Origin of the sequence: Mesorhizobium sp. LNJC391B00, from assembly GCF_000502535.1 — a bacterium.
Lineage (GTDB): Bacteria > Pseudomonadota > Alphaproteobacteria > Rhizobiales > Rhizobiaceae > Mesorhizobium.
The window spans coordinates 632,017-689,687 of record NZ_AYWI01000003.1 but is presented as its reverse complement, the minus strand read 5'-3'; the positions used below and the strand labels follow the sequence as shown (position 1 = coordinate 689,687).

At 60.6% G+C, this 57,671-nt stretch carries 46 protein-coding genes and 3 pseudogenes (1 of these 49 running past the window's edge); 33 read left to right on the top strand and 16 right to left on the bottom strand.

Annotated features, from left to right (window positions below; genetic code table 11):
* The first annotated feature begins 7 nt into the window (after positions 1 to 7).
* The 9 genes from ccoN to X750_RS153950 all read left to right on the top strand — a co-directional run bounded on the left by ccoN (position 8) and on the right by X750_RS153950 (position 8,856).
* Positions 8 to 1,618 carry a cytochrome-c oxidase, cbb3-type subunit I gene (ccoN, locus tag X750_RS153915; protein WP_023747255.1) on the top strand — a complete coding sequence of 537 codons (1,611 nt, stop codon included), beginning with the start codon at positions 8 to 10 and terminating at the stop codon, positions 1,616 to 1,618.
* 11 nt (positions 1,619 to 1,629) lie between these two features.
* Positions 1,630 to 2,361 (top strand): cytochrome-c oxidase, cbb3-type subunit II, encoded by a 732-nt coding sequence (gene ccoO / locus X750_RS153920; protein ID WP_023747254.1) that lies wholly within the window; start codon positions 1,630 to 1,632, stop codon positions 2,359 to 2,361.
* Positions 2,362 to 2,372: 11 nt separating this feature from the next.
* Positions 2,373 to 2,522, top strand: a complete 150-nt coding sequence (locus tag X750_RS0132520; RefSeq protein ID WP_023690689.1) for a CcoQ/FixQ family Cbb3-type cytochrome c oxidase assembly chaperone — start codon at positions 2,373 to 2,375, stop codon at positions 2,520 to 2,522.
* Positions 2,523 to 2,524: 2 nt separating this feature from the next.
* Positions 2,525 to 3,388 carry a cytochrome-c oxidase, cbb3-type subunit III gene (ccoP, locus tag X750_RS153925; protein ID WP_023694866.1) on the top strand — a complete coding sequence of 288 codons (864 nt, stop codon included), beginning with the start codon at positions 2,525 to 2,527 and terminating at the stop codon, positions 3,386 to 3,388.
* A 128-nt stretch (positions 3,389 to 3,516) separates the two neighbouring features.
* Positions 3,517 to 5,076: a cytochrome c oxidase accessory protein CcoG gene (ccoG, locus tag X750_RS153930; RefSeq protein ID WP_023747253.1), complete on the top strand. Its 1,560-nt coding sequence runs from the start codon at positions 3,517 to 3,519 to the stop codon at positions 5,074 to 5,076.
* Positions 5,073 to 5,570, top strand: a complete 498-nt coding sequence (locus X750_RS153935; RefSeq protein ID WP_023713185.1) for a FixH family protein — start codon at positions 5,073 to 5,075, stop codon at positions 5,568 to 5,570. Before ccoG ends, X750_RS153935 begins: the two co-directional genes overlap by 4 nt.
* Positions 5,567 to 7,855: a cation-translocating P-type ATPase gene (locus tag X750_RS153940; RefSeq protein WP_023747252.1), complete on the top strand. Its 2,289-nt coding sequence runs from the start codon at positions 5,567 to 5,569 to the stop codon at positions 7,853 to 7,855. Before X750_RS153935 ends, X750_RS153940 begins: the two co-directional genes overlap by 4 nt.
* The gene (gene ccoS, locus X750_RS153945) at positions 7,852 to 8,022 is read left to right on the top strand and encodes a cbb3-type cytochrome oxidase assembly protein CcoS (RefSeq protein ID WP_023697810.1); all 171 of its coding nucleotides are present in this window, start codon (positions 7,852 to 7,854) and stop codon (positions 8,020 to 8,022) included. The genes X750_RS153940 and ccoS (X750_RS153945) overlap by 4 nt, the downstream gene beginning before the upstream one ends.
* 66 nt (positions 8,023 to 8,088) lie before the next feature.
* On the top strand, positions 8,089 to 8,856 hold the full coding sequence (locus X750_RS153950; RefSeq protein ID WP_023747251.1) for a CBS domain-containing protein: 768 nt from the start codon (positions 8,089 to 8,091) through the stop codon (positions 8,854 to 8,856).
* Between the two features lie 25 nt (positions 8,857 to 8,881).
* Here X750_RS153950 and X750_RS153955 read toward each other — a convergent pair whose 3' ends face one another.
* Positions 8,882 to 9,874 (bottom strand): IS481 family transposase, encoded by a 993-nt coding sequence (locus X750_RS153955; RefSeq protein WP_023747250.1) that lies wholly within the window; start codon positions 9,872 to 9,874, stop codon positions 8,882 to 8,884.
* A gap of 192 nt (positions 9,875 to 10,066) precedes the next feature.
* On the opposite strand from X750_RS153955, the gene ccoS (X750_RS1000000167520) reads away from it, so the two are divergent.
* From ccoS (X750_RS1000000167520) to X750_RS153965, 3 genes are all read left to right on the top strand, one after another.
* Positions 10,067 to 10,198: a cbb3-type cytochrome oxidase assembly protein CcoS gene (ccoS, locus tag X750_RS1000000167520; protein WP_156932385.1), complete on the top strand. Its 132-nt coding sequence runs from the start codon at positions 10,067 to 10,069 to the stop codon at positions 10,196 to 10,198.
* Between the two features lie 416 nt (positions 10,199 to 10,614).
* The gene (gene ubiM / locus X750_RS153960) at positions 10,615 to 11,796 is read left to right on the top strand and encodes a 5-demethoxyubiquinol-8 5-hydroxylase UbiM (protein ID WP_023747249.1); all 1,182 of its coding nucleotides are present in this window, start codon (positions 10,615 to 10,617) and stop codon (positions 11,794 to 11,796) included.
* 293 nt (positions 11,797 to 12,089) lie between these two features.
* On the top strand, positions 12,090 to 14,000 hold the full coding sequence (locus tag X750_RS153965; RefSeq protein ID WP_023747248.1) for a bifunctional diguanylate cyclase/phosphodiesterase: 1,911 nt from the start codon (positions 12,090 to 12,092) through the stop codon (positions 13,998 to 14,000).
* Between the two features lie 94 nt (positions 14,001 to 14,094).
* Here X750_RS153965 and X750_RS153970 read toward each other — a convergent pair whose 3' ends face one another.
* Complete coding sequence (locus X750_RS153970) at positions 14,095 to 14,376, bottom strand: DUF2285 domain-containing protein (RefSeq protein ID WP_081731646.1); 282 nt, start codon at positions 14,374 to 14,376, stop codon at positions 14,095 to 14,097.
* Positions 14,377 to 14,480: 104 nt separating this feature from the next.
* Here X750_RS153970 and X750_RS153975 point away from each other — a divergent pair, with 104 nt between their 5' ends.
* From X750_RS153975 to X750_RS1000000167515, 11 genes and pseudogenes are all read left to right on the top strand, one after another.
* Entirely contained in the window at positions 14,481 to 14,714 is a 234-nt protein-coding gene (locus X750_RS153975) for a helix-turn-helix transcriptional regulator (protein WP_023708050.1), read from the top strand.
* Between the two features lie 614 nt (positions 14,715 to 15,328).
* Positions 15,329 to 16,291 carry a zincin-like metallopeptidase domain-containing protein gene (locus X750_RS153980; RefSeq protein WP_023697813.1) on the top strand — a complete coding sequence of 321 codons (963 nt, stop codon included), beginning with the start codon at positions 15,329 to 15,331 and terminating at the stop codon, positions 16,289 to 16,291.
* A 247-nt stretch (positions 16,292 to 16,538) separates the two neighbouring features.
* A pseudogene (locus tag X750_RS1000000164290) lies at positions 16,539 to 16,959 on the top strand (DUF2958 domain-containing protein).
* A 383-nt stretch (positions 16,960 to 17,342) separates the two neighbouring features.
* Entirely contained in the window at positions 17,343 to 18,569 is a 1,227-nt protein-coding gene (locus X750_RS01000000162805) for a chromosome partitioning protein ParB (RefSeq protein WP_245271829.1), read from the top strand.
* 546 nt (positions 18,570 to 19,115) lie between these two features.
* Positions 19,116 to 19,439, top strand: a complete 324-nt coding sequence (locus tag X750_RS153990; RefSeq protein WP_023747246.1) for a DUF736 domain-containing protein — start codon at positions 19,116 to 19,118, stop codon at positions 19,437 to 19,439.
* Positions 19,440 to 19,609: 170 nt separating this feature from the next.
* Entirely contained in the window at positions 19,610 to 19,879 is a 270-nt protein-coding gene (locus X750_RS153995) for a helix-turn-helix domain-containing protein (RefSeq protein WP_023672373.1), read from the top strand.
* Positions 19,876 to 20,424 carry a S26 family signal peptidase gene (locus X750_RS154000; RefSeq protein ID WP_023747245.1) on the top strand — a complete coding sequence of 183 codons (549 nt, stop codon included), beginning with the start codon at positions 19,876 to 19,878 and terminating at the stop codon, positions 20,422 to 20,424. The genes X750_RS153995 and X750_RS154000 overlap by 4 nt, the downstream gene beginning before the upstream one ends.
* On the top strand, positions 20,412 to 21,098 hold the full coding sequence (locus tag X750_RS154005; RefSeq protein WP_023747244.1) for a lytic transglycosylase domain-containing protein: 687 nt from the start codon (positions 20,412 to 20,414) through the stop codon (positions 21,096 to 21,098). The genes X750_RS154000 and X750_RS154005 overlap by 13 nt, the downstream gene beginning before the upstream one ends.
* Positions 21,099 to 21,284: 186 nt before the next feature.
* Entirely contained in the window at positions 21,285 to 23,252 is a 1,968-nt protein-coding gene (gene rlxS, locus X750_RS154010; protein ID WP_023747243.1) for a relaxase/mobilization nuclease RlxS, read from the top strand.
* Positions 23,253 to 24,081: 829 nt separating this feature from the next.
* A pseudogene (locus X750_RS1000000166825) lies at positions 24,082 to 24,195 on the top strand (SMC-Scp complex subunit ScpB); the annotation flags it as partial.
* Between the two features lie 346 nt (positions 24,196 to 24,541).
* Positions 24,542 to 24,936 (top strand): annotated as a pseudogene (locus tag X750_RS1000000167515) (nodulation factor fucose acetyltransferase NolL); the annotation flags it as partial.
* A 406-nt stretch (positions 24,937 to 25,342) separates the two neighbouring features.
* Here X750_RS1000000167515 and X750_RS154025 read toward each other — a convergent pair.
* A complete protein-coding gene (locus X750_RS154025) occupies positions 25,343 to 26,989 on the bottom strand; it encodes an MFS transporter (protein ID WP_023704122.1) in 1,647 nt (548 codons plus the stop codon).
* A gap of 548 nt (positions 26,990 to 27,537) precedes the next feature.
* Positions 27,538 to 28,617: an aminotransferase class I/II-fold pyridoxal phosphate-dependent enzyme gene (locus X750_RS154030; protein ID WP_245271828.1), complete on the bottom strand. Its 1,080-nt coding sequence runs from the start codon at positions 28,615 to 28,617 to the stop codon at positions 27,538 to 27,540.
* On the opposite strand from X750_RS154030, the gene X750_RS154035 reads away from it, so the two are divergent.
* Positions 28,616 to 29,416: an XRE family transcriptional regulator gene (locus X750_RS154035; RefSeq protein ID WP_245266008.1), complete on the top strand. Its 801-nt coding sequence runs from the start codon at positions 28,616 to 28,618 to the stop codon at positions 29,414 to 29,416. The two genes, X750_RS154030 and X750_RS154035, sit on opposite strands and share 2 nt — an antisense overlap.
* 49 nt (positions 29,417 to 29,465) lie before the next feature.
* Positions 29,466 to 30,104, top strand: coding sequence for an FMN-binding negative transcriptional regulator (locus X750_RS154040; RefSeq protein ID WP_023672382.1), 639 nt, complete (start codon positions 29,466 to 29,468; stop codon positions 30,102 to 30,104).
* Positions 30,105 to 30,748: 644 nt separating this feature from the next.
* Here the strand turns inward: X750_RS154040 and X750_RS154050 are convergent.
* The 3 genes from X750_RS154050 to X750_RS154060 all read right to left on the bottom strand — a co-directional run bounded on the left by X750_RS154050 (position 30,749) and on the right by X750_RS154060 (position 36,622).
* Positions 30,749 to 32,812 (bottom strand): carbamoyltransferase, encoded by a 2,064-nt coding sequence (locus X750_RS154050; protein WP_023708043.1) that lies wholly within the window; start codon positions 32,810 to 32,812, stop codon positions 30,749 to 30,751.
* 1,137 nt (positions 32,813 to 33,949) lie between these two features.
* The gene (locus X750_RS154055) at positions 33,950 to 36,160 is read right to left on the bottom strand and encodes a xanthine dehydrogenase family protein molybdopterin-binding subunit (RefSeq protein ID WP_023747240.1); all 2,211 of its coding nucleotides are present in this window, start codon (positions 36,158 to 36,160) and stop codon (positions 33,950 to 33,952) included.
* Between the two features lie 3 nt (positions 36,161 to 36,163).
* Positions 36,164 to 36,622, bottom strand: coding sequence for a (2Fe-2S)-binding protein (locus X750_RS154060; RefSeq protein ID WP_023708041.1), 459 nt, complete (start codon positions 36,620 to 36,622; stop codon positions 36,164 to 36,166).
* Between the two features lie 390 nt (positions 36,623 to 37,012).
* On the opposite strand from X750_RS154060, the gene X750_RS1000000167510 reads away from it, so the two are divergent.
* Positions 37,013 to 37,255, top strand: coding sequence for a hypothetical protein (locus X750_RS1000000167510; RefSeq protein ID WP_023747239.1), 243 nt, complete (start codon positions 37,013 to 37,015; stop codon positions 37,253 to 37,255).
* Positions 37,256 to 37,782: 527 nt separating this feature from the next.
* On the opposite strand, the gene X750_RS154070 is transcribed toward X750_RS1000000167510, so the two are convergent.
* Both X750_RS154070 and X750_RS154075 read right to left on the bottom strand, forming a co-directional pair.
* Positions 37,783 to 38,682 (bottom strand): dihydrodipicolinate synthase family protein, encoded by a 900-nt coding sequence (locus tag X750_RS154070; protein WP_023747238.1) that lies wholly within the window; start codon positions 38,680 to 38,682, stop codon positions 37,783 to 37,785.
* A gap of 52 nt (positions 38,683 to 38,734) precedes the next feature.
* Positions 38,735 to 39,967 (bottom strand): PLP-dependent aspartate aminotransferase family protein, encoded by a 1,233-nt coding sequence (locus X750_RS154075; protein WP_023711839.1) that lies wholly within the window; start codon positions 39,965 to 39,967, stop codon positions 38,735 to 38,737.
* Between the two features lie 74 nt (positions 39,968 to 40,041).
* Between X750_RS154075 and X750_RS154080 the strand changes: the two genes are divergently transcribed.
* The 4 genes from X750_RS154080 to X750_RS154095 all read left to right on the top strand — a co-directional run bounded on the left by X750_RS154080 (position 40,042) and on the right by X750_RS154095 (position 45,600).
* Positions 40,042 to 41,547 (top strand): PLP-dependent aminotransferase family protein, encoded by a 1,506-nt coding sequence (locus tag X750_RS154080; RefSeq protein ID WP_032904446.1) that lies wholly within the window; start codon positions 40,042 to 40,044, stop codon positions 41,545 to 41,547.
* A 156-nt stretch (positions 41,548 to 41,703) separates the two neighbouring features.
* Positions 41,704 to 42,195, top strand: a complete 492-nt coding sequence (locus X750_RS154085; protein ID WP_023711837.1) for an MOSC domain-containing protein — start codon at positions 41,704 to 41,706, stop codon at positions 42,193 to 42,195.
* Between the two features lie 6 nt (positions 42,196 to 42,201).
* Positions 42,202 to 43,152 (top strand): PDR/VanB family oxidoreductase, encoded by a 951-nt coding sequence (locus X750_RS154090; protein ID WP_023747236.1) that lies wholly within the window; start codon positions 42,202 to 42,204, stop codon positions 43,150 to 43,152.
* Between the two features lie 51 nt (positions 43,153 to 43,203).
* Positions 43,204 to 45,600, top strand: coding sequence for a transketolase (locus tag X750_RS154095; RefSeq protein ID WP_023747235.1), 2,397 nt, complete (start codon positions 43,204 to 43,206; stop codon positions 45,598 to 45,600).
* Positions 45,601 to 45,768: 168 nt separating this feature from the next.
* Here X750_RS154095 and X750_RS154100 read toward each other — a convergent pair whose 3' ends face one another.
* From X750_RS154100 to gmd, 3 genes are all read right to left on the bottom strand, one after another.
* The gene (locus X750_RS154100; protein WP_023747234.1) at positions 45,769 to 47,190 is read right to left on the bottom strand and encodes a phosphomannomutase; all 1,422 of its coding nucleotides are present in this window, start codon (positions 47,188 to 47,190) and stop codon (positions 45,769 to 45,771) included.
* 350 nt (positions 47,191 to 47,540) lie between these two features.
* Positions 47,541 to 48,485, bottom strand: coding sequence for a GDP-L-fucose synthase (locus X750_RS154105; protein WP_023747233.1), 945 nt, complete (start codon positions 48,483 to 48,485; stop codon positions 47,541 to 47,543).
* On the bottom strand, positions 48,485 to 49,555 hold the full coding sequence (gene gmd, locus X750_RS154110; protein ID WP_023672397.1) for a GDP-mannose 4,6-dehydratase: 1,071 nt from the start codon (positions 49,553 to 49,555) through the stop codon (positions 48,485 to 48,487). The genes X750_RS154105 and gmd overlap by 1 nt, the downstream gene beginning before the upstream one ends.
* Before the next feature lie 995 nt (positions 49,556 to 50,550).
* Here gmd and X750_RS154115 point away from each other — a divergent pair.
* Complete coding sequence (locus tag X750_RS154115; RefSeq protein WP_023747232.1) at positions 50,551 to 51,537, top strand: nodulation protein NodZ; 987 nt, start codon at positions 50,551 to 50,553, stop codon at positions 51,535 to 51,537.
* 240 nt (positions 51,538 to 51,777) lie between these two features.
* Positions 51,778 to 53,193, top strand: a complete 1,416-nt coding sequence (locus X750_RS154120; protein WP_023747231.1) for a mannose-1-phosphate guanylyltransferase/mannose-6-phosphate isomerase — start codon at positions 51,778 to 51,780, stop codon at positions 53,191 to 53,193.
* Positions 53,194 to 53,391: 198 nt separating this feature from the next.
* Here the strand turns inward: X750_RS154120 and X750_RS154125 are convergent, their stop codons facing one another.
* The 4 genes from X750_RS154125 to X750_RS154140 all read right to left on the bottom strand — a co-directional run bounded on the left by X750_RS154125 (position 53,392) and on the right by X750_RS154140 (position 56,343).
* Positions 53,392 to 54,948, bottom strand: coding sequence for an E2 ligase fold family C protein (locus tag X750_RS154125; RefSeq protein ID WP_023708035.1), 1,557 nt, complete (start codon positions 54,946 to 54,948; stop codon positions 53,392 to 53,394).
* Positions 54,949 to 54,951: 3 nt separating this feature from the next.
* The gene (locus tag X750_RS154130) at positions 54,952 to 55,338 is read right to left on the bottom strand and encodes a hypothetical protein (protein ID WP_245271827.1); all 387 of its coding nucleotides are present in this window, start codon (positions 55,336 to 55,338) and stop codon (positions 54,952 to 54,954) included.
* A gap of 98 nt (positions 55,339 to 55,436) precedes the next feature.
* A complete protein-coding gene (locus X750_RS154135; protein ID WP_023708033.1) occupies positions 55,437 to 56,054 on the bottom strand; it encodes a putative metal-binding protein in 618 nt (205 codons plus the stop codon).
* Positions 56,047 to 56,343 (bottom strand): DUF2604 domain-containing protein, encoded by a 297-nt coding sequence (locus X750_RS154140; protein ID WP_023708032.1) that lies wholly within the window; start codon positions 56,341 to 56,343, stop codon positions 56,047 to 56,049. The genes X750_RS154135 and X750_RS154140 overlap by 8 nt, the downstream gene beginning before the upstream one ends.
* Before the next feature lie 477 nt (positions 56,344 to 56,820).
* On the opposite strand from X750_RS154140, the gene X750_RS01000000162800 reads away from it, so the two are divergent.
* Positions 56,821 to 57,671, top strand: partial view of a nucleotidyl transferase AbiEii/AbiGii toxin family protein gene (locus X750_RS01000000162800; protein WP_198020971.1) — the 5' portion only. Its footprint extends 43 nt past the window's final position; the window shows 851 of its 894 coding nt (coding positions 1-851); its start codon is at positions 56,821 to 56,823; the stop codon falls past the right edge of the window.

Sequence of the window (57,671 nt, the reverse complement as noted above, 5' to 3'; positions counted from 1 at the left end):
GCTTGCGATGAAATTCGGCAAAGAAATCGTGCTTCTAAGCCTGTTCGCATTCGCGGCTTTGGTGGCGGCTGGCGCTGGGGTGGATGAACCCTTTCGCCAGCATATGTGGGTCTTGTTCTTCGCCTTGGCTGGCTTCACTGCGATCCTACTGCGTAACACTGAGTTCAAGCCTGCCGCTCCGATCGACCCGTCCGCCTACATGGACGGGCCAATCCGCTACGGCGCCATCGCCACCATGTTCTGGGGTGTGGTTGGCATGCTGGTCGGGGTGGTCATCGCGCTACAGCTTGCCTATCCCGATCTCAACATTCAGCCCTGGTTCAACTTCGGCCGCTTGCGGCCTCTGCACACCTCGGGCGTCGTCTTCGCCTTCGGCGGCAACGCGTTGCTTTGCACGTCTCTCTATGTCGTCCAACGCACCTGCCGCGCCCGGCTGTTCGGTGGCGATCTCGCCTGGTTCGTGTTCTGGGGCTACCAGCTCTTCATCGTCATGGCCGCGACAGGTTATCTGCTCGGCATCACCGAGAGCCGCGAATATGCGGAACCCGAATGGTATGTCGACATCTGGCTGACCATCGTCTGGGTCGGCTACCTGATCCTGTTTCTGGGCACCATCCTGAAGCGCAAGGAACCGCACATCTACGTCGCCAACTGGTTCTACCTTTCCTTCATCGTGACCATCGCGATGCTGCATGTGATCAACAACCTGTCGATGCCGGCCTCCTTTCTCGGCTCCAAGAGCTATTCCGCATTTTCCGGAGTCCAGGACGCCCTGACGCAGTGGTGGTACGGCCACAATGCCGTCGGGTTCTTCCTCACCGCCGGCTTCCTCGGCATGATGTACTATTTCGTGCCCAAGCAGGCCAACCGGCCGGTCTATTCCTACCGTCTGTCGATCGTCCATTTCTGGGCAATCATCTTTCTCTACATCTGGGCCGGGCCCCATCATCTGCACTACACGGCCTTGCCCGACTGGGCGCAGACGCTTGGCATGGTGTTCTCGATCATGCTGTGGATGCCGTCATGGGGCGGCATGATCAACGGCCTGATGACGCTGTCGGGCGCCTGGGACAAGCTGCGCACTGACCCGATCATCCGCATGATGGTGATGGCCATCGCGTTCTACGGCATGTCCACCTTCGAGGGCCCGATGATGTCGATCAAGACGGTCAATTCTCTGTCGCATTATACCGACTGGACCATTGGCCACGTTCACTCCGGTGCGCTCGGCTGGGTCGGCATGATCTCGTTCGGCGCGATCTACTTTATGGTGCCGAAGCTGTGGAACCGTGAACGGCTCTACTCGCTTCGCCTCGTTACCTGGCACTTCTGGCTGGCGACGCTTGGCATCGTTGTCTACGCCGCTGTCATGTGGGTGTCCGGCATCATGCAGGGCCTGATGTGGCGCGAATACGACGAACAGGGCTTCCTGGTCTACTCCTTCGCCGAAACCGTGGCAGCCATGCACCCCTACTATGTCATGCGTGCCATCGGTGGGGCCATGTACCTCTCCGGCACCCTGATCATGGCCTGGAACATCGGCATGACCATTCTCGGCTACCGGCGCGAGCAGGATCCGATGCCGCGCTCCACCCCCGCCCTCCAGCTTGCGCGATGATGAGACAGAAAATGAGGTTGATGAACAGACACGCGGTCATCGAGAAGAACGCTACACTTCTCCTCCTCGGTTCGCTTCTCGTGGTCACCGTGGGCGGTATCGTCGAGATCGCACCGCTCTTCTATCTCGATAATACGATCGAGAAGGTGGAAGGCATGCGGCCTTACTCGCCGCTCGAACTTGCTGGTCGAAACATCTATGTCCGCGAGGGCTGCTACCTCTGCCACAGCCAGATGATCCGCCCGTTCCGCGACGAGGTCGAGCGCTACGGCCACTACAGCCTGGCGGCCGAGTCGATGTACGACCACCCCTTCCAGTGGGGATCGAAGCGCACCGGACCTGATCTCGCCCGCGTCGGCGACCGCTATTCCAACCTGTGGCACGTGGATCACCTGACAGATCCACGGTCCGTGGTGCCGGAATCGATCATGCCGAGCTATGCCTTCCTGAAGGACAAGCCGATCGCGGTGAAGGACTTCTCTACGCATCTGGTCGCCAACAGGCGCGTCGGCGTCCCCTACTCCGACGACATGATCGCCAACGCCAATGCCGATTTGATGGCGCAGGCTGATCCCAACGCCGACACATCCGGCCTCGAGGCCCGCTACCCCAAGGCTAAGATCGGCGACTTCGACGGCAACCCGCAGCAAGTCACCGAAATGGACGCGCTGGTTTCTTATCTCCAGATGCTGGGCACGCTGGTCGATTTCAAGAACTACGATGAGACCGCCGGCTACCGCTGAGGACAATAGCCATGACGTACAATTTCATGCGGGAGTTTGCCGACAGCTGGGGCCTACTTGCCATGGCTCTTTTCTTCATCGGATCTGTTGCCTTTGCAGTTCGTCCCGGAAGCCGCAGGCAAGCCGGCGAAGCAGCTCAAATTCCTCTGAAGGAGGACTGATCATGAGCAGCGATCACATCGACGAGGTTTCCGGCATCTCAACCACCGGTCATGAGTGGGACGGCATCCGGGAGCTCAACAACCCGCTTCCGCGCTGGTGGATCTGGACGTTCTACATCACCATAGTCTGGGCGATCGGCTACACCATCGCCTATCCGGCATGGCCTCTGCTGCACACGGCAACCAAGGGGGTGCTCGGCTACTCCAGCCGCAACGATGTCGGGAACGAGTTGTCCGCGGCTGAAGCGGCCAAGGGCAAATATGTCGCCGCGATAGAAGCGAAAAGTGTTTCGGAGATCGCGGCGGACGACACGCTGCGCGAATTCGCCGTCGCCGCCGGCGGTGCCGCGTTCAAGCTCAATTGCGTGCAGTGCCATGGTTCCGGCGCCCAGGGCTCCAAGGGCTTCCCCAACCTCAACGACGACGACTGGCTGTGGGGCGGCAAGGCGGACCAGATCCAGCAGACGATCACCCATGGCATTCGCTTCGCCTCCGATCCGGATACGCGCCTGTCGGAAATGCCCGCCTTTGCCGACATCATCACCGCCGACCAGATCAAACAGGTCAGCGCCTACGTCGCCAGTCTGTCGGGGGCCGTCGTCAATCAAGCATTGGTCGCGCCGGGCGCAAAGGTCTTTGCCGAAAACTGCGTGGCCTGTCATGGCGACAATGCAAAGGGCAACAAGGAACTCGGCGCTCCAGATCTGACCGACGCCATCTGGCTCTACGGGTCAGGCGAAGCGGCCATCGCCGCCCAGGTAACCGCACCGAAACACGGCGTGATGCCGGCTTGGGGCGCGCGCCTCGGCGAGATCAAGGTCAAGGAACTGGCGGTCTACATCCATTCGCTTGGCGGCGGAGAATAGGAAAGCAGCCTATTCTCGTCCTCCCCCTCCCGCCAAGCGACGAGGCCCGGCGCAAGCCGGGCCTCGGCATCATCCAGAACCGATGAGTCGGATTCCGGCGAAATCGTCGCTGGTGACTGGAGCTTCTCGTGCTCGATAACACGCAAATAGAACGGATCGAACCCACGACGTTCAACTCCACCAAGGTGCGCCAGCCAATGTATGCCGCGCGCAGGAAGATCTTCCCGAAGCGGGCCTCGGGCAGCTTTCGCCGATTCAAATGGATCGTGATGGCGATCACGCTCGGCATCTACTATCTGACGCCGTGGCTGCGCTGGGATCGGGGTCCGTTTGCCCCCGACCAGGCGGTGCTGCTCGATGTCGCCAACCGGCGCTTCTATTTCTTCTTCATCGAGATATGGCCCCAGGAATTCTACTATGTCGCCGGCCTTCTGGTCATGGCCGGCGTCGGTCTTTTCCTGATCACGTCAACCGTCGGCCGTGCATGGTGTGGCTACACATGCCCACAGACCGTATGGGTCGATCTGTTCCTGGTCGTCGAGCGCGCGATCGAGGGCGACCGCAACGCGCGCATGCGGCTCGATGCCGGTCCATGGACCACCCGCAAGCTCGTGCTGCGGGCATCGAAACACGTCATCTGGCTGGTCATAGCCGCAGCGACTGGTGGCGCATGGATCTTCTATTTCGCCGATGCGCCGAGGCTGCTCGGCGAACTCTTCACCGGCACGGCAGCGCCTGTCGCCTACATCACCGTCGCGGTCCTGACGGCGACGACCTACACGTTTGGCGGGCTGATGCGCGAACAGGTCTGCACCTATATGTGCCCATGGCCGCGCATCCAGGCAGCCATGCTCGACGAGAGCTCGCTCACTGTCACCTACAATGACTGGCGCGGCGAACCGCGCACGCGTCACGCCAAGAAGGTTCTTGCCGCAGGGCATCCCGTCGGCGATTGCGTCGACTGCAATGCCTGTGTCGCCGTCTGTCCGATGGGGATCGACATACGCGACGGTCAGCAACTCGAATGCATCACCTGCGCGCTCTGCATCGATGCCTGTGACGGCGTCATGGACAAGCTCGGCAAAGCGCGAGGACTGATCTCCTACGCGACGCTCTCCGACTACAACGCCAACATGATGCTGGCCACCGCCGGCGGCGCCAGCTCGGTCGATCCGTCGCTGGTCAGGACGGATGACGGCGTGTTTTCGGACAGGGTGGCGCATTTCCATATCCGCAAGATCTTTCGGCCGCGCACTTACGTTTACATGGCTATGTGGTCGATGATCGGCCTGGGCCTGCTCTTTTCGCTGCTGACCCGCGACCGGCTCGAGATCAATGTCCTGCACGACCGCAACCCGCAATTCGTGACGCTCTCCGACGGCTCGATCCGCAATGGCTATACCGTCAAGCTGCTGAACATGATCCCCGAACCGAGAACGATTATCGTCACCCTCGGGGGTTTTCCAGGCGCAGAGATGAGCATCGTTGGCGTCGACCTCCCCGCCGATCGCTCCTTTGCGGTCCAGGTCGAACCCGACCGGCTGAAGATGCTGAAGGTTTTCGTGCGCCTGCCCGCCGATCAGATTAATCGCCAGGCGCAGACCTTCACATTCCGCGTCGAAGACAAGGTCAGCTTCGAGTCCAACGAATACACCGCCACCTTCAATGCGCAGGAGATCGCCAGATGACCGCCACCACCCGAAGACCCCGCGAATTCACCGGCAGGCACATGTTGGCCACCATCCTTGCCTTTTTCGGCGTGGTCATCGCGGTCAATCTGACGATGGCGACGCTTGCCAACACAAGCTGGACCGGCCTTGTCGTCGAAAATACCTATGTCGCGAGCCAGCAATTCAACAAGAAGGCTGAAGAAGGCCGTGCGCAGGCAGCGCTTGGCTGGACCGGCCAGTTGACCATCGCATGGGGTGAAGTCCGCTATGGCATCATCGACGCCGCGGGCAAACCGGTTTCCCTGCATGGCGTGAAGGTGCTGTTTCGCCATCCCGCTTACGAGAAAGAGGATGAGTCCGTCACGCTCGCCCTCGCCTCGGGCCAGGAGTTTGCAGCACAACACGTGCCAAGGGATGGTGTCTGGATCATCGAAATAGACGCCGATACCGGCCTGGCAAAGCCTTATCGCGACGTGCGCAGGATCATGATTTCCAATGGAGCGCTGAAATGAGCTGTTGTGCACCGGGCGCTGAAATAGCGCTGGATCTGGTCAGCGGCACCTCGGTCCTGCCCTCCAGCCAGGAAATCAGGCTGGCGAGCCGATCGCTTGGCGACGACCTTCATCAGACCGACCTTTCGGTGCCGACCGTTCATTGCGGCGCCTGCATCCAGACGATCGAGACGGCGTTGGGAAAACTCGATCACGTCGAGGCAGCTCGCGTGAACCTGTCAACCAAGCGGGTCTCAGTCCGCTGGCGCGGCGACGAGGCTCCACCATTGGTCGCTGTGCTCGGCCGGCTCGGCTATCAGGCGCATTTGTTCGAAGCCGAGATTGATGCAAAGGACAAGATGCTTTCGGAGCTTATCCGCGCCGTCGCTGTTGCCGGCTTTGCTGCGGGCAACATCATGCTGCTCTCGGTGTCGGTCTGGTCCGGCGCCGAGGGCGCCACCCGCGACCTGTTCCACTGGGTCTCGGCCCTGATCGCCATTCCTGCGCTGGCCTTCGCCGGCGGCATCTTCTTCAAGTCGGCGTGGAATGCGTTGCGCCACGGCCGCATGAACATGGACGTGCCGATCGCCGTCGGCGTGTCGCTGGCCTACGCCATGAGCCTCTATGAGACGATCACCCACGGCGACCACGCCTATTTCGACGCGTCGGTATCGCTGCTGTTCTTCCTCCTGATCGGTCGCACGCTCGATCACGTGATGCGGGAACGCGCCCGCACCGCTGTGAAGAGCCTGTCACAATTGGCCGCGCGCGGCGCCATGGTGCTGCGCGGCGATGGCGCTCGGGGCTATCTGCCGGTGGCCGAGATCGAACCGGGCATGCTGTTGTTGATCGCCGCCGGCGAAAGAATCCCTGTCGATGGCAAAATTGTGCGCGGGACATCGGACGTCGACTGCTCCCTGGTCTCCGGCGAGAGCACGCCCAGTAGCGTGGCGCCGGAAGACACCGTGCAGGCCGGCGTCCTCAACCTTACCGGTCCGCTGACGGTAGAGGCCACAGCCGCCGCGAAGGATTCGTTCTTGGCGGAAATGGTTCGGCTGATGGAGGCCGCCGAAGGTGGTCGCGCCCGCTATCGCCGTATCGCCGACCGCGTGTCGGCACTCTACGCGCCCGTGGTTCATCTCACCGCATTGGTAACATTCACGGGCTGGATGGCGGCGACCGGCGACTGGCATCGGGCGATGACGATTGCCATCGCTGTTCTCATCATCACATGCCCCTGCGCGCTTGGCCTCGCCGTCCCAATCGTTCAGGTGGTCGCCGCGCGGCGCCTGTTTGAGAATGGCATCATGGTCAAGGACGGCTCGGCCATGGAGCGCCTGGCAGCGATCGATACAGCCGTGTTCGACAAGACCGGCACGCTCACGCTTGGCCAGCCCAGGCTCGTCAACACGTCGTCGATCGATCCCGCCATGCTGGCAATCGCTGCCGACCTGGCCGCGCATTCGCGTCATCCATATTCAAAGGCCATTGCCGGCTTTGCCGTCAGCAGCAGCCAGCACAAATTCGACGCGGTGACCGAGCACCCGGGTTTCGGGATCGAAGCCACAGCCGCCGGTAGCATCTGGCGGCTGGGTAGACGCGGATGGGCTGGCTGGAAGGCTCGAACCGGCGGCGAAGGCAAACATGGCTACGGCGGAACAGTCCTGACGAAAAACGGCATGATTGTCGCATCCTTCGTTTTCGAAGATGCGCTACGCCTCGACACCAGGGCAGCGATCGATCAACTGCGCAACGCTGGTATGTGCGTGGAAATGCTGTCGGGCGATACCGCGAAAGCCTGCGCCGAGGTTGCCGACATGTTTGGTGTGGATGACTTCGTTCCCTGCCTGCTACCGTCCGGCAAGGTTGAACGCATCGAGAGCCTGGCGAGAGACGGGCACAAGGTTTTGATGGTTGGCGACGGGCTCAACGACACACCAGCGCTGAGCGCCGCGCATGTCTCGATCGCACCCGCCACGGCGGCCGACATTGGCCGCAATGCAGCCGACTTCGTTTTTCTGCGCGAAAGCCTCTTGGCGATCCCGCTGGCGCTGGACGTGTCGCGCAAGGCGGGAAGCCTGATCCGACAGAACATAACAATTGCGATCGTTTACAATGCTGTGGCCGTGCCGATCGCCATTCTGGGTCATGTTACGCCTCTCATCGCGGCGGTCGCGATGTCTGCCTCGTCATTGCTTGTGATTGGAAACGCAATGCGTCTGCAAGGCTTCGCAACGGGTGTGTCGTCCGAAACAGCGCGGCAGGGCAGGCCCGCGCGGGCCGGCGCCTTGGCCCGATCTTCATGACGACGCTCGCCTATCTCATTCCGGTGGCGTTGTTCCTTGGCGCACTCGGCCTGTCCGGCTTCCTGTGGGCGTTGAGAAGCGGCCAGTACGATGATCTCGATGGCGCTGCGGAGCGCATTCTAATCGACCGCGACGACGGCGCGGAGAATCCTCCTCGTTCCAAGTGACTCAGATCAACGCGCCGCGGGTCGGGATGTCCTATCGTCGTCCGACGAAAGATCAGGAGGGTGAGGATGCAAGCCGAATCCATAATGACAAAGCCAGTCATCACGACGGATGCGAACGCGACGATCGCCGAAGCGGTCGAGCTCATGCTTTCAAACAAGGTCAGCTGCCTGCCGGTAGCAGACAGCGACGGCACCCTGATTGGTATTGTAAGCAAAAGCGACTTCTTGCGCCGAGAAGAACTTGGGACCCAGCGTGTGCGTCCGCGCTGGCTGGAGTTTGATCTTGGCCCGGGCACAGTCGCCGAAGACTATGCGCGCTCGAACGGACGGATCATCCATCAGGTGATGACCACACCCGTCATCTCGGCGCCTCCTGGCGCCTCGATTGCAGATATTGTCGACCTGATGATGCAACATCGCATCAACAATCTTCCGATTGTCGATCGGGACAGGGTCATCGGCATCATCACGCGAACTGATTTGCTGCTTGTCCTGATCCGCGCCATGCCGAAACAGGGAACCACGCCACCCGATGACGACCTGATCCGCAAGGCTATCCTTGCCGAACTGCAGTCACAAACCTGGAGCGGTGGTGACTTGATCGATGTGAGGGTCAGCGACGGCCTTGTCGAACTGAAGGGGGCGATTGTCGACGAGCGTCAGCGGAAGGCAGCGATCGTTGCGGCTGAGAAGGTTGCCGGCGTCGGGCAAGTCAAGGACGGCCTCCTCCTCAGTACGGATCCGTTCGGTGAAGGTTTCATAGCTGCGGAAAAGGCGGGGACGCGGAGCAGAGTCCCTTTGGTTCTGCTCCCTTCCCACATCACTTGGACATGAGGCCGTCGGCGAGTTCCTTCGGCGTCTAGATGTTTAGTCCCAAGGTTTGATGGGTTGGATCGAGCCTGAATCGTTCGGGCTCTTTTGTCCAGATTTTGCAGATGTATTCAAAGGGCGTGAGGCCCTTGAGGGTCTTCAGTCGACGGCCGAACTTATAGGCTAAGACGAAATCGGCGAGATGCTGGCGCAGTTGGTCATGGCTCTCGTAGTAGAAGCGTTTGACGGTCGCATCCTTGATCGTGCGGTTCATGCGTTCGACCTGGCCGTTGGTCCATGGGTGCCTTGGCTTTGTCGTTCGGTGGTCGATATCGGCCTTGGCGCAAGTATGTTCGAAGGCGTGCGCCCATATGATTTCTCCCGCCGCCATGGCTTCCTTGATCAGCGGAACGGCCGAGCCGCCGGCACCTGGGGTCGTGAACTGAATGCCGTTGTCGGTAAGCACTGTGTGGATCTTGTAAGGGACAGCATCAAGAAGATGGCGCAGGAAATCGGCGGAGACCGCTGTCGTTGCCTTCTCGTGCAGCTCGACGAAAGCGAACTTCGAGGTCCGATCTATGGCCACGAACATATGCAGCTTGCCCTGCTCGGTTCGGACCTCGGCGACGTCGATATGGAAGTAGCCGATTGGATAGGCCTTGAACTTCTTCCTTGCCGGCTTGTCGCCCTCGACATCCGGCAACCTGCCTATCCCGTGACGCTGCAGGCAGCGATGCAAGGATGACCGCGACAGATGCGGGATCGTCGGTTGGAGAGCATAGAGGCAATCGTCCAGTGGCAGCAGCGTATAACGCCGAAAGGCGACGATGACCGCCTCTTCCTCAGTCGATAGCACTGTCGACTTCGGATCTCTGGGGCCAGTCGGAAGATCGGCGGCCGACGTCCGGTTCCTCCACTTCCTAACCGTCTTCTGATTGATGCCGTAGCGCTTCGCCAGCGCCCTCAGGCTCTCTTGACTATGCTGTATCGCTCGACGGATCGCCTCTGTCGTCGTGGCGCTCCCATGAAGAACCTGGCCCATAGCGCATCCTTTGATTCGGACGAAAAGTATGCGCCATCAAAGCCTGGGATCAAACANCATGAAGAACCTGGCCCATAGCGCATCCTTTGATTCGGACGAAAAGTATGCGCCATCAAAGCCTGGGATCAAACATCCAGCGCCCGTCATGGGCCGAGAGTACGCTGTCGGCAGCAAGATGCCCGTCCTGACGGAATGCGATGGCCGCTGCCTGTTTTGGTGGGGCTTGGACCGGTGCTTCCTGTGGATCTGAAGAGCGGCCAATACCAAGATCTCGACGGCTCCGCCCAGCGGATCCTTATCGATCGGGAAGAGCCGCGAGGCTGAACCGGTTGGCGGCGCCCAACGACTGTGCGGATGCTGGTCGTCAGTCGACCGAGTCTTTGCTGGATTGCCTCGTCATGATGATATCGGCGCGCGTGCGAAGAACGGATCAGCCACAATACGTTGCCGAACCTTTGGCCAGTAGGGGCACGCGATTGGGAAGCCGACCATTCAGAATGCCTAGACATGCAAACGTTTTCACGGCAATCGACCACTCGACCGTGAACCCGCCGTTGCCGGGTTATCGAGCCTGGTTGATCCAGATCAGCGTTATCTCTTCGTCGGCGTGTTTTCATTGACCAGGCTTCCAACGGAGAACGCATGTCTATCGACGATGGGGAGATGAGCGGCAAACCGTGGGTGATTGCGATGCTTCAAGAGCGCTTCGTATCGCAGATAGCCGCTATGGCGGCACGCTGATGGCCGGCTCTGTCGACACATTCGACATCATTGTCGTCGGAGCTGGGCCGGTCGGACTTGCCTTCGCAGCATCGCTCGCCCTGAGCCGACTCAAGGTGGCAGTGGTTGAACGGCAGTCGCTCGACAGCCTGGCGAATCCGGCTTTCGACGGTCGCGAGATCGCGCTGACGCACGCATCGGTGAGAATCCTTCGCGAGCTCGGCGCCTGGGACGCCATGCCCGCATCTGAGAAATCACCGCTTCATGGCGCGCGCGTGCTCAACGGATCGAGCCCTTTCGCCCTGTGCTTCGATACTCGCAGCGGATCTGGGGAACCACTCGGATTTCTGGTCCCAAATTGTCGGATCCGCGATGCCCTGTTCAAAATTGTCTACTTCCAGGATCATGCCCGGCTGCTGTGCGGCAACTCGGTCGTGAATGCAACAACCAGCGACGACGAGGCGGTCATAACGCTTTCTGATGGCAGGCAATTGGCCGCTCGGCTGCTCGTAGCAGCGGATTCGCGTTTGTCCGCGATGCGCGACCTGCTCGGCATTGGCGCCAACATCCATCCGCTTGGCCACTCCATGCTGATTTGCCGAGTGAGGCACGAGCGCTTCCATCACCAGATCGCGGTCGAATGGTTCGACCACCATCAGACCATAGCGATGTTGCCGCTCATGGAAGGCGTGTCGTCGCTGCTTCTGACTTTGCGCTCAATCGAGGCCGATAGACTGTCTGTTCTCGATGACGAATTGTTCCTCATGGAATTGATGAACCGGTGTCGAGGACGCCTCGGGCAGATGACCCTGGCAAGCACCCGCCATGCCTATCCGCTGGTCACGACCTGGGCGCACAAGTTCTCGGCACCGAGTGCGGCACTTATAGGAGACGCTGCCATCGGCATGCACCCGGTGACCGCGCATGGCTTCAACATCGGCCTCAGCGGCCAGAAGCAACTCGCTCATAAAATACTGACAGCATGTCGCGCCCGCCGCGACATTGCCGATCCCGACATGCTCGGCAGATACGAAAGCCGGCTGCGGCTGTCGGCGGCGCCGCTCTATCATGCCACCAACATGCTTGTCGGTCTTTACTCAAGCGAGCACCCGGCGGCACGGCTTGCAAGACATGCTGGGCTCCGCTTTGCCCAACATCTTCCCTTTGTCCGCCATGGCATTTCGGCCATGCTCAGGCGGTGAATCGCACAGAGCGCTACCGCTCTGGAGCGCTGTCTCGGCGCGGCTTCTTTATCTTGCTGGCTCGCAGCGTCGCGGGCAAGGCTGCTTCCTGGTGACGTTGCCGATCATGGCATGATTCGGATCAAGGCACGCGCGCGGGCGAAACCTTGATGATTCGGCAATGCTAAGCCAAAGGTGTGACCCGAAGCATGGTGAGCGCACTGGTTACCCTCGCTGGGTAGTTAACCCGTCCTTCAGTGGGCTTGCATAGGTTTGGTCCTCGCGAACAATGACGGAAGCAAGCTGGTCCATTCATGGCACCCCTAAAGAAAGAAGAATCGCTGGAGGCCAAAATCCGTCAGGATCAGCTTGCTGACCTGAGGGCCGGGCTCTTCGTGTCGATGCCGATAAGCGCGATCCTGTCAGGCCTGATTTGCGGGGTGCAGGCCCTTTCTGGCGGCGGCTTTGCCGCTGCAAGCTGGTTCCTGGTCGTCAATGCGCTAAATGCCGCCCGGCTTGCACTCGCCCGTTTTCAGCTAAAGGAAACGGGGCGCAATCAGGATTTGCTTGGCGTTTTGCCGCGCCTTCGCATGTTTGGCGTCCTTGCCCTTCTGGCAGGGTTTGCCTGGTCCTTCCCGGCCGTGCTGACTGTTGGATACACAACACCTCAAGCACCGATGCATCTGGTCATACTGGCGGGCATTTCAGCTGGTGCGGTTACATATGGCAGCTCGTATGCCGCCGCGGCGACCAGCTTCATCACACCTCCACTCCTCATCACGGTGGCGTGCCTTTTGGCGAAAGGCAATTTTGAACGCTACATTCTGGCTTTCACCGTTCTGCTCTTCATGGGCGGCTTGGTCCGAGCTTCGTTTGTTGGGCAGGCGCGCTTCCGCGAAGCAAGCCGCCTGAGACATGAGGCAGAGCGACTTGCGTCGGAAATGGAGCGCAACTCCAGGGAGGACCATTTGACCGCCCTTCTCAACAGGCGGGGCCTTGAACACGCCATCGGTCGGTTCAAGACCGCGGATGGCCCCTTCGTGGCAATGCTGATTGATCTGGACGGCTTTAAATCTGTCAACGACACCTACGGTCACAGGACCGGTGATGAACTCCTTGTCATGATCGCCCGCCGCATAGAGCAGGAAGCACCGGAAGGCTCAACGCTAGCTCGTATTGGCGGCGATGAATTCGTGCTGGTTTTTCCCTCAACGAGAGCTTCGCTTTCTGCCAGTGATCTCGCCTCCAATATCATAGCCAAAATTGCTCGCCCCTATATCGGGGTCGCGTCCGTGCGCGTCGGGGCATCGATAGGGATATACTTGGCGCAGACGTCGAGCCTGACTGAAATGCTGTTGCGGGCCGATATCGCCCTTTATACGGCCAAGCGCCATGGCAGGAACGAATTTTGCCTGTTCGATGCCGAACTCGACCGGGAACTCCAACGCCGCCAGTCCATCGAACGGGACCTTCATTCGGCGATAAAGACGGGAAGATTGCAACCTTGGTTCCAGCCGATCGTGAAACTCGACACCGAGGCCGTGGTCGGTTTTGAAGCCTTGCTGAGATGGTCCCATCCGACACATGGTGCCATCTCTCCACCCGAAATCATCACAGCCGCACGCGAAACCGGAATGCTTCAGCTGCTGACGCAAACCGTATTCGCCGACTGTTGTGCTTTTATCGACGGCTTGGTGAAAGCTGACTGTCGTAACATTCGTGTGGCGATGAATGTTTCCCCGCGCGAACTGGAAGCCGGCGATATCGACGACATGGTTCTGGATGGTCTGGCCGCAAGAGGCCTGCCTGCGACGATGTTCGAAATCGAGATTACCGAAGAATCGCCGGTGGATCCGGACAGAGCGGATGAAAAGCTCGGACGGCTTTCGCATGCCGGTATTTCCATCGCGCTCGACGACTTCGGCACCGGCTTTTCTACCTTGGCTTCTCTCAAGGACCGTCGGATACGCAAGGTGAAAATAGACCAAGGCTTCATTCGCGGCTTGGCCAAGTCCCGAGAGGACCGACTGCTTGTCAAATCCGTCATCGAACTCGGTGACATGCTCGGGATCGAGGTCATGGCCGAGGGCGTCGAAACAGAGGCGGATCGGCAAACCCTGCACAAGCTTGGTTGCCGAACCGCCCAAGGCTTCCTCTTCTCCAAGGCTGTGCCTTTGATGCAAGCACTGGAAATGGCAGTCAAACAGTACGCGAACCAGTTGTGACCGCTCCCGCAGCGCCCGCTGTCGCGGCCGTGCGCTGCCGAATTTGGCTACAGAGACTTGCCTACTCGAAACACGTGGCATTGGGCGCTCTGCATCAGCCGGCGAACAGTTCCTTGTAGCCGGTCGTCACCATCCAGTTCGCACGGTCGATATGGCTGCGAAGAGCTTTGCGGGCGCGGACCGGGTCAATGGATGGGTCGATGCCGAGGATGCGCTCGGCCATCTCCTTTTCGCTGGCATTCTCGGCGCAGGCATCCAGGATCCGCAGGTAGATCGTGAAATGCTCCCTGTCGTAGCTCGTGAGGTTCTCCGACCAGGGGACTTCATCGCTCAAACTTGAGCTTCGAGTCTCATCTGTTCCCATTGGTCCATTCATGCCTGCGAACCTCGCCTGTGAGCACAGGCAGTATATCCCAAAATGGGATAATCCGAAACCGGGATTAGTCGCTGATCCGGTCTTTACCCGACCGGTTCGCCTCCATGCCCAAATCCCTTCGATCGCCCCGCCACCAGCGGTTCCTGGCCCGGCTGGTTTTGCTGCGCAAGGCCAAAGGCCTGACCCAGAAGCAGCTGGCTGACAAGCTTGGTCGTCCCCAATCCTTCGTGGCCAAGTACGAGGGCGCAGAGCGGCGTCTCGATGTCATCGAGTTTCTCGACATAACTGCGGCCCTTGACGCTGATCCGTGCGAGATTCTCTCCAGCCTCCGGTCCTAGCGGGCGCGCCGCATCTATCATGATCACGGACAGGAATATTGAGTGGGACAACGCCTCAATTTGTTGAAAGGCGAGCGCTGGTTTTCGGAGGAAGCCGCGCGCACGGCGCCGATGCCTTTTGGTTCTCGACGTAACTGCGGCGCCTGATCATGTGCGAAAAAACTTGGCGGGCGCCCGCGCGCCTGACGACGCGCACCAGTTGCTCGTGAACCGAGCCCGCTTTTCTTCGGCAAGCTCAGGCGGTCTCGGCCATTCGGCTTCGCCCCTTGGCGTGGGCAGCCCTTCGGGCTGTGACNTTTCTTCGGCAAGCTCAGGCGGTCTCGGCCATTCGGCTTCGCCCCTTGGCGTGGGCAGCCCTTCGGGCTGTGACGGCCGCCGCCCTTGCGGGCGGCGCGGTTTGTCTGTTGGCCTTTCCCGGTGGCGCGGGGCGGGCGGCACTCCCTTCTAGACCCGCCGCGGCAGCCCGCAACCCTTCGCGTGCCGCTCAGGGTCCTCCTCTTCGTTCCGGTCCTTCGGATGCGGTCCGCCTACCACGGCGGGCCTTTCCGGTCGCGACTCGCCGCCCACCCCGCTTCCGGGGAAAGGCGCGGCGATTGGCGAGCGGAGGATAACACATGCGTGCAAACAGCAAGCGTACCACCAGCGGAGAGGCTGGCGCAGGCAAGGGCAGGCGCCCAGGCGCAAGCCTCTATCAGGAGATCACCGACCGCATCATTGCCGAGCTGGAGCGCGGCACCGTGCCATGGGTCAAGCCATGGGGCAGCGCAAAAGCAGGCCTCGGCCTGCCGAGGAATGCGTCCACGGGGCGCACCTATTCCGGCATCAATATCCTCATCCTGTGGGGCGCCGTCATCGAGCGCAGCTATCCCAGCCAGAATTGGCTGACCTTCCGGCAGGCGCTTGCCCTGGGCGGCAATGTCAGGAAGGGCGAGCGCGGCACGACGATCGTGCATGCCGACCGCTTTGTCCCAAAGAACGAGAAGGAGCGCGCACGCCACGAGGGCGATGCACCACAGGCCGTGCCTTTTCTGAAGCGCTTTACCGTCTTCAATGTCGCGCAATGCGACAATCTTCCGGAACACCTCCATGCCCCTGCCGAGCCGCTGCCACAGTGCGAGATCGTGCCGCAGGCCGAGACGCTCATTCTCGCCAGCGGTGCGGATTTCAGGGTCGGCGGCGATCGCGCTTTCTACATGCCGTGCAGCGACCACATTCAGGTGCCGCCGCAGCCAGCGTTCCATCAGCAGATCGACTATTACCGGACCTGCTTTCACGAGCTAGGCCACTGGACCGGCCACCCGACGCGGCTTGCTCGCGACCTCTCCGGCTCGTTCGGCTCCAAGGCCTACGCGCGTGAAGAATTGGTCGCCGAAATCACTGCCGCCTTCGTCTGCAGCAATCTCGGCATCGAGCCGACCGTGCGTCACGCCGATTACATCGGCTCATGGCTGAAGGTGCTGCGCGAGGACAACCGCGCTATATTCCGTGCCGCCAGCCTAGCTTCAAAGGCCGCTGATTTCCTGTTTGGCCTTCCGGCCGATGCGGAAGGCGAGGCGCAAGAAGGGATTGCGGCATGACGATGCGCGATCCTCAACTGACCGCGACCGAGCCGACGCCGCAAAGGAGCAGACGCTCATTCCCGGCGTCCAGCCGATCACCACGCGGGCAAACCCTCCTGATGGACGCGCCGATGTGTCCGCGCGCGGCGCAAAGCTGCTCGAGGTCGGTCTCTAATGGGGAGGCGGATCAGAGGAAGGTCCGGTGAACCTTTCTCCCGCCGGACGCAAGAAGTCAACGCGACCCGTTCTGACAAGGAGTCTTTCCATGATCCTGATCACCAATCCACTGCGCGCACGACTGCTCGCCCATGGCGCCGCCGGCGCCGACATCGACCATTTTCCCGTTGTGAAACTGTTTGATCCGACAGGTGCCGCGACCTCGCTTCTGAGCGAACTCGACGCCGATGGCGACACGCTGTTCGGTCTTTGCGATCTCGGCTTCGGCTTCCCCGAACTTGGCAGCGTCAGTCTGGCCGAGCTTGCATCCGTAAAAGGGCCGCTTGGCCTCGGCATAGAGCGCGACCTGCATTTCCAGGCGCGCTTTCCGATCTCCGTCCATGCCGAAGCCGCCCGCATTTTGCGGCCACGTCACCGAGGCCGAGCGACTGCTGCGGCAGGCAGCAGACGCCCTATCAAAGCCCCATTCCGAGCTTCCGCCCGACACGGCGGAACAGCAGCGCCGATAGGCGCAAAAACCGTCCCGCCGCGTCGGCCTTCGGCCTCCGCGGCGGGGACAACCCGGCAGGCGGCGCTATTTCGCCGCGAAATCGCTTGCCGACGAGCGCGGTGAAGGCGATCCCTTGACCTGCGCCATCATGGAGGACGGTGACGACGCCGATGCGCTCGAAGCTTCCTGATCGAAAACCTCGCCCGCCTCGATCCTGACGAAGTATGGCAATGGGAGACGTTTCGCGGCTTGTCAGGCAAGGCCGCACCGTTCCCGACATCGCTGTGACCTTCGGCATCACTGATCTCAAGGTCAAACGCATTCTGGCGCTTGGCGACCTCTTTCCCAAAATCCGCGAAGCCTATCGGCGCGAGGAGNCGCGAGGAGATCGATACCGAGACGGTGCGCCATCTCACCATGGCTTCCAAGGCGCAGCAGAAGGACTGGCTGGCACTCTGTGCCGATCCCGATCAATACGCGCCGCGTGGCTATCAATTGAAGCAATGGCTGTTCGGCGGCCAGTCGATTTCCACCAAGGTGGCGCTGTTTGCCATCGAGGAGTATCCCGGCCTGATCACCTCGGACCTGTTCGGCGAGGACAGCTATTTCGCCGATGCCGACCTGTTCTGGCAAAAGCAGAACGAAGCGATTGCCACCAAACGCGACACCTATCTCAACGAGGGCTGGAGCGAGGTTGTGCTGCTGGAACCGGGCCAGTATTTCCACGCATGGGACCACGAGAAGACCCCGAAGAAGAAGGGCGGCAAGATCGTCATCACTGTCTCGCATCGCGGCGAGGTCGAGTGTCACGAGGGCTGGCTGTCACGCAAGGAAGCCCGCCGCGCCCGCGAGGGCGGCGAGCAAGAAGAAACAGCCGCCAAGCTGCCGCGCCCCGAAGTCACCGGCCCGATGCAGAACTATATCGATCTGCATCGCCATGCCGCCGTGCGCGCGGCCATGCTCGACCATCCCGTCGTGGCGCTGCGCCTCGTGGTGGCGCACGCCGTCACCGGTTCGGGCCTGTGGCAGGTGCGGCCCGAGCCGCAGCGCGCAGCCAACGAGACGGTGAATGCCAGCCTTGCCGGCTGCAAGGCTGAAGCCGCATTCGGCAAAAAGCGGCGCGAGGTATTGGCCCTGCTCGGATCACCGGATGAGGATAGCTTGGTCGCCGGCGGCAATGGCGACGCCGTTGCTATCGCCGGCGTGTTCGCGCGCCTCTTGGCGCTCTGCGACGACGATGTCATGCGCGTTCTCACCCTTGTCATGGCCGAGACGCTTGCAGCCGGCAGCGCCGTCTTCGAGGCGCTCGGCAACCACCTGAACGTCGACATGGGCATATGGTGGCAACCGGACGATGCCTTCTTCGACCTCTTGCGCGACAAGGAAATCGCCAATTCGATGCTGGCCGACTTCGGCGGCAAGCTGGTCGCGGACGGCAATGTCGCCGAGAAGGTCAAGACGCAAAAGAACATCATCCGCGACTTCCTGGCGGGCGAGAATGGCCGCCCCAGGGTCGAGACGTGGCTGCCGCGCTGGATGAAATTCCCGGCCCAAAGCTACACCAGCCGCGGCGGCTTCCGCACCGCCGGTCAGTGGACACAGGTGCAGCCGCTGTTCGTGCGCGAATAGTCGATCAGGGCCCGAGCGGCGGTTCTCTCGATTACCGCCGCTCAGGTCGCGCGCGCCGCTACGGGCCAAGCCGGCTGCCGATTGGGCGTCTTGTCGAGCCAGTGCCGCGCGCGAGAATTTCCGACGCCAGTTCGCCCCATTTCGGCCGCCCCGCACCGCGCCGGGTTGCTTGCTGAGGCGCCAAAGGCGCATGGGGCCAATTGTCCGATCCGGTTGCCGACAGAGCCCGCGCAGCCGGCGCTCTGCATTGCCGCCGGCTTCTTGTGTCACCGATCGCGCCACCTGTCTCCATTGTGTCTCAGGGACCATTCCCCTGCGGCTGGCTGTCGACCTATGGGCGGATCCGGCCCGCCCGAAACCCTCGCCGGCAGCTTTTTTCCCCGCCGCCTGCGGCGGCTTCCTCGCGCCGCTTCGCTTCAAAAAAGCTGCCCGCGCGGGTCCTCCGCTATCGCTGCGGCCGTCCCGGTTCCGGCGGTCCGGACGCGCCCATCACGGTCCGCCATCGCAGGGGAATGGTCCCCTGTGAGCACCAAGAGGAGACTGGAAATGACCGCGATCGGATACGTCACCAAACAGGAAAACGGCGGCTACAAGGGCCAGCTCAAGACGCTCAGCGTCCGCGCCGACATCGATATCGTGCCCAATCAGGCAAAGAGCGCCGACACCCATCCCGACTTCCGGGTGCTGACGCAAGGGATCGAAGTGGGTGCGGGCTGGATCCGCACCGGCGAGACCTCCGGCAAGGACTATGTGAGCCTGTCGATTGCCGCCCCCGAGTTTGGCCCCCGCAAGCTCTACGCCAATCTCGGCCGCGCCGCCGGCCAAGATGACGACGACACTTACGCCATCATCTGGAACCCGGTCGACTGACTGGCCGATCCGGAAAGCCCCGCGCCGCCACCGGCGCGGGGCCTCTCTCAGGACCCGTGAGGCCGCCGAAGGGGGCGGCGAAAACTCGCCCCCCACTCTTCGCCCGTCCCCAAAACGATCTCGCTCGCCGATCCTCGCCTTGGCTTGTCCGTAGCGAAACGAGGATCATCATGGACGACGAAAACGAACGCGCAGCCCGCGCCAAGAAGGGCAGTCCGTTTCTCAATACCGCGCAGGCGGCCTTCTATATCGGGCTGTCCCAGCGCACGCTGGAGAAGATGCGCCTCAAAGGCGGCGGCCCGCAATTCCGCAAGCACGGCCGCTATGTCCGCTATCACATCGACGAACTCGACGATTGGTCGAAGGGGCACGCGCAGGAGACCGGGCCCGAGGACGGCGGGCACGATTCCGGCTCGGCCGGCGAGGGAGGCCGCTCATGAGCCGGCGTCCCACCATCCATCTGATCGGCAGCCATCTGCGGCGCATTCGGGCGCGCAAGACGATCGCCATGGCCACGATGGGCCTTGCCCTGATCGGCTTCGCCGCCTTCGGCAAACCATCGCCCTGGCTGGTCTGGAACGCCTCGGCGAGTGCGCCGGTCGGCCTCTATCGCGTCGCGTCCGGATCGCCGGCTCTTGGTGATCTCGTACTCGTCCGCCCGCCAAAACCGGTCGTCTATCTGGCCGCCGAACGCTTCTATCTGCCCAGCAACGTGCCGCTGGTCAAGCACCTTGCCGCGCTGGCTGGCGAGCACGTCTGCGCCTTCGGCGACGCCATCATCATCGGCGGCGAGATTGTCGCGCGCCGGCTTGCAACCGACACGCAGCACCGTCCGCTGCCTTGGTGGAATGCCTGCCGAAAGCTCGCCGATGCCGAGGTTTTCCTACTCGGCAGCGATAAAAATCGCTCGTTCGACAGCCGCTATTTCGGGCCGGTGCCGACCAAAAATATCATCGGGAGGCTCGTGCCGCTATGGACCGAGTGACCCTCCTGATGCTGGGCATGGTGTCTCTCGCACCATGCTCCTGTTCCGCGGCGACCAACACGAAGCCGGTCGTCATCTCCCATAGTCCGCAGCTTGCAAGATGGCAGCCCTTCGTAGCCGAAGCAAGCCGGCGTTTCAGCATTCCACAGACTTGGATTTATGCCGTCATGGATGCCGAAAGCCGGGGGCAGACAAGGCTCAATGGACGGCCGGTCACGTCGACCGCCGGTGCCATTGGCCTGATGCAGGTGATGCCAGGCACCTACGAGGAGTTGCGCGCAGAGCTTGGCCTGGGAGCCGCCCCGCACGACCCTCGCGACAACATTCTGGCAGGCACTGCCTATCTGCGCGCCATGTATGACCGCTTCGGATTTCCAGGCCTGTTTGCAGCCTATAACGCCGGGCCGGAGCGCTACGAACAGCATTTGCAGCGTGGGCGGCCACTGCCCAGCGAGACGGTTTCGTATCTGGAAGAGGTCAAGGCGGCGGGCATTTCGGCCGCCGATATGGACGCGCTCACCGACAAATCCCGTTCCAAAAGCGCGCCGGGAATCCTTTCCGGGCAGTCGCTGTTTTTCCTCCGAAACGGTGTTTCCGTGACCGGCCCGAATGGCCACCTCCTGGTGCCGCTCGGATCGGAGCGAGCAAGGTCAGGCCGGCCGGATCGCAGGTGAGGGCAGCGGCTACCGCGGTTCGGGCGGGGGGCAGGGAGGCAGGTCCGCGGAAGGCAAGATAAAGGCATCGCCTCCTGAGGCGGCGAAGTGTTTGTCTGCACATCGTTTTCCCGGGAGGTTGCCTGCGGGTCCAGGAGGGTCTGGCGCGCAAGCCTCTGATTTTGCTGCTGGTTCATCGGAGGCCGCATGCAGGATGACGAATTCACGCCGAGGCTCGGCAAAATTGGCTCGCGCGGCTCGAAGGCGGGCAAACGCTACGCTGGCCAGGTCCAGGCCGCGGTCAACCGAGCAGGCGGCAGGAGCGGACGCGGCAGCCGTTTCATCGGAAGCCGGGTGGGGCGCGGCGGGGCTGCTGCCGCCGTTCTTAGAGCACGCGACCGCCACGCGGCGTTTCGGCAGCGGCGCGCAGTCGTCAAGGCACGCATCGTCAAGCTGGCCGGCAAGGGAGTCGACGGAGCTCGTGCGCACCTCCGCTACCTCCAGCGCGACGGCGTCACCCGGGAAGGCGAGCGTGGCGAGCTCTACGCTGCCGACAAAGACCACGCGGACGGCAGGGCCTTTCTCGATCGCGCGAACGGTGACCGTCATCAGTTCCGCTTCATCGTCGCCCCTGAAGACGGTATCGAGTATGATGACCTGAAGCTGCTCACCCGGCGCCTCATGGCGCAAATGGAAGAAGACCTCGGCACCAGGCTAGACTGGGTGGCCGTCGACCATTTCAACACCGGCCATCCTCACACCCACATCATCGTGCGCGGCAGGGACGATCACGGCGAAAACCTCGTCATCGCGCGGGACTACATCTCCTCTGGCCTGCGCGAGCGCGCAGCCGAACTGGTTAGCCTCGACCTTGGCCCGCGCACCGACCGCGAGATCGAGCAGCGCTTGCGCCAGGAGATGGAGCAGGAACGCTTCACCAGCATCGACCGGCAGCTGATGCGCATGCGCGACGAGGGGCATGTCTCACCAGCCAGCCGAGACACCTTTCGCCAGGCGCTGCACCAGGGCCGCCTGCGCAAGCTCGAGCGGATGGGCCTCGCCGAGGAGATGCCTTCGGGTCGCTGGCGCCTGGAGGATGATCTCGAAGCCACGCTACGCCGCATCGGCGAGCGCGGCGACATTGTCAAGACCATCCATCGCGAGCTGACCGGCAAGGGGCTCGTCCGCAGTGCCGCCGACTATCTTATCCACGATCGATCCGACGGGTCGGCCCAAACCGTGGTCGGACGTGTCGTCGGGCGCGGGCTGGCCGACGAAATCACTGACCGCCATTACCTCGTCGTCGACGGCGTGGACGGCAAAAGCCACTATTTTGATATCGGCAAAGGCGAGGCCACCCAACCGACACCAGAAGGCTGCATAGTGCGGATCAGGCCGAGGGACACCGGGCCAAGAAAAGTCGACCGCACAATTGCCGGCATCGCCACGGTCAACGACGGGCGCTACAGCATCGATATCCATCTCAAGCATGACCCCTCGGCCACCGAACGCTTTGCCGAAACGCACGTGCGGCGACTGGAGGCGATCCGCCGTGCGACCGGTGGCGTCGAGCGCGAGCCGGACGGCACATGGACAGTCGCGCCCGACCATCTCAACCGCGTCGCGGATTACGAGCGTCAACGAGCGAGGGCCCAGCCTGTTGTCGTCGACAAGCTCTCATCAATGCCGCTGGAGAGCCAAGTAGGCTTTGACGGCGCCACCTGGATCGACCAGGAGCTGGTATCAGCCCACCCTGAGTCCTTGCGCGACTCTGGCTTCGGTCGAGAAGTACGTCAGGTCCAGGCCCGCCGACAGCAGTGGCTGATCGCGCAAGGTCTTGCCCGTGATGCGCAGGATCGGGTCATCTATCGCGCCAACATGGTTTCAATGCTGCGCCAACGAGAGCTGAACCGTGTTGCCAGTCAGCTCTCGGACGAACTCGGGCTCTCGTATTCTGAAGCGCAGCATGGCAATCGAATAGACGGTACGCTGCGCCGCTGCGTCGAGCTCGCCGGCGGAAAATACGCTGTCATCGAGAAATCGCGCGAGTTCACGCTGGTGCCCTGGCGGCCGGTGCTTGAGCATCATATCGGCAAGGAGGTGTCTGGCGTGGTGCGCGCCGAGGGGATTTCCTGGACGATCGGACGGCAGAGGAGCGGGCCTGGCGTTTCGTGAACTGGCTACAATTTATTTGTTCACGTTGAAACAGGTACTCAGCCCAGACGGAGTTCCTCCGCCTGCTGCTTGCTCGCAGCATTCATTTGGCGGAGAGTCAGTGTTCTGCATTTTGTAGTTCGCTCTGTCAAAAAGCGCTGGGAATATGCATCATGTTCTGCGTTGACACGGAAGCCGGGCCGACAGGTGCCGCCCTGTGGTTGCGGATCGGCTCCCGATGGCTGCCAGCTAGAAAGGTGGGCTGACTCGTGATAGCGCAAGGGGCTATGGCGGCCGCGGTACGGCGAAGCGAGCTCTGGCATCGAGGATGAAGCCGCACTTCCCGATCTTATTCTACTCGCAGGACCGGCAGACGCGGCGGTCGCCCCTGCGGGTGCTGTTGGCCCTGGCGTGAACTGGCAGTCCGTCCCGCGGGGACTTTGTAACGGAGAAAAGTCGCTGCGATGGCCCGGGTGACGATGCGGTCAGCGACCATGCCAGACGAGATCGGCAGCTTTCTGCCGCGGCACGGCGCCGGAGCCATCAGGCCGCCGCGACATCGGGTCTGGCGCACCTTCGGATGTTGGCTGGCCGCGGTTTACTTCGAGCAGCGCCGGGTGGGTCATGCGGTGCCGCTACTGGGCACCGAGGCAGCTTTGGGCATGAGACCCGTTCAATCGCGCCGGCCACGTCGGTCATCGCGACATCTGGAGTCGAGGCCAGGTCAGACCGGGAAAAAAACCTGCTCGTCGCGCGGGAGCCCCGGGTTGCGCCGTCGATCCTTCCGCCCAACTCAGCGCCGCGCGACCAGCAATAGCCCCTTGCCCCGAAACTGACGCCAAGCCGACGGACCCGCTCTGCGCATACCGATGCCGTCCGCGCCGTCGTCGGCGGAAACCAGCGAGCCGTGGACCTCACACAATCTGAGCCGCTGGTGACGATGTGCATCGCCTACTTCCATCCGCACTCCTATCGACGAACTCGCCCGCTGCCCGCGGTGATGCGAACCCGTGGATGAATATTTCGCCGAAGCCGCAGTGGGGGCTCAGCCTCGACGATTTTTTTGCCTTGCCCCGGCGGGCGGCGCAACCGAGCATCGAGACAAAAAACGGGAAAGGGAGGGCACCAGCCCGTTAGAGCCGTGGCCATGATGATGTGGGGACGATCTCCTGGAAGAAATGTGGAGATCGACGCTCTCCTGACGCGCTCATCGAAGATTTTAGGCCGCGCCGACGTGGCTGCTTGAGCGATAACACTCACTCCGGAGGCCCCAGTGCGGCTCCTTGGCCAAGCTGCTCGGCACGCCGTGAGTGTGCTTTCTTGTTTGGGGAAGGGAGACTTACGTCTACAACAATCTCGTTTCGATCTACGATGGAGAGTCGGCGAGACAAGTGTTGCTGATGTTCATTGGCTCCGTAGCAACTTCTGCAGTCACAATGCAGCTTATGTTCCTATGCTGGAGAGTTGGCCATTCAACTCGCGTAGCTCGCTTTGTTGCGGTGGAGCTTGGTCAGAGCACACTGCTGCTTTACCTGCTTCAGGGCGCCGTGTTTCGCTTCATGGATCTAATAGGGTTCGGAGAGCTTTGGGATCTCCCGAGCAGAATCGGGTTCGCCACTTTGCTTGGTGCCGCGATCGTTGTCTCCGCTTGACAATTCGCAGGATTGCGCGTGACCACGGATGGTTGTCGCGCGGCTACGCTTAATATGTGACGACGCTTGCGCCTTGTAGGATTGTTGCGGCCGCCCACGGCCGACATGAACGTGCTTGGCCGCACGTTTTCTAAGTGAGGCGGAAAGAGGCGCGCGACCCCTCTCCCCAGCAACCCGCCTTGCGGATTCCTCCTCTGCCCGCTTCGCAGACGGGGATACCCTCCGCCCCCTTGCTATTCGTTGCCCGCCGCTATGCAAAGGACGGGCGACCTGAATCCGTGCTCAAGCCGATCTGGCGGCAGAGGGGGGGCGGGCTGAACATGGGACCCGTGATTGACATAATTGCCGCGCGAATCCTCATGCTCGCCTAACCGGCCGGAACGATTTGCAATCCGGGCAGGCTCGACAAATCAAGGAGTAGCTCGTTCCGTGTCCAAGCCCAGACAAGTCTTGGTTATCTCACGGGCGCGATACAAAAGGCACAGGCTGGACTTGGCTGCCGGGGGCGGGGCTTGTCGACCGCTCGATTGAAAGTGAGATGCGAGGCGGAGAATCACCCATGTGCAGAGCGGCAAGGCGCTCGCCTACCTCCCTGTCATTCACCGTCAGCCGATGGTTTAGACGAAGATAGTCCGTCCATGTCGGCGTGCGGAATGTCTCGGTCCAAAGCGTCGACTTCTGAAGGTCGCGCTGGAGGGTCCAGTCCCGCGCACCGGCGCGGCTCTGAACGCGCCGCCTTTCGCGCATGCAGCTCAGAAATTCATCGATACTCTCCTCGGGTATCGAGTACTCCACCTTGATCACGATCGGACCGCTCCTGGGCTTCAAAGGGAGGGCCAGTTCTGGTGGCCTGAAGTCGACGGCCGCTTGATCCGATTCCTCCCATAGCCGCACTGGCAATAGCTTTCCCACAGCCGCGACCAGCAACAGTGCCGCTGCAGCACCTTCCAAAGCCCACGTCAGCGAATAGTACTGCGCGACAGCACCCCAGATCCAGCTGCCCGCTGCCATGCCGCCGTAGGTCAGGGCGTAATAGATGGACAGGGTCCGACCAACGACCCACCTTGGGCTTGCCAACTGCACACACACGTCGGTTCCGGTCCAGGTGACAACCCAGCCAGCGCCACCGATTGCAAGCGCGATCGCCGCCACAGCCACCGACGATGTGAGGGCCATCAAAAGGCAACACGTTGCGCAAGCAACGGATGCGAGCGTGATCAATCGGTTCTGGGACGTAATGCGTCTCAAGTAGCTGCTGCCAATGCCGGCTATGAAGGCGCCTGTGCCGAAGCCAGCCAATAGCACCCCGTAAACAATTGGCCCTCCCGCCAGCTGGTCGCGAACCAGGAGGGGGAGCAGAGCAAGGATCGAGATGCTTGACAGCCCGAATAGGGTTGCACGCACAATCGCCACTCTGATCTCTGAGGATATTGCCGTGAATCGCATGCCATCATGAATGGCCGTAGTCATCCGCTCGCGCGGAAGAGGCGAAAAGCGAACTTGCCACTTTGAGCGCAGAACAGCGCTCAACGGGACCAGGTCACTCAGCGCAGCGAGGGCGAAAGCCGTAAGGGGGCCTAGCAAAGCTAAGATTACACCGCCCAGCGCCGGTCCTATGCTCCGAACCACGTTGTAGCCCACCGACATCAGCGTCACTGCGGCGGGTATGTCGCGCTTTTCCAGGATATCGCCTACCGACGCGTGCCATGCTGGATCGTTCAAGGCAAAGCCGCATCCGGCCAAGAAACTCAGTCCCAGGATCAGCCATGGACTAACAAAGCCCAGTCCCACAGCGAGTGCCAGCGCCGTGGATGCCAGTGCGATAAGGCAGTGTCCGGCAAGCATCACGCCGCGGCGGCTGAAGCTGTCTGCAATGGCTCCAGCAAGGATCGACAAGAAGAACGCGGGCAGTGTCGATGCAGCCTGTACGAGCGCAACCATTAGATCGGAGGCTGAAATCGTCGCCATGAGCCAGCTTATAGCCACGCTCTGCACCAGCCAGCCAAGGCTGGATATCTGCGTGGCTGTCCAGATAGAACGAAAGACCGGGTTGTGAAGAGGGATCAGTGTGTTTGCCGCAAAGCGCGGAGGATCTTGACGCCGCATCACTTCTCTCCTCCACTGGGTGTCGTTCGTCCGCTCATTTGCTTACAGCGGTGCGCTCTGTGCACAGACTGCGTCACAACGAAGTTCCGAAATCGCGCTCGCAACAAGGACAATGTGACATCCATGGTGCTGATGCGCCTTGAGGTACCAACCTGGCCGTTAGCTGATGGGTCCCGCAGCCCGCTGGGTGCGGTCAGTTCTGCCCTGCGACTCTTGGCTTTGGACGGTGCTAGCGCCCCGATGGCCGGCTTGTCAAACTGCCGTAGTGCCAGCACATCCATCCCATCTGTTGACCGCGATCTCCGACGAGGTCGAGCAGCAGTAGGTCAACGGCAAATCTGGGTATTTCCGCTATCCGGTCGAGCGCGTGGCCATCGTCCGGAAACCCGAAGACGTTCATCACCCAGGCGACCACCACGCCCGAGACAATGCGACACGGCGGTAGCGGTTCACCAGAGGACGTGCGTTCTACTCAGCAGGAACATTGTTCTGCCGATCGTCGGCTGCGCCAGCCGTCACGTAAAGCGGCGCCAGAGTTCTTGCACCCGTCATTGGACTCCCGCTTTGCAGGTTTCGCCTAGGGCCTGCATCAGGTCATCTATAATGTCCTGAGGATGTTCAAGCCCTACAGAAATTCGCAGCAATCCGCCTGGCGCTTTGGACTTCGCACCTTCAACGGATGCGCGATGCTCTATCAGAGAATGCGTCCCGCCAAGGCTTGTCGCCCGGACAACAATCTTCAGGCGGCCGGCCACGGCCATTGCAGCATCGGCTCCGCCCTCGACGATAAAGGATAGCATCGCTCCGTAATGGCTCATTTGCCGCGTAGCAAGATCGTGTCCCGGATCAGTTTGCAAACCAGGAAAGAGCACTTTTTCGACGCGCGGATGAGACGACAGGGCCTCGGCCACTTTCTGGGCGCCTTCGCAATGGGCGCGCATGCGGACCGGCAATGTCTGCAGGCCCCGCAACGCCAGCCAACAGTCGAAGGGCGCTGCGACGCTGCCCTTGTGTTTCTGGACCATCCGCAATGGGCGACCGAGGGGTGACGCGTTTGGGACAATGACGACACCGGCCATCAAATCCGAGTGGCCGCCAATGTACTTTGTCGCCGAGTGCATCACCGCGTCTGCCCCGATTTCGAGTGGCAGTTGAAGCACTGGGGTGGCCCACGTATTGTCCACCACCGCCAAGGCGTCTGCCTCGTGCGCGATTGCGCAGATGGCCGCAATGTCGACAACGCGGATCATCGGGTTTGACGGCGTCTCGACCCAGACGAGGCCAGTCCGCTTCGATGTCACCGCGGCGCGCAAAGCATCCAAATCGCGCATGTCGACGGGGGCAAAGTCGAAGCGAGACCCAATGTCGGTCTCTTCGATCAGCGAACGAATGCCGAAATACATGTCATCCGGCAGAACGATCCGACCCGCCGACGGATGGCTCTCGAAAACTGCAGCGATTGCGGCCATGCCCGAAGCGAAGGCGATGCCGTCTCCCCCTCCCTCAAGCGTCGCCATGGCCGCCTCGAACGCATTGCGTGTCGGATTTCCATCCCTTGTGTATTCGAAGCCGGACGGAAATGACCCGTTGGCGCCTCGTTCGAACGTCGTGCTGGTGTGCAGCGGCATGGATACGGCCCCCGTGGACGCGTCGACACCTCGGCCGCAGTGGATCGCCTTCGTCTCAAAACGCATCGGTTATTCCTTCCTAACGGGCAGTTGCAATTTCGTGCCGGTCATTATACTGACCGCAATACGTGAGCCGAGGACTCAAGTCAATATAATGACCAATGTTACGGAAGCGTTTGATGCCGAGCAAGCGCTTGGGCAAGCGATAGCAGCCCGGATCCGAGACTTGAGGCGTGACCAAAGCCTGACCCTGGATCGCCTGGCTAAACTAAGTGGCCTATCGAAGGGAACCGTGGTCGCGCTGGAGCAGGGTAGGGCGAACCCCAGTATCGGCATACTGTGTCGGCTGGCGGCGGCGTTTTCGCTCTCGGTGGCCGATTTGTTGAACGAGCACCCTTCCACGGTGCGCCTTCCCATCGAGCGGACAGAGACCAGGAGGCTTTGGACGAGCGCCAAGGGAAGCTCTGCGCAACTGCATTCGTCGACCTCGGGACGCACGATGTTCGAACTGTGGAGCTGGGTCATGATGCCGGGCGATGTGTTTTCCGCGGACGCTCATAGTCCGGATACGCGCGAGCTGATCTCGGTCAGTCAGGGTGCCCTGAGCGTTGTGGTAGGTACCCACGTGGAAATTTTAAGCGAAGGCGAGAGTGCGCGGCTTGTCACTGACCAACCTCACTCATATGCGGCGGCATCTGATGTGCCCGCCCACTTCACGATGGCGGTGCTTGAGCGTGGTGGACACCGAAATCCGGGGCACTCGTCGACGGCAGCGAAGATTCAGGGGCACGTTCCGTAAGGCCCCGCCGATTACTAACAACCGCACATTCGCGACAGGAGATAAACCGTTGTACGTTCCGCCTCATTTTGCCGTCCCTGATCAGAACGCCCTGTTTGACCTTATCGAGAGACACCCGCTGGGTATCCTCGTCACCCAAAGCAAAGGCACGCTGGACGCGAACCACCTCCCTTTCGAGCTTGACCGCTCGAAGGGAGACAAGGGCGTTCTCAATTGCCATGTCGCTCGCAAGAACCCAGTCTGGGAGGAAGTCGCCAATGGCGATGAGGTTCTCGTAATCTTCCGTGAGGCCGACGCTTACATCTCGCCGAACTGGTATCCGAGCAAGCATGAATTCCACAAGCAGGTGCCGACCTGGAACTATCTCGTCGTCCATGCCCACGGACGCATCACTGTCCGGGATGATGAGCGGTATGTGCGCCGCAACGTGGCGAAGCTCACTCACATGCAAGAAGCCTCGCAGCCGGTCCCATGGAAGATGGGCGACGCGCCGAAGGACTTCATCGACACGATGGTCAGGGCAATCGTCGCCTTGGAGATCGAGATCACCGGCCTGGTTGGAAAATCAAAACTCAGCCAGAACAAAGAGTTGCGCGACATTCAGAACCCTGGCGAAATGCTGCGTGCCCAAGGGGCCATTGCGATGGGAGAAGCGATGCTCGCGGCTGCGGCGGTCAAATCCCAATAGCATGTGTCTTGTCCCGACAAAGCCGCTGGTGCCGGCTTCCCGACGGGTCACCTAGTCCGCCTTGACGCACGGCAATAGCGTTTGACGGCCTGAAGCGACGCTGTGGTCACCCTTGTGATGCTTTTCCACGCGCCTGGTCAGGCGCCAGGATTGCTCCGTCGTGAGGACAGGCGGGAGTTTGCAGGTTGCGGTGGGCGGGTTCGTTTCCGGCGCCTGCGCCCCGTCGTATGTCGCGAGTTGAGGAATGCGATCGAGGGCGATGTGCAGGATGCGCTGCGGGAACGTCGTCGGCTGGCACAGACGGACTTCCGATTTCACCTCGACCACCCGCGCAGCGGTTTTGAATGAGGCGCAAACGCACGCGTGTCGAATTGGGCGATTTCCCTTGGGCGCCGAGCTCGACCATGCGCGATGATGCGCTCGACGCAGCTCCAGCTGGCGGCGCCTTCAACGAACTCCTTGAACCTGCAGACCTTGCCCGAAAGCACTTGCTCTTACGGGAGATGATTGGCTTTGTCGCCGAAGCGACTGATGGAGATGTTGGTGGGCGCCGCCGCGTAGGCGACGACCCCGTAATCACAGCGGGAGCTCGCAGGCGGGGTCGACAAACACCCTTGATTGGCCGAGCTTGAGGTGCATCTCTATCAGGCTGATTGCTTATTGGGCTGGTCCAGCGTTTGATCGGACCCATGATCCATCCGACCAGCTTGTGAGGGATGCAACCGAACCAGGCGCTGCTCCCACAGTCTTCGCAGGCCCTCCATTAGAGCTGCATGCCTGGCCTGATCCGGCTCAATCATATTGAGGTGATCTCGCAACACGGCTTCGCCCTCGATCCGCATCAGTAGATTAAACAAGTCGTTTGAAATTCGCACACTGTCAATGCTGGAGTGGTTCGGAATAATCTCGCAGACAGTCTCCTGATGATCTCGCGCTGTGTAAGCACGGGTTTGATGGAGGGAGACTGAGGGAGGCAATGAAATCGCAAGCGCAGTCCAATCCTGCAGCGTTGCAGCCCGTTTTTTTACCAGGAAGGGCCCGACCACAAGTCCATCCAGCTCTGTCGTCAAAAATGTGGCAATCGCGTCTGCAACCGTATCCACGATCGGTTCAGCATTGTTGTTAAAGGACGTATTGAGCAGAATTGGAGTGCCTGTCCGCTTCTTGAAGGCATTGATGACCTCCCAGTAAGCTGGGTTGGCATCGCGCGATACTGTTTGCAGCCGAGCCGTACCGTCAACGTGCGTAATGGCACCCAACAAGGCGCGCTTTGAGTCACGCACGCGAACGACGAAATTCATGAATGGAAATTCGTGCTTACCGTCCGGGAGGTCGAAAAATTCGCTCGCATCCTCTTCCAGCACAGATGGTGCGAAAGGCCTATAGCCTTCGCGCTTCTTGACCATGGCATTGATCCGGTCCTTGTTTGCAGCGGGCCGAGGGTCGGCAAGAATGCTGCGGTTGCCCAGCGCACGTGGCCCAAACTCCGAACGACCCTGCACCCAGCCGATCACGGCGCCGTTGGTGATCCAGTGGGCTGCACTGCTCGCTACGTCATAAGAGCGTTCAACCTCGAGATGTCCGGACCATGCATTCAGTTCCTGTTCCACGGCGCGGTCGCTCCCGAGATCAGGACCCCAATAGACCTCCTGCAGTCGCTCACGCGGCGCGGGGCGGCCCATCTCGTTAGAGACTATCAGCGCAGCTCCCAATGCGCAGCCAGCGTCGTGAGACGCGGGTTGCACGAAGATGTCTTCGAAAAGCCCTGAATACAGCAGCTTGCCGTTCATCGTGCAGTTGTGGGCTACCCCTCCCGCCAGACACAACCGCTTCATGCCGGTGGCCTCACGGTGGTGCCGGAGAATGTGGAACACGATCCGCTCAAGCGCTTCCTGCAGTGACGCACTCACATCTCGATGCTGCTGGGTGAAAGGCATTCCCTTTCGCCTGATCTCGATGTTGCGGAGCAACGCCGGACCGATGCGGTCGAGGTGAACACGGTAGCCACCGTTGGCGGAGAGCTCGTACAACTGCTCGAAGAGCTCGCGATAGGGAGCGGGGTCGCCATAGGGCGCGAGTCCCATTACCTTATACTCGTCGAACATGCCGTAGCCGAGACAGCGGATCGTCTCGAGATAAAACAGCCCAAGAGAATTGTCCTCCGGGAAAGCCTCGATTTGCGTAATTTCTGTGCCAGACCCTACCGCCACAAGGCCCGACAGGAAATCACCACAGCCATCAATCGCTAGAATGAGACTTTGTTCGAAGCCCGACATTGCAAAGGCGCTCACGGCGTGCGCCTGATGATGACCTACGAATGAAATACGCGAACTGTCCAACTTAGTGCCGAACTCACGCGCTAACAGGTTCTGCACCAACATTTTAGCATCCAACGGAGTGGAGAGAATGTCCGGTTGGGAAGCGGACATACCTTCAAGCATGGCGTTGGCATAGGGCTCGCTGGCGTAGACCGCGACACGATCAATGTCGCTGAGCTGAACCCCGGCCGTCGAGAGACAGTATTGAATCGAACCACTTGGCAGCTTGTTCGAGTGCTTGATTCGATTGAGGCGTTCCTCTTCTACGGCGGCTATCACCTTTCCGTCTCGGACGAGCACCGCGGCGCCATCGTGCATAAAGGCGTTCGGACGCTCGAATCGGTTTTCATGGACTTGGTCAAGTCCGCCGCTGATTCCTAGGCACAGCATTTCTTTCTCCAAATAGTAACGGGAAGCCAAATTGGCTTACCTCGACTGTTTCCAACTAAATAGGCGTGTTGTCGCCTGCAGCTGCGACCGCCCGTCAGGCATCAGCGGCATCGAAGAAAGCCTCATAAACGATCAATGAGATGCTTCGACTGTGACGCCTACAGTGCCATCACGCCGAGAGCTTGGCTGGATCATCCAATCCTGAGCGGCTGCTGACCTGTATCCGGCGATGTCGTTTCATCGGCAGAACCAACTTGCGATGCCGCCTGTTCTTGGGAAGGGCGGCCGTCGACGAATAACAGTACCGCCCCCGTGAACTGGCCCGATTTCATTCTCCGAAGCGACCATGGTCGCACCGCCCGACATTGTCGGCCAGTTGCAACTCACTTTCTCGGCACGACCTCCACTGCACGTCAGGGCGCATCGAAGATTTTCTCCTTTGGATTATACCTAAGGCAGCTTTCGTCACGCGTTAGAGCAGCGTGTGATTGGTGCGTGAGGCTCTTTTTTGTCCATGCACGATTCCGGAAGAGTGATGAAATCGATTGTTTTGATCAAAGTCATCCACGCTATGAATAACAGCCGCAGCACATGCGTTTTCAAAGCGCTTCAGGCTTCCCGGATGGCTACTCCGATGTGAAGCGCATGGCATTCCAAGCGCTCTGTCAACCAAACGATGAGTATCGGCGTCGACCCACATTGCCTTCGTCTTCGCGACTCCGTGACAGCGGCTGGCATTGTGTTTGTAGAGCATCGGGCGAAGATCATGTCGATCGGCCATCTCGCCTGCCTATCGGCAAACCCTTGAACAATGATCCACGCACCAGCGCGATTGTGATCACGAGCGCCTCTGAGCTCGGGAGGTTCGGTTTTCTGAGGGCCTGGGTCTCCGAAGCGATGGAGGTAGCTAGCCTTCCTGGTGCTATACGGTTGTGCTCTTCATGGAGTGGACGCATTTGCGTCTCGAAAGCGGTTCTTCAGTGGAACCGGCGCCAAGGCCCGTCTGTGGTCGTTCAGAACACGGGGTGCCGTCTCCAAACCGGATATTGGAGCGGGCAGCCGCCGGAATTTGACCCATGGAGATGAGCGCCTGTCAGGAGGCGTTTCGAAAACGGCGCGATCTTCATCGCGGCTGTTTCATGGTGTCATTCCTGACATGTTCTTTATAATCGGCAGCTTGCGGATAGTCTTGCCCGTCGCCGCCCGTAGCGCGTTGGCGACGGCCGGGCCGATCGGCGGCACACCTGGCTCACCAACTCCCGTGGGCGGCTCCTCGGACGGCACAATGTGCACCTCGACTCGCGGCATCTGCTCGATCCTGAGCGGTGTATAGGTATCGTAGTTCTCTTGGTCTACGACACCGCCCTTCAGGGTCAGCTCCTCCTGGAGGATCGCACCTAGCCCGAATCCGATACCGCCCTCCATCTGAGCGCGAATCTGGTCAGGATTTATCGCGGTGCCGCAATCTACCGCGCAGACAACGCGGTCGACCTTGAAACCATTTTCATCGTTGAGGGTGATCTCCACCACATCGGCGACATAGGTCGAGAGGCTTTCATGCAGGGCCACGCCGCGGAAACGGCCTTCCGGCAGAGGCTTGTCCCAGCCTGCCTTCTCAGCAGCCACTTTAAGCACGGCGGCATGCCGTGGATGGTGACCGAGCATTGACAAGCGGAAGTCGACCGGATCACGGTTCGCAGCGGCGGCGAGCTCATCGATCAGGGTTTCCACCGCGTAAGCGGTGTGGGTGGAGCCTACCGAACGCCACCACAGCACCGGGATGTTCACGTCCGTGGTGGTCAGCTCGACCTTCAGGTTCGGGATCGCATAGGGCAGGTTGGTGGCGCCCTCTACGGAGGTTGGATCGATGCCGTTCTTGATCATCGCCGCAGAGGTCGAACCGCCCAAGACCGATTGGCCCACGATGTGGTCATGGAGAGCGACGACATTGCCTTTCTTGTCGAGCCCCGCCTTGACTGCATGCACATAGGCCGGCCGGTACCGCCCACCCCGCATGTCATTCTCGCGGGTCCACTGCACCTTCACTGGCTTGCCGCGTCCCAGTGCACGCGCTGTGGAAACAGCTTCGATAATGACATCTGCATCAAAGACCGCGCGGCGGCCGAAACTGCCGCCGGTCTTCATCACGTGCAGCCTCACCTTTTCCGGCGTGGTGCCGCCTACCTGAGCGGCAGCCGCCTGATAAAGGTCGGGCATCTGGTGTCCGCCCCAGACGTCGATGGTGCCGTCTTCGTTGATTCGGGCGGCCGCGTTGAGTGGCTCGATCGAAGCATGGACAAGATAGGGGAATTCGTAGTGCCCCTCGATGATTTTCTCAGCACTGGCGAACGCTGCGGGAGTGTTACCGTCGTCGCGCGCGGTGGCCGCGCCCAGATCGTCTGCTGCCTTGTTGTATTCGGCCATGATCTCGGCCGTGCCGCGCCCTTCGGCCTTCTCCTCGTTCCAGGTCACCTCCACGAGTTCGCGGCCCTTGAGCGCCGTCCAGGTGTCCCTGCCAACCACGGCAATGCCTCGCGGCGTCTGGACGACATCGACAATGCCGTCGAGTGCCTTCGCCTTGGTTGCGTCGAAGCTCTCGATCTCGGCGCCGAACTTCGGCGGATGGATCATAACGGCCGTCTGGAGTCCCTCCATCATGAGGTCGATCGTGTAGGTCTGCGCGCCGTTGGTCTTGCCGGCGGAATCGTAGCGCTTGAGGCTGTCCGATCCGATCTGGGCCCACTTGTCGCGCGGCTTTAGCGGCACGTCGTCGGGAACCGGCATTCCCGCTGCGGCTTCAGCCAGGTCACCGTAGCGCGCCTGCATCCCTGAGGCGTGCGACACGACCCCGGAAGCGACTTTGATCTCGCCGGCTGGCACATCCCACCGCTGCGCCGCGGCCGCCACCAGCAAGGCCCGTGCGGCAGCACCCGCCTTGCGGTAGCGTTCCCACGACGAACTCATCGACGTGGAGCCACCGGTTGCCTGTGCGGCCCCGCCCCAGGCGAGATTGCCGTAGAGCGCGGTATTGCCATATCCGCCGACCACGTCCACCTGCGCCCAGTCGCCGTCGAGCTCTTCCATAACCAGGGTGGCGATGCCGAAATAGGAGCCTTGTCCCATCTCGAACTGCGAGGAGTAGATGATGATTCGGTTCTCCTTTGTGATCTCGACATAGGTCTGGAAGGGGTTCGCCTGAACCTTTGCAGTAGTCGTTTGTGCGATGTCGGACGCCGCCAGCACTAGCCGGTAGCCTACGGCGAGGCCAGCGGTGGTGACGCCCGCGCCGACGAGGAACCGGCGGCGCGTGGGCCGCACGGAGTTATGCTTCGAGAGAAACTGCGACATGCCTCAAGTCTCCAGCCGGTTGGCGGTCTCGTGGATGGCCGCGCGGATGCGATGATAGGTGGCGCAGCGGCAGAGATTGCCGCTCATCGCCGAATCAATATCATCGTCCGACGGCTTAGGCGTTTCTGTAAGGAGGGCCACGGCCGACATGATCTGGCCAGACTGGCAATAGCCGCATTGAGGTACGTCGAACTCGGCCCACACGGCCTGGACCGTTTCGCCTATCTTGCCCGACACACCCTCAATGGTGGTGATCGAGGCTCCTTCGATGTCGCCGACTGCGGTCTGGCACGAGCGCGTCGGCATGCCGTTAACGTGAACCGTGCAAGCGCCGCACTGGGCAAGCCCGCAACCGAATTTCGTTCCCGTGAGTCCGATGACGTCACGGACCGCCCAGAGCAGCGGCATCTCTGGATCGACGTCGAGTGTTCGCGCCTCGCCATTGAGGGTAAAAGCGACCATTGCTTGCTCTCCTTGTCCTGAGCTGGCTATCTCGTTGAGCCTCCGCCCGCCTGGCAACCGAGCTCTTGTTGCTGGGCCTAGCGACCACACCGTAGGAACGCGCAGCTCAAGCAACAAGCCGCTAGTTTGGCGAGTTACGAGATCGTGAAGTGGGTCGTGTCGAAAGGCTGGAGGCAACTGAATGTCATTTTTTGGGCGGACAGGCCGCTTAGGCTGGGTTACACGAGACTGGACATTCGGGTCGTCGCGAACATCGACCGCTGGTCGGCCGCGTCCGGCAGGGCCCTGATTGGCTACACGAAATGAAATGGGACGACTATCGATGGGGGCCTACCTCGACCCGCAACCTCCACGACGGGACCCTCAGGTTTCCGACTATCGTCCCGGGCGGTGGCCGAGCTCGGCGCCTCGGACGCTATAATAGACGGTGAGGCGTTCGTCGTTGACCAGAAGGCTTGTCGCGCATTCCCAGTCTTCAGCGGGCTCTTGGCCGCGGCGGGAGACGTCAGGACCATGCTTGCCGGCTTCGACCTGCTCAAGATCGACGGCGAGGGTCTTCGCGATCGGCCACTCGTCGATCGGCGCAAAGCGCTAGTTAACCTGCTGAAACGCCGCCAAACGGCATCGTTCTGAGCGACGAGATCAGCGGCGGCAGCGACATTCTCGCGCAAGTCTGCCAGTTCGGCCTCGAGGGCACCGTCTCCAAGCTTCGTGTCAGTCCATATCGATCCGGCCGGCGCCAAGAATGGGTGAGACAAAATGCGTGCTGAGTGGTGAGTTCATCGTCATCGGCTGCGAACCCGGCAACAGTTACGGCGGTCGGGAAGCGTGCTCTGGCGAATGTCGAGGACGGAAATCTGGTGTTCGCCGGCGGCATTGGCACCGGCTTCAATGCGCGCACCGGGCCGGAAGTAAAGCGCCGGCTCGATGCCATTCCAATGGATAAACCACCGATTCCTAGTTTGAAGGCGAACGGTGCGGCATGGGCGGAGTGCCCTGCGCAGTCTGTACCTCCGCAGTCGATTGTCGAGTTCGAAGGGGGTGTGATTGGCGTCGAGACCGCTCCAGCCATGGCTATCAGCACGCCGAGTGCGTTGTTTTCGATCAGTTCTCGAAATGAGCGGGTAAATACCTTTCACTTGCCGAACGGGGTTTGCTGTTCACCGGCTGGCATCCGATGGCAAACCTTTCAACGCGGCGGCGATCTGGCGCTTCGCTGCTGGGGGCAGAGGCAGGATGGGACGCGGGGGGTCGGCACAAATGTCGAGCAATTCAGCGAGTGCATAGACGACGCGAAGGCTCGAGAACTCCTTGAAGAGGCTCCAGATCGGGACCAGCGCGGCATTGATCCGTCGCGCTTCGGCCGCATCCCCCTGTTGCGCCGCTGTGACGATCGTCATGCAGACCTCGGGCAGGATGCCCGCGAGGACGCTGTACCATGTGTCGGCGCCGGCGATCATGGCCTCGGCGGCGTTCCAGTCGCCGCTGTAACCAATCGAGAACCCTTCCGGCAGTGTACGCCTCTGGGCGGTCAGGTGGTTCTTGATCGCATCGCTTTTGTCTGTCGGATTCTTGATGGCGACAATCCCAGCCACCTTTGCCAGGCGGCTGACAAGGGGTGGACTGAAATGGAAATGCGTCGTTCCTGGATTGTCGTAGACGACGATCGGCAGGCCACTTTCGCGCGCCACAGTGGAGAAATGTTCTAGCACCTCGTCATCAGTAAGCGGGGTGTAGGATGCGGCGGCAAGCAAACCCGCAGCTGCTCCAAGGGCCTTGGCGTCTTGCGCGAGCCCCACGGCTTCATCGGTGCGCAGCGCGCCCACACCCACCACGACCGGCATTTGCCCCGCCGTTTGGTCCAAGGTCTCGGAGAGCGCCCGCCGCCGTTGCTCGCGCGACAGATAGATGTATGTGCCGGTGCTGCCGAGAAGACCGATGGAATCGACCTGAGCGATGCCAAGCCGAGCAATCAGCCTGCGCAGGGCAACGCTATCGACGCGGCCGTCACGATTGGTTGGGGTGATGGGGAACGCGGAAAGACCGCTCAGGAATGCCATGGCAAGGCTCCAGATCTATGTGTGAGCGCAGAGGTGACCGCATGCCAGGTCATTACAAGACGTCCAAAGCCCGCCGCAGATCGGCGATCAGATCATCAGCGTCTTCAAGCCCCACCGAGAGACGCATGAGGTCCTCGCCCACTCCATCGGCCAAATGGGCATCCTTGCGGATCGGCTGCCGAGCACGGGTGAGGCTTGCTGGATGATAGATGAGGCTGTCGGCATCGCCGAGGCTGACGGCGCGAATGATCAGGTTGAGCCGGTCCATCATCCGGCGCGCGCCTTCGTATCCAGCGTGGAGGCCAAAGGCCAACATGCCCGATCCGTTGGACATCTGTTTTCGCGCCGTCACCTGATCAGGGTGCGAGTCCAGGAACGGATAACTCACAAATGCCACCGCCGGGTGCGCTTCCAGCGCCCGAGCCACCGCAAGGGCCGTGGCGCTGTGCCGTTCCATACGCAGCGTCAGCGTCTTGAGACCGCGCAGGATCAGGAAAGCTGACATCGGCGAGAGCGCTGCGCCGGTGATGTAGCGCAGGCCCGTTTCATGCAGCGTACGGAGCGTTTGGGCGTCGCCGAGAAGCGCCCCGCCAAGGGCATCGCCATGACCATTGATGTACTTGGTCAGCGAATGGAGCACGATGTCCGCCCCGTGCTCAAGCGGTCGCTGGAGCGCGGGCGAGGCGAAGGTGCTGTCGACTGCAACCCTTACACCGCGCGCGTGAGCGCGCTCGGCAATTGCCGCTATGTCGAGGATGCGGCTCAGCGGATTCACCGGCGTCTCGAAGAAAACCAGCCGCGTCCGCTCGGTGATCGCAGCATCGAGATTTTGGGGATTTGACAGATCGACCGCGACGACCTTGATGCCGAAGCGGGGGACCGCCTGTTCGACCATGGCAAGCGTGTTCGCATAAAGCGTCTTGTGGACGATGAGTTCATCGCCCTGGGACAGGAGCGACAGGATCAGAGTGCCGAAGGCCGCCATCCCCGAGGCAACAACCAGCCCCGCCTCGGCTCCTTCCAGAATCGCGAGCCGCTGCTCGAGGATCTCGGTCGTGGGATTGTATTCGCGCGCATAGAGCCGTCCACCAAGGGCGGCGGCGGCATCGTTTGCTGCCACGCTTTCGAACCCATAGGTTGACGTCAGGAACACTGGCGGCTGGACGGCATTGGAAAAGCCGGCCGGATCGTAGCCATGATGGATCGCCCGGGTGGCAAATCCGGGGCTGGTGCGGTTGAGCGACCCCGTGGGAGTATCGGTTTCGGATTGATGGGAGCTGGTCATTCGGCCTCTGCGATCTTTCTTGGGGTTCCGAAAGATTGACGGCAACCTGGCCAATGTGAAATATCCAGTTGGCGATGAAAGAGATGGTCCAGTCTTCAAGTGCCGGGTCTGCAGCGCGCTCGCATGCGATGGGTGCACGCCAGATCTACGAAGCCCTTCGCGAGCAAATCCTCGGCGGCGTCTACGAAACCGGCAGTCAGTTGCCATCCTCCCGGGCGCTGGCAAATGACCTCGGCGTTTCGCGAACCACGGTGACGGTCGCCTATGAGCAACTGGCTGCGGAGGGTTTCATCGAAGCCCGTCAAGGCGCGCGACCTCGCGTTGCGTCTTCGTTGATCGGCCATGAGACGGGCCGCACTCACGCGAAACGGGTCGGCCCAATCCACCTGTCCGCATATGGCGAGCGGCTGGGCGCGACGTCACCCTGGCCAGATTATCTGCCGACTGGGCTGAAGGTCGAGTTCCGCTATGGGGACCTGGCACCGTCGGATTTCCCATCATTGGTCTGGAAACGCGCGATGAACGAGGCGATGGGGCAGCGCCCGCTGCGTCTTGCCTATGACGATCCTCGCGGCTCGCGCCGGCTCCGCCAGGCGCTTCAGGGATATCTCTGGCGCGCCCGGGCCCTGAGCTGCGACCTCGACCAGATCGTCATCGTCAGCGGTTCGCAGCAGGGCCTTGATCTGTGCGCGCGCCTGCTTCTCGATCCCGCCGACCGCTTCGTCATCGAGGATCCGTGCTACAGGATGGCGCGTCAGGTCTTTGCCAGTACGGGTGCTTCACCCATCCCGGTCATCGTCGACGAAGACGGGATGAGGACCGAGTTGCTGGCGGGGATCGGAGCACGACTGGCTTATGTGACGCCATCGCATCAGTTTCCGCTGGGCGGCGTCATGCCGATCGCGCGCCGCCATCAGCTTCTGGAATGGGCGCGGCACAACAACGCCTATGTGATCGAGGACGACTACGATAGCGAATATCGCTACGACATCAATCCGGTCCCTCCGCTGCACAGTCTCGAGGACCACGGGGCTGTCATCTATCTCGGCACGATCTCCAAAACGCTCTCGCCGATGCTGCGCATCGGCTACCTCGTCCTCCCGCCCGAATTGCAGGACGTCTTCGCAACCGCCAAACAATTCGCAGACCGGCATTCGCCGGTCGCTGAACAGGAAGCGCTGGCATCGTTGATCGAGAGCGGCGGCTACGAAAGCCATGTGCGCCGTGTGCGCAGGCTGAACGGCGAGCGTCGGGAAACGTTGTTGGGTGCCTTGCAGCACAGCTTCGGGGATCGCATCACTGTCCAGGGAGCTGATGCGGGACTGCACGTCGCGGTTTGGTTCAATGACCTGCCACGATCGCGGGAAACGGCCTTGGTCGAATCCGCCCGCGACGCTGGCCTGGGGCTACACTTGATCTCGCCGCTCTACGTACGGCCATCGGACGAAGGCCGCACCGATCGCGTCGGACTTGTCATGGGCTATGCCGCCTTGAGCATTCGGCAGATCGGGAAGGGCGTTGAGGTCCTGCGAGAGGTTGTCAAGCAGGTGCAAGACGCGATGCCGGCGCGGAACAACTGAGACGGGGCGACGTCGAAAGCTGGCGCTGAAAACGGTCCGAGACCCCTCGTATTTCTTTCCAGACAGCCAACTGGACCGGTAAAATGCCATGCAACTGGCGCTGTTGATCAGGCCAGTTTTGCAGCAGGTTCCACGAGACGAATTCCGAGAGCGATGATGACCTGGCGAGGAAAGCTGCTTCACGTCCATATCGCGCCCGCTGCCTCCTATGAAATGGAGGAGCTGGCGCAGGCGCAGCTTATTGCCGGCCAAGGCATTGTCGGAGACCGCTACTACTTGGGGACGGGGACCTATTCCGCGCGTCCTGACGTTCGCGAAGTGACGCTGATCGAAGCTGAAGTCTTGGACGCCATCGCGCAGGGCGAACCCAGAATTCCGGGCTTCAAGGCCAAGCTCGCACCCGAAGATCACCGGCGCAATCTTACGACACGAGGCGTTCCGCTTAGCCATCTTGTCGGCAAACGCTTCCGGGTCGGGGAAACGATTCTCAGGGCAGCCCGGATGAATGTGCCGTGCAAGTATATCGAGGAGTTGCTCGGGCTTTCGGGTCTCTACGAGGGGCTTCTGAACCGCTCCGGCCTGAACTGCACAATCGACGTCGGGGGCGTGATCCGCCCTGGTGATCTGATCTTGCCCATCGACGAGTGAAACGCCATGGCCTCGCCGCGTATTATCATGAAGCTGACCGTGACCGCCGTCCGCAAGGAGCCGGGCGACGTGCTGGTCATCGACCTGAAACACCCACGCAAACCTGTGCTGCCGGCGTTCGAAGCGGGTTCTCACGTCGACGTCCATCTGCCTGAAGGGAAGGTGCGTCAGTATTCACTTTGCGGCGACCCGACCGAGCTTGGCCGCTACACCATCGCGGTGAAGCGCGAGAATGACGGCCGTGGCGGCTCGGCGTGGATCCACGAAACCATTGCCGTCGGCTCCGCACTGCCTGTCTCCGCGCCACGCAACCATTTTGCGCTCAAGTCAGGCGAGGGGCCGACTTTGCTGCTGGCAGGGGGAATCGGGATCACCCCGATTCTGGCCATGGCGCGCGCGCTCACCCGGCAGGCCAAGCCCTTCGAGTTGCACTATTTCACCCGCAGCCGGGCGCTCACGCCACTCTTGGCGGCGATCGGGCGCGATCTTCCTGGCGGCAATGTGCGGATCCATTTCGACGACGAGCCTCAGACCCGGCAGGACATCGCCGCGCTGCTGGCGAACCGTTCGGCCGAGGCTCAGGTTTACTATTGCGGGCCGCCTGGCTTCATGGCGGTTGTGGGGCGCGCGGCCGAACGCTGGCCCGAGGGTACTGTTCATTTCGAAACTTTCCAGCCTCCCGAGTTTGATGGCGGGCCACCGGAACCATTCGTCATAGAACTGGGTGAGGGCAGGATGGTCGAGGTTTCGGCGCAGACCACGGCGCTCGCGGCCCTGCGCGCGGCCGGTGTGCCGTTGATGGCCTCGTGTGAGAATGGGGTGTGCGGGACCTGCGAATGCGCAATGCTGGCGGGACAGCCGATCCATCGGGATGCCGTCCTGTCCAAGGAGGCACGCGGCCACCGCTTCATCCCCTGCGTGTCGCGCGCGACAGGTTTGTTGAAACTCGATCTTTGACCATTTGGGCGGGGGTCCTGTGAGACCGGCAGCTTATTTGCGGGAAACTGAATGACGAGGAAACTGGAATATCTGAACGAGATCGAGCGCTGCGTCTCCTGGCTCGCAGCCTGGACGATCCACCACGCCAACCACGTCCGCGAGGGCGATGAGATCAAGGTCGGGGGGCATCAGGCCTCGTCCGCGTCGCTGAGCACCATCATGACCGCGCTCTACGGTTCGGTCCTACGCCCGCAGGATCGGGTGGCGGTCAAACCCCATGCGGCGCCGATCTTCCACGCACTTCAGTATCTGGCGGGCAACCAGACTCACGAAAAGCTCATGAACTTCCGCGGCTACAAGGGCGCGCAGAGCTACCCTTCGCGGACGAAGGATGTCGACGATGTCGACTTCTCGACCGGGTCGGTGGGTCTCGGCGTTGCTCAGACGCTGTTCTCGTCGCTGGTGCAGGACTACGTCTCGGGTCACGGCTGGATGAAGGAGCGTGCCGAGGGCCGAATGGTCAGCCTGATCGGCGACGCCGAGATGGATGAGGGCAACATCTACGAGGCCCTGATCGAAGGCTGGAAGCACGGGCTCAGGAACTGCTGGTGGGTGGTCGACTACAATCGCCAGTCGCTCGACGCCGTGATCCGGGAGGGCCTCTGGCAGCGGTTCGAGCAGATTTTTCGCAACTTCGGCTGGGACGTGATGGTCCTGCGCCACGGCGCTCTGCAAGAGGCTGCCTTTGCCGAGCCGGGGGGCGAGAAGCTGCTCGAGTGGATAGAGCGCTGTCCGAACCAGCTCTATTCGGCGCTGACCTTCCAAGGGGGTGCTGCCTGGCGCAAGCGGCTGCTCGACGAGATCGGAGACCAAGGGCCGGTCACCACTCTGATCGAACGCCGCTCCGACGACGAGTTGCAGGCGTTGATGACGAACCTTGGCGGGCATGACATGCCGAGCCTCCTCGAAGCCTTCGAGGCGGCGTCCAAGCATGACCGTCCCGTCTGCTTCATCTGTTACACCATCAAGGGCTACGGTCTGCCGCTTGCCGGACACAAGGACAACCACGCGGGGCAGATGACGCCCACGCAGATGGAAGACTACCGCCTGCAGATGGGCGTAAAGCGGGGTGAGGAGTGGGACAAATGGGCGGCCGCCACCTTGCCGGAAGCGGAACTTGACGCCTTCTTCGCAAAAGCGCCGTTCTTCAGTGAGGGGCGTAGGAGGCTGTCTGCGCCTTCGGTGCCGGTGCCCGAAACCCTTCCGTCACCGGGGCAGCCCGGCAAGCCGCTCTCGACCCAGATGGGCTTCGGCCAGATCCTGAACGACATCGCACGCGAGCGCAGTCTGCTTGCCGACCGCATTGTGACCACCTCGCCCGATGTGACGGTCTCGACCAATCTCGGTGGCTGGGTCAACCGGCGCGGCCTTTTCGCCAGGGAGACCATGGCGGACACCTTCAAGGCCGAACGCATTCCGTCGACCTTTACCTGGGAATTTGGGCCGAAGGGGCAGCACCTCGAGCTCGGTATCGCCGAGTCGAACCTGATGATCATGCTCGGGGCGCTCGGTCTCTCGCACTCGATCAATGGCGTGCGCCTGCTGCCGATCGGGACAGTCTATGATCCCTTCATCTACCGATCGGCCGACCAGCTAAACTACGCCTGCTATCAGGATGCGCGCTTCATGCTGGTCGCAACGCCCTCGGGCGTGACGCTGGCGCCCGAGGGCGGGGCACACCAGTCGATCGGCACCCCATTGATCGGCATGGCGCAGGATGGGCTTTGCGCCTTCGAACCGGCCTTCGTCGACGAACTGTCCGTGATCATGCGCTTTGCCTTCGATTACATGCAACGTAATGGCGAGGGGAATCCGGATGAAACGACGTGGCTGCGTGATCAGACCGGAGGATCGGTCTATCTTCGCCTGTCAACCCGGCCGCTCGAGCAGCCGCTGCGCGACATGAAACCGGCGCTCGCGCGGGACATCGTCAATGGCGCCTATTGGCTGCGTCCGCCCGGGCCGAACGCGAGTGTCGTCATTGCTTACCAAGGCGTTGTCGCGCCGGAGGCGATTGCCGCGACGGGTCTTCTGGCGGAGGACCGGCGCGATGTCGGGCTGCTCGCGATCACCTCCGCGGACCGGCTTAATGCGGGCTGGCAGGCGGCGGAACGAGCCCGGCAGCGTGGCGCGATTGGCGCCCTGAGTCATATCGAGCGGCTGCTCGCGCCGCTATCGCGTGACTGCGGCATCGTCACCGTGATCGACGGCCACCCGGCGACGCTCGCGTGGCTCGGTGGGGTTAACGGGCATCGCGTGAAGGCGCTCGGGGTCGAGCATTTCGGCCAGACGGGGACTATTGCGGACCTCTACCGTCACCACGGCCTGGACACCAACGCCATCGTACATGCGGCACAGGCGGTCAGTGCGGGACCGGCTGTTCGCTACCGCAAGGCGCTGCCTTGACCATGAGCGACCGGATGCTCCGTGGCTGGTACGGATCGGCTGTTTCCACGGGCGTTCCGGTTCGCTTCAAAGCGGACAGGGCCGGGACACTGTGGACGTTCTGATCGCGCTTGAGTAGCTTGTGCGACCCCCAGGGTCACCTGGAATACGCAGGGAGGCGGCTTTTATTTAGCCTTGCGCCCAATTACGAATTCGATCCAATCCAGTCCGGAGCAAAAGCTCCGCGTCCTCCCGATTTTCGGCTTCGACGTAGCACCGCATTTCCGGGGCATTTCCGGATGGACGCAAATGCAAGACACGCTTATCCGCGAGAGTGATACGAAGCCCGTCAACATCGCTAACCTTGCTTACCACTCCAATCGACCCGACGAAGGCGGCGATGTTAGTTTCCGCTGTACGAAGGTATGTCATGAGGCGAGTGCTGCTTTCGACGGAAAAATTTTCCAAGCGATCCGCCACCGCCGCTGGCAATTGAAAGGAACTGCCAATCTCCGACAGTGGCTGCCCACTTGTATTAACAAGGGAAAGTGCCGCGAGGATGGGGAGAAAACTGTCGCGTGTGGGTAGCGCTCGCAGTTTAGTTCCGTTCGAGTCAAAGTCCGTGCCGGTCAACAAACCACCGTTTGCTTCGAAACCAACCACGCGCTCGTGACCCAACGCAACCAAATCGAGCATGGCAGCAATAACAAATGGCGATCCAACCTTAGTACGTACAACTTTGAAAGAACCTGCGGTCTCGATACCAGAGTTTGATGTGACCGGCGTGACGACCGTCTTCGCTTGCAGGAAGTTCGCCGTAACCAGGCCTAACAAATCACCACGAAGGGGGTCTCCGTGGTCGTCAGCTACCAGTGGGCGGTCACCATCGCCATCTGCCGAGACGATCGCATCAAGTCGATGCTCTTTGGCCCAGAGCTTGAACTGTTGAGCAGTCTCGTCAGGGACCGCTTCAGTGTCGACAGGAATGAAACCTTCCGAACGTCCCAGGGTTACGACCGTCGCACAGTGACATGAGAGAATGTCAACCAAGAGATCGCGCGCGACTGTGCTGTGCTGATATACGCCCACCGTTAAGCCCTTTAGAGCATTATTCTCCATAAGCTTCCGATTGCGCTCCATGAAAAAAGCCTTGCATTCGGCCTCCCGGTGCTGCCGACGTGCAACAGCACCTTCAAGGACGTATCCGCGCTTCTCCAAATGCAAGGCGATGCGCGTTATCTCCCGCTCATCACCTTTGTCGATCTCACCGTCGGGTCGATAGAATTTTATTCCATTACGGTCGGCCGGAATGTGCGAGCCTGTGATCATCAAACAACCACTCTTACGCGCCTGAGCATACAGTGCCAGGGCAGGGGTGGGGACTGCGCCGCAATCGACTACGATGAAGCCGAGCGCGGACAGTGCCGCCGCACAGACGGCGGCGATGGCCGGACTCGAGGCGCGAAAGTCGCGCCCTATGAGTATCTCGTCGCCAATTCTGGCCAGGCCGGATTCCAGCAGGAATGTCGCGAATGCCGTTGCATATAGGGCAGAGGCGGCTCCTGCCAATTCTGTCGCCAGGCCCCGTAATCCACTTGTTCCGAATTTCATACCAAATCCGACGTTGCTAACTGGTTTTTAAAGGTGACATGCTCAAACCTTGGCTCGTCCGGAATGCCCATCGACAGATCCCTCGGACGAGAACAAGAAGTACATTCCGTTAGCGTAGACGCGTTCGGTTCTGTACGGTTACCCTTGTGAGGATTGGCGCGGTCGGCGTCGTCGTGGGCAGCGCACCGTGACCTTCATGGCGACGAGGTTGGAGCGGATGGGGTTGAGATCCGGCAGGGCTCCTCGCGGCTGGCTCACATGAGCGCTCGCCATCGAGTGATTGTCTCAGTCCACATTAGCTCTGGGTCCCGAAAGCGCGTACAGGCCTGAGACGCAGCAAATCCTTTTATTTATCGCCGTTCGGTGTAGCTCCCGTTCAGAAATGCATGATAGGCACTCTCGATGCCTTCCATGAGAGTGATCTTTGCTGCCCATCCCAAAGTGCGCAGCTTGTCGACGCTCATCAGCTTTCGCGGTGTACCGTCAGGTCTAGAGTGATCATGCGCAATCTCCCCAGTAAATCCGACTACACGGCAGATCATTCTTGTCAGCTCTAGGATCGTGATGTCCTGTCCGCAGCCGAGATTGACGTGATCATGGTCAGAGTAGTTCTTCAGAAGGAAGACTAATGCGTCGGCGCAGTCGTCGACGTGCATGAATTCCCGACGTGGTGTGCCCGTGCCCCAGATGGTGATTTGCTTATCACTTATGAGCTTAGCTTCATGCGCTTTCCGGATCAGCGCTGGGACGACGTGGCCTGACTGCAAGTCATAATTGTCGCCTGGCCCGTAGAGATTCGTCGGCATAGCGGAGATGTAATCGCGGCCATATTGCTCGCGATAGGCTTGAGCCATTTTGATGCCGGTGATCTTGGCGACGGCGTAGCATTCGTTGGTGCGCTCTAGTGGGCCGGTCAAAAGCGCGCTTTCAGGAATGGGCTGTGGTGCCATCTTCGGATAGATGCAAGACGAGCCGAGGAAGAGGACGCGGTCGACATTGTTTTCGTGGGCTGCCGCGAAGATATTGGCCTCGATCATCAGATTGTCGTAAAGAAAGTCGACCGGATAGGTGGCGTTCGCGAGAATGCCGCCTACCTTTGCCGCCGCCATAATGATAGCGTCCGGTTTCATCACTGCCACGAAGTTTTCAACCTCGGTCTGTCGCTTGAGATCTAGCTCTCCCCGAGGGGCGGCCACAACTTTGCAGTCTTCGGACGCGAGGCGGCGTACAACAGCGCTGCCCACCATACCTTTATGGCCAGCGACCCACACGGTTTTTCCGTTCAGATCATACATTACGCTTCCTTCATGACTACAGATGTCTGCATGACCTTCAGGTCTTCGCGGACCATTTCCGCAGCAAGGTCGCGCACGGATATCTCATGCACCCAGCCGAGCTTCTCCTTCGCCTTGGTAGCGTCACCCAGGAGAAGATCGACTTCCGTGGGGCGGAAGTAGCGTGGGTCCACTTGGACTAGGCATCTGCCGCTCGCTAGATCATAGCCCTTTTCGTCGACACCCTTGCCACGCCATTCGATCTCGACGCCGACATCTTCGAAAGCCCACTCGACGAATTGGCGGACAGGAGTCGTTTTGCCCGTAGCCAGCACGTAATCATCCGGTTGATCCTGCTGCATCATCATCCACATACCTCGCACGTACTCACGCGCATGGCCCCAATCGCGTTGAGCATCGAGATTGCCGAGATAAAGCTTGTCCTGCTTGCCCAGGTAAATAGCAGCGGCAGCGCGGGTGATCTTGCGCGTCACAAAAGTTTCGCCACGAAGGGGGCTTTCGTGATTAAAAAGAATGCCGTTGGAAGCGTGCATACCATAGCCCTCGCGATAATTGACGACCATCCAGTAGGCGTAGAGCTTGGCGGCGGCGTAAGGGCTGCGCGGATAAAAGGGCGTCGTTTCGTTCTGCGGTACGGACTGCACGAGGCCGTATAGCTCTGACGTCGAGGCTTGATAGAAGCGGGTCTTGTCCGTCAGACCGAGGAGGCGAATCGCCTCAAGAAGTCGCAATGTACCGATACCGTCCGCGTTTGCTGTGTACTCAGGTGTTTCGAACGACACCTGGACATGGCTCTGAGCAGCCAAGTTGTAAATTTCGTCTGGCTGAGATTCCTGAACCACGCGGATGAGGTTAGTCGAATCAGTGAGATCACCGTAATGCAAGATTAAGCGCGGATCGGATTCGTGCGGGTCTTGGTAGAGGTCTTCTATACGACCGGTGTTGAAGGAAGAGGAACGTCGTTTAATCCCATGAACGATGTAGTCTTTTTTGAGAAGAAGACGGGCAAGATAGGCACCATCCTGTCCAGTTATGCCCGTAATAAGAGCAACTTTCCTGCTATCACCCATTCTATTCCTGCTCTATTAAATTTTAAAGTTTCGGCTCCGGGCTCGCCACGCCGACACAATGTGCGGCCCGCCCTGTGCCCTATGGAGCACTTGACAGATGCGGCGCGCGGCTCGTCATTGACAGTCCGCCAGCCGAGCACACCTGCTCTTGCTTGGAGTCACAGCAAAATAGAGTTGCGCCGCTCACCTGTCGGATTCGTACATGCGGTCAGAGTACCGCTCAGCTCACGCCGTGAGCGACTGTACTCCAAGCACCTTGCAGCTGATTTGCTCTTCTATCAGCGAGTGAGGACGCCTTTCTTTCTTGCTTCAGCGTCTTCTAATGGGAATTGTTTGGATCAGTGAAATCGATTGTTTGGATAAAGTGCATCCACAGAATGGATGGTCTGAGCGAGCAGCGGGGGCGCATCGCCGGCCCGGAGTCGCAGCGCGAGCTTCCGTTCGGGGTGAGGACAAAGTTCGTGGCCGCGAGCCCTCACCACAGCATCCGGCACAGGTCGTGCAGAACTTTGGGAGCCGACTGCGGATTCTGTCGATCAGCTGGTTCCAGGCGCGTCGAGCCGTCGACCTCATCTCGCCCGGTACCGGTTGCTGTATGCAGCCTTGCACCCTTGGCGTACGGCGTCGACGGAATGATTTGCTTCGGCAGGCAGTGTAGCAGCGTTTCCCGGCTGTTTCGGCTCTATTGACCGGGCCCGCGTCAGCCGAGCCCCTTCATCATGGCATCCAACACATGGATGGCCGGCATCCACTCAATAGATTTTACATATGCCGCGGAGGCCCAGTAGAGAAGGCTGAACCGGAAGCGAGGGCAACCGGAAGCGAGGGCATCGGCTTCAAGCTTTGCGAGCGTCACGGGATTAGTGGGCAGTGCTGAGTGAGCTCTTCTGCCCTATGGCCCGGCCTCTGCCAAGGGCCCGGCGTCAGGGTCTACTAGTGTCGACTAAGGATTCCAAACCGGATGCAACCTCCTCTCCGAAACGAGATTTCCGAAAATGCATGTTAGTGGATTGGAAAAGCGCCGGTTCGTCGTCTCTCGGAGGCGTACGGGGTTCGGTGATTGTCTGTGGTCGTTGGCGGCCGCTTGGCGCTACGCGCAGCGGTCGGGACGAACTCTAGCCATCGACTGGCGGGGGGCCTGCTACCTCGACCAACCCTTCACAAATGCGTTTCCGGTGTTCTTCCAGCCGATCAATGACATCGCTGGGGTGCCGGCTATTTCCGACGACCGGATCAACGACGTTTCCTTCCCTGGTCCATTCTTCCCAGAGTGGTGGAACAGGCCGGCGATCGAGTGCCTTTACCGGCCAGATGAGCAGATTTTCCAAGAGCGCGATGAGTTGGGCGAGCTCTTTCAGGCCGAACACGATGTCGAAGCGAACACAGTAGTGTGTGACGCTTGTCTGATGTGGCGGTGCGATGAGGAAGCAGAGCGGCAGGTGTTCCAGAGTGTCAAGCCTCGGCCAGAAATTCAAGCCCGCATAGATGCCATTTATCAGGAATGTTTTGAGGGGCACAGCATCATCGGGATTCATGTTCGGCACGGCAACGGTGAAGACATCATGGAGCATGCGCCCTACTGGGCCGATCCGGAGCTCGCCGTTCGGCAAGTGTGCGCTGCAATTGACAAGGCTAAGGCGTTACCGCATCCCAGGCCTGTGCGGCTGTTCTTATGCACGGACAGCGCGCGGATACTGGATCTTCTGTCGGCCAGGTTTCCCGATCTGCTCACTGTCCCGAAGCACTTCGGATCCAATCAAGGTGGCCCCTTACACACTGCAGCACTCGGGATTGACGGCGGAATTTCCGCCCTCGTTGAGATGTATCTTCTCGGGCGCTGCGATACCGTAATTCGGTTTCCCCCGACGAGCGCCTTTACACGATATGCACGTCTATTCGCACCACGGGTAATTGAATTCGATCTGAAGGAGCCAAGTCGTTTGACTTTGATAGAAGACAGCCAAGTCTCTGATCTCAGTTAAGACCCGCGACCTGCGCAATTCGGCAGACGCAACCAACAGGCATAGTTGAATGCGCATTTCTCACCGACGCCAGTGGAGGCGTCGTACATTACCGATAGCGTCGTCATCTGACGCCGCCTGCAACGCGCCAGAACTTCGCCGTTACGCGGGGGCCGCAGACAAGCCAGAGCGACGGCGATCGTGACGCTGACGCTCGAAAGAACGTGGACGATCACTCCAGAGACGAAATCGAGGTTGGTTATGAAAGTGATTCCCGTGATCATCAGCGGCGGAGCCGGATCGCGGCTATGGCCCGCCTCAAGGCAATCGCACCCCAAACCTTTCCTCAAAGTAGCGGATGGATATTCTCTCATTCAGCACACTGTGCTGCGTGCCGCTTCGATAGAAGGTGTCGTGGAACTCGTCGCTGTGACATCCGGGGAACACCTCTTCCTGACCAAGGACGAATTTGACGAACTGGATTCCGTGGTCCTGCCACGCACCTTTCTGCTCGAGCCCGAAGCTCGGAATACGGCCGCCGCCGTGGCTGCAGCCGCGATCCATGCGAGGGTAACGCAAGGCCCTGACGCGATCCTGTGCGTTTTCCCGGCCGATCACCTGATTAGCAACCTGCCTGCGTTTCTAGACGTCATGGGCCTGGCCATGGAACATGCGAAGCTCGGGCGGATCGCCACATTGGGCATCACCCCAACCAGACCGGACACGGCATTCGGCTACATCGAAGCAGATGGTGAGAACGTCGTCCGTTTCGTTGAAAAACCGGATCTGGATACAGCCAAAGCCTATGTCGCGTCTCAACGCTTCTTCTGGAACGCCGGCATCTTCTGCTTCAGTGCGCAAACCATGCTCGACGAGATGGTTTTGCATTGTCCCGAGGTGCTCCAGGCCGTCGCCGACAGCTACGAGAACGGCCGCGCCAGTCAATGCCAAGGCTTTGCCAAAATCGAACTCGCGCCTGAGCATTTCGGTTCCGCGCCGCGGATCTCGCTCGACCACGCTGTCATGGAGAAAACTAACAAACTTGCCGTGATTCCCTGCGACATGGATTGGAGCGACATCGGATCTTGGAACGCAATGGCCGATTTGATCGCCCCCGACGAAAGCGGGAACAGGATACACGGCGATGTGCACATGGTCGACACGACCGGCACCTATGTGAGCTCCGACAAGCGCGTCATCGGCACGGTGGGCGTAAGCGATCTGGTGATCGTGGATTCCCCGGACGCTTTGCTTGTCACATCCCGCGACCGCGTTCAGGACGTTAAGAAGCTCTTCGAGGGCCTCAAGGCTTCGGGACATGAAGCTCATCTGGTCCATAGCACGGTACACCGGCCCTGGGGTTCCTATACGGTTCTGGAGGAAGGCGAGCGCTTCAAGATCAAACGCATCGAGGTGAAGCCCGGTCGCCAGTTGAGCCTGCAGATGCACTATCATCGTTCGGAGCACTGGGTCGTGGTCAGCGGCTCCGCCAAGATCGTCAATGGCGAGCAGGAGTTGTTCCTGGGGACAAACGAATCTACTTACATCCCCTGCGGCCATAAGCATCGGCTCGAGAACCCAGGCAGAATTGACCTGGTGATCATCGAAGTGCAGAGCGGCGATTATCTCGCCGAGGATGATATCGTTCGCTTCGACGACGAATATGGTCGAACGTAGATAACAGTACAAAAAAGTTAAACGACGAGGCGTCGCTCAAGGATCTCTGTCGTGGGTTCTGGGCCTGACATTGGCAAGCAGCGGGCCGAGCGTGTCATAGTATCCGCCCCGCGCTCTCCAGGCACTCGATCGTGGTCGAAAACGTCGGTGAGCGCTTGACAGCGCGCCGTCCGCGGTAACGAAGACTTCAGATCTTTCTCAGGCGGACCAGTTGCTCAGCTGTTCAACGGCACAGCCGTATTTCAGCCTGTAGGCGGCAACGAAATCCTCATCGCTGCAGATGCAGCGGCCGCTGGAATCTTTGGCTTTCGGATCATGGAGGTGAGAACCAAGGGGGCGCAGTAGATTCACGCGAGTGCTTGTCGTCGGACTCATCGGAAAACCCGCACTATGCTTGACCAGGTCTGCGGCAAGCATGATCCCGGCAAGCGCTGATTGAAAGGCCATCGGAACCACGGTTCGAACGAGACGACTTCCATCGCTAAGCTGGAACACCAGGCCGCCGCAGATAACCTGCTGATAAAAGGAACGGAGGGGCTGGCCAACAAACGCGGCGAGCGGCTCAAACGGCACAGCCATTGCCGTAGCCACCCGAGCTACGAACTCATTAGGGACTCCGGTATTGGTCTGCAGGAGCGTTTTTACCTCCTCGTGTGCTTCCGGCATTCCGAGTTCCTCCGCGACCAGTTGGTGTTCGTCCTTGGATTTCCCGGTCGGCATGTACATGCAGCAAAGGCAAGCCTGGCCGTCATCGAAACCATGCCGCGAGATGCCTAGATCTTGCTCCTGAGTCCAGGCGTTCGCGATCCATCGGGGCAGAGCACCTTGGACAGCTAGACGGTCGGCGGCGGTGTCAAGCGCCACACCCACTCGGTCGAATACCCAATCGCCCCGGCGCGCAACATATTCTGCCCACTTCATAGGGTGCGCCTCGACTTCAAGGGCGGTGGACCGAAGGGCGTTGGTCGCGAGGGCCGCCTTAGAGAGGCCGACCTCCGCCTGACCTGCCAACACGTAGCGCTGCAGGTTTGAGAGTTCGATAGCTTCGTGATCAACTACATGCAGGCGCCCCGACAGACCGGATTGCCTTGCCAGCGCCCAGAGCGAGCCATGGCCTATCGCGCCGAGCCCAACGAGGTGCGTTTCGCCAAGGTCGACAGGGAAATTTAAGGGGCTGGAATCGCCGGCGTTGCTCTTGTTGTAGGTGCATAAAGAGAGGTCGATGTTCTCGTCCAGCTCGGCGCCGGTCAGCTGGGAAGCAAAGATGGTTCGAAAGACGTTGGCCGCGGCGAAGCAGCTTGCGGCGCCAGCTCCATAGGGCAGCAAGCTCGAGCCAGAGCCCACCGGGTCCGTACGCGACAGCTTTGCCGCCCAACCCTGGGATCCCATGAAAAACGTTGGGCACCGAAGTGATGGGTGCACCGCGCCTGCAGCTACACAGACCGTCGCATACTTGCCGGAACGCCGGATGCTGATTTTTGGATTGATCGACTTTGCCAAGCGCTCGAGCGCTTGAGCTTGAGAGCTCGCGGCCATATCCAGGGGGAGTATGGCCAGGACCGGATACAGTCTGGCAAGCAACCTGACCGTAAGGTCAAGCGTCGCCTGGCCCTCGGCACACGAAGCGGCTTGGCTGTCGAAGGCCACAGCCACGACCTGCTTTTCGAGGGCTGCTTTGAAGTCGCATAGATGAAAGTCGGCCAGCACCTGAGAAGCTGCCGTGGCGGCGCGGTCAATGAAGTTAGCGAGTGCCATCGTTCAACCCGTTATCGTGATCATCCGCCTTAGTGCCGCGGATGGGAACTCATTCCAGTTCGCCTTCGCGTCAAGTCGATAGGCGGCGACCCGAGCAAGATCGAAAGGCTCGCGGGCGAAATTGGGCACCACCAGCGACAGACACCCAACTGTGGTAGCGACCGCGTAGGCGTCGTCGGTCGTCGAATGGTAGGCTCGGCCCGGATGGCTATGGATCTGGGCGAAGAGTTTAAGGTTGCTCTTGTAGAGCCAGACATTGAGCCGGTGTAGTTCTTCGGCCGGAACTATCACGCAAACGCCGTCACCCGTACGAATGTGACGCTGTGCTGGGATAACGGTCTCTGTTACGCCAAAGTGTTGGTCTTGCTGAACGCCGACCCAGAGCGCCATCCCCTCATGGCCCTGTCGCCCAACTGAGCGCAGGTGCGCCTGGACACTTGAAAGACAGTCTCGGGGAAGAGCGACTGTCCCGACATCCTTGAGCTCGTTCATTCTGGAATGGCGGGTAGGGGTGCTATCATGGCTCCCACTGAGATTTGGAACTGATACTGAAGCTGCTCCACGGGACCGGTCCCGTACTTGATGATCTTGTCCAGGATGAAGGCCAAACAGCCCTCGCCAGAAGCCCGATGGAGAAGCCATGAATCACCTGAATGGGCTGGATTGTCGTGGTATTCCCGGACGCCTGCCATGCACAGGAATGGCGTGTGTTCCGCACTGTTGGCCTGGATGAAGTCCGACAGCGACGGAGCGTTCTGCTGCATTAGGACCAAAATCATATCCGGTGGGGTTCCGGGTAGATGCGGTCGTCTCAGCATCCTGAGCAGCAAATCTTTCCGGGCAATCGGCCGGCGTATAAAGGGGTCTACGAAGACCACCGACGGAGGTCGGAGGTCGTAATTGGAGAAGTCGATCTCGACAGCTGCACCGATTATCTGTGGCTTTATCTTCGGCGGTACGAAGATGAAGAAGGCCGTCGGGAAGCTCGCCTCGATCAGGAAACAACCCTGAGCCCGGTAAATACCTGCTTGTGTTTGGAACCAGCCGATCTGCCGATCGAACTTCGCTCGGGACACCTCCGGGTCCACAGTTTGGAGTTCAGGCACCTGCGACGCCCGCCTTCAGGCTGAGGAACAGGGTCACAGTGGTCGCGAAACCGAAATCGCCAACTTTTTTGTCGACGTCGAGCAAGGTGCCGGCCTCGTCCTTGAATTCCCAATTCTCGGCCGGCTGGGCGACGTTCTGCGTGTTTTCAAGCGCTTTGGTGCGGACGACGTGAAGCGGCTGGTTGGGATTGGCTTCGACCTGTGTGGGCTGGCCGTTCACCACCACCGTGATCTCGATCTTCCCGGGGCCGCCGCCGTGATTTTCGCCCTTGCCCGAATCCTCCGACATTGTCCTACTCCTGTGGCTTACCAACGGGCCCCAAGCCGCCAGTGCAGACCTGCTGGTGAGCGGGCTGGCGGTCCTCAATCGTCCACTCGGCGCCACGGACCGCGAGTACGCGAAAGACAGGGGATAACATCGAATCGATGCTGTCTCCTTTTTATGGGGACTTGTGGGGCAAGTAAACGGCCGAAACTGCTCTTCGCAAATATAATCGATTAGAGCATTGGCAAAATACCGGCCACCATCTATTCATGAACGCGCCGCAGCTTGCTCATTCCACTGGCCGCGTGCAACTCGGGCACTCGGTGATTCAGTTGGTAACATGCAAAATGGACCCACGCCGCAATATCCAACGTCGAAGTCGGCAATACCCCCGCAAGTTGTCCCTGCTCGTTTGGAATAACGCGCCTGGGTTGGGCCTCGCCCTCCCGCATGGATGCGGCACGCTCGTCGCCATCGCAACAACGCAAGTGGGTGCCCTGGGTGAATAAGGTTCCCCTCTTGCCGGCACACGAACGCTCCGCGCTGTTCGGCGAAACGGGCGCGATCCGCGGCGTTGCCAATACGATCGTAGAGAAGGACTTCTGGGTCTGCGGGACTTTGAGACGACTCTTCGAGGTGCCAAGGAGGACGCCCACCTTGCTCTTCAAAGGCGGAACGTCCTTATCCAAAGCTTACGGCGCGATCCGCAGATTCTCAGAGGACATAGATCTGTGGTTCGACCGCGCCGAGCTCGGCTATATCGGCGATCGTGATCCGAGCGGGACGGGATCAGCAGAACAGGCCGGCAGGCTTGTCGAGGAGCTCGTCGGGGACGTCGAAATGCACGTTGCAGAGAAGCTGCTGCCGGCGCTGCGCGCAGCAATGATCTACAGACGATCAACTTTCACTATCCGACCGCGCCGGCCGCGGAAGAGTACGAAGGCATGGCCGACACCACTTCGGGGGTTCAGCTCGAGTTCGGCGCCCGTGGCGACCCATGGCATACCGACAGAAGACGACCCGTTCCTATGCGGCGGAAGATTTTCCAGATTTCTTCGAGAATCCGGATTCCACAGTTACCGTGTTGTCGGTTCGGCGGACTTTATGGGAAAGATAACCGCCCTCCATGCCGAGACGCACAGGCCCGAGGAAACGCCGACGCCGCAATATCTCTCGCGGCATTACTACGACATAGCGATTCTGCTCGACACCGAAGATGGGAAGGGTGCGGCCTTGGACTTTGAGCTGCTCGAACAGGTAGCCAAGCACAAGGCGGTCTTTTTCCGCTCTAGCTGGGCGAGCCACGTACGGGGGTGGTCCGGGACGCTTCAGCTCGTGCCTTCCGAAATGCG

Bases quoted from the DNA above. Each gene is read 5' to 3' on its own strand.
- ccoN (WP_023747255.1), top strand. From the start codon at position 8: ATGAAATTCGGCAAAGAAATCGTGCTTCTAAGCCTGTTCGCATTCGCG.
- ccoO (WP_023747254.1), top strand. From the start codon at position 1,630: ATGAGGTTGATGAACAGACACGCGGTCATCGAGAAGAACGCTACACTT.
- X750_RS0132520 (WP_023690689.1), top strand. From the start codon at position 2,373: ATGACGTACAATTTCATGCGGGAGTTTGCCGACAGCTGGGGCCTACTT.
- ccoP (WP_023694866.1), top strand. From the start codon at position 2,525: ATGAGCAGCGATCACATCGACGAGGTTTCCGGCATCTCAACCACCGGT.
- X750_RS153935 (WP_023713185.1), top strand. From the start codon at position 5,073: ATGACCGCCACCACCCGAAGACCCCGCGAATTCACCGGCAGGCACATG.
- X750_RS153940 (WP_023747252.1), top strand. From the start codon at position 5,567: ATGAGCTGTTGTGCACCGGGCGCTGAAATAGCGCTGGATCTGGTCAGC.
- ccoS (WP_023697810.1), top strand. From the start codon at position 7,852: ATGACGACGCTCGCCTATCTCATTCCGGTGGCGTTGTTCCTTGGCGCA.
- X750_RS153950 (WP_023747251.1), top strand. From the start codon at position 8,089: ATGCAAGCCGAATCCATAATGACAAAGCCAGTCATCACGACGGATGCG.
- X750_RS153955 (WP_023747250.1), bottom strand. From the start codon at position 9,874: ATGGGCCAGGTTCTTCATGGGAGCGCCACGACGACAGAGGCGATCCGT.
- ccoS (WP_156932385.1), top strand. From the start codon at position 10,067: ATGCGATGGCCGCTGCCTGTTTTGGTGGGGCTTGGACCGGTGCTTCCT.
- ubiM (WP_023747249.1), top strand. From the start codon at position 10,615: ATGGCCGGCTCTGTCGACACATTCGACATCATTGTCGTCGGAGCTGGG.
- X750_RS153965 (WP_023747248.1), top strand. From the start codon at position 12,090: ATGGCACCCCTAAAGAAAGAAGAATCGCTGGAGGCCAAAATCCGTCAG.
- X750_RS153970 (WP_081731646.1), bottom strand. From the start codon at position 14,376: ATGAATGGACCAATGGGAACAGATGAGACTCGAAGCTCAAGTTTGAGC.
- X750_RS153975 (WP_023708050.1), top strand. From the start codon at position 14,481: ATGCCCAAATCCCTTCGATCGCCCCGCCACCAGCGGTTCCTGGCCCGG.
- X750_RS153980 (WP_023697813.1), top strand. From the start codon at position 15,329: ATGCGTGCAAACAGCAAGCGTACCACCAGCGGAGAGGCTGGCGCAGGC.
- X750_RS153990 (WP_023747246.1), top strand. From the start codon at position 19,116: ATGACCGCGATCGGATACGTCACCAAACAGGAAAACGGCGGCTACAAG.
- X750_RS153995 (WP_023672373.1), top strand. From the start codon at position 19,610: ATGGACGACGAAAACGAACGCGCAGCCCGCGCCAAGAAGGGCAGTCCG.
- X750_RS154000 (WP_023747245.1), top strand. From the start codon at position 19,876: ATGAGCCGGCGTCCCACCATCCATCTGATCGGCAGCCATCTGCGGCGC.
- X750_RS154005 (WP_023747244.1), top strand. From the start codon at position 20,412: ATGGACCGAGTGACCCTCCTGATGCTGGGCATGGTGTCTCTCGCACCA.
- rlxS (WP_023747243.1), top strand. From the start codon at position 21,285: ATGCAGGATGACGAATTCACGCCGAGGCTCGGCAAAATTGGCTCGCGC.
- X750_RS154025 (WP_023704122.1), bottom strand. From the start codon at position 26,989: ATGCGGCGTCAAGATCCTCCGCGCTTTGCGGCAAACACACTGATCCCT.
- X750_RS154035 (WP_245266008.1), top strand. From the start codon at position 28,616: ATGGATACGGCCCCCGTGGACGCGTCGACACCTCGGCCGCAGTGGATC.
- X750_RS154030 (WP_245271828.1), bottom strand. From the start codon at position 28,617: ATGCCGCTGCACACCAGCACGACGTTCGAACGAGGCGCCAACGGGTCA.
- X750_RS154050 (WP_023708043.1), bottom strand. From the start codon at position 32,812: ATGCTGTGCCTAGGAATCAGCGGCGGACTTGACCAAGTCCATGAAAAC.
- X750_RS154055 (WP_023747240.1), bottom strand. From the start codon at position 36,160: ATGTCGCAGTTTCTCTCGAAGCATAACTCCGTGCGGCCCACGCGCCGC.
- X750_RS154060 (WP_023708041.1), bottom strand. From the start codon at position 36,622: ATGGTCGCTTTTACCCTCAATGGCGAGGCGCGAACACTCGACGTCGAT.
- X750_RS154070 (WP_023747238.1), bottom strand. From the start codon at position 38,682: ATGGCATTCCTGAGCGGTCTTTCCGCGTTCCCCATCACCCCAACCAAT.
- X750_RS154075 (WP_023711839.1), bottom strand. From the start codon at position 39,967: ATGACCAGCTCCCATCAATCCGAAACCGATACTCCCACGGGGTCGCTC.
- X750_RS154080 (WP_032904446.1), top strand. From the start codon at position 40,042: ATGAAAGAGATGGTCCAGTCTTCAAGTGCCGGGTCTGCAGCGCGCTCG.
- X750_RS154085 (WP_023711837.1), top strand. From the start codon at position 41,704: ATGACCTGGCGAGGAAAGCTGCTTCACGTCCATATCGCGCCCGCTGCC.
- X750_RS154090 (WP_023747236.1), top strand. From the start codon at position 42,202: ATGGCCTCGCCGCGTATTATCATGAAGCTGACCGTGACCGCCGTCCGC.
- X750_RS154095 (WP_023747235.1), top strand. From the start codon at position 43,204: ATGACGAGGAAACTGGAATATCTGAACGAGATCGAGCGCTGCGTCTCC.
- X750_RS154100 (WP_023747234.1), bottom strand. From the start codon at position 47,190: ATGAAATTCGGAACAAGTGGATTACGGGGCCTGGCGACAGAATTGGCA.
- X750_RS154105 (WP_023747233.1), bottom strand. From the start codon at position 48,485: ATGTATGATCTGAACGGAAAAACCGTGTGGGTCGCTGGCCATAAAGGT.
- gmd (WP_023672397.1), bottom strand. From the start codon at position 49,555: ATGGGTGATAGCAGGAAAGTTGCTCTTATTACGGGCATAACTGGACAG.
- X750_RS154115 (WP_023747232.1), top strand. From the start codon at position 50,551: ATGCATGTTAGTGGATTGGAAAAGCGCCGGTTCGTCGTCTCTCGGAGG.
- X750_RS154120 (WP_023747231.1), top strand. From the start codon at position 51,778: ATGAAAGTGATTCCCGTGATCATCAGCGGCGGAGCCGGATCGCGGCTA.
- X750_RS154125 (WP_023708035.1), bottom strand. From the start codon at position 54,948: ATGGCACTCGCTAACTTCATTGACCGCGCCGCCACGGCAGCTTCTCAG.
- X750_RS154130 (WP_245271827.1), bottom strand. From the start codon at position 55,338: ATGGCGCTCTGGGTCGGCGTTCAGCAAGACCAACACTTTGGCGTAACA.
- X750_RS154140 (WP_023708032.1), bottom strand. From the start codon at position 56,343: ATGTCGGAGGATTCGGGCAAGGGCGAAAATCACGGCGGCGGCCCCGGG.